At 39.2% G+C, this 57,671-nt stretch carries 54 protein-coding genes and 1 other RNA gene (1 of these 55 running past the window's edge); 36 read left to right on the forward strand and 19 right to left on the reverse strand.

Annotated elements, in window-relative coordinates:
* Window positions 1–51 precede the first annotated feature (51 nt).
* Window positions 52–432, reverse strand: a complete 381-nt coding sequence (locus BIZ36_RS16300; RefSeq protein ID WP_187458965.1) for a LysM peptidoglycan-binding domain-containing protein — start codon at window positions 430–432, stop codon at window positions 52–54.
* A 265-nt stretch (window positions 433–697) separates the two neighbouring features.
* Between BIZ36_RS16300 and rpsA the strand changes: the two genes are divergently transcribed.
* The 9 genes from rpsA to ppk1 all read left to right on the forward strand — a co-directional run bounded on the left by rpsA (window position 698) and on the right by ppk1 (window position 9,228).
* Window positions 698–2,518, forward strand: a complete 1,821-nt coding sequence (gene rpsA, locus BIZ36_RS16305; RefSeq protein WP_187458966.1) for a 30S ribosomal protein S1 — start codon at window positions 698–700, stop codon at window positions 2,516–2,518.
* A 189-nt stretch (window positions 2,519–2,707) separates the two neighbouring features.
* Window positions 2,708–3,247 (forward strand): bifunctional pyr operon transcriptional regulator/uracil phosphoribosyltransferase PyrR, encoded by a 540-nt coding sequence (gene pyrR, locus BIZ36_RS16310; protein ID WP_187458967.1) that lies wholly within the window; start codon window positions 2,708–2,710, stop codon window positions 3,245–3,247.
* A 2-nt stretch (window positions 3,248–3,249) separates the two neighbouring features.
* Entirely contained in the window at window positions 3,250–4,176 is a 927-nt protein-coding gene (locus tag BIZ36_RS16315; RefSeq protein WP_187458968.1) for an aspartate carbamoyltransferase catalytic subunit, read from the forward strand.
* A gap of 5 nt (window positions 4,177–4,181) precedes the next feature.
* Window positions 4,182–4,514: a ribonuclease Z gene (locus BIZ36_RS16320; RefSeq protein ID WP_187458969.1), complete on the forward strand. Its 333-nt coding sequence runs from the start codon at window positions 4,182–4,184 to the stop codon at window positions 4,512–4,514.
* Window positions 4,511–4,984 (forward strand): DUF3291 domain-containing protein, encoded by a 474-nt coding sequence (locus tag BIZ36_RS16325; RefSeq protein ID WP_187458970.1) that lies wholly within the window; start codon window positions 4,511–4,513, stop codon window positions 4,982–4,984. Before BIZ36_RS16320 ends, BIZ36_RS16325 begins: the two co-directional genes overlap by 4 nt.
* Entirely contained in the window at window positions 4,984–5,889 is a 906-nt protein-coding gene (locus tag BIZ36_RS16330) for a ribonuclease Z (RefSeq protein WP_187458971.1), read from the forward strand. The genes BIZ36_RS16325 and BIZ36_RS16330 overlap by 1 nt, the downstream gene beginning before the upstream one ends.
* A gap of 69 nt (window positions 5,890–5,958) precedes the next feature.
* A complete protein-coding gene (gene pdxH, locus BIZ36_RS16335; RefSeq protein WP_187458972.1) occupies window positions 5,959–6,606 on the forward strand; it encodes a pyridoxamine 5'-phosphate oxidase in 648 nt (215 codons plus the stop codon).
* A 21-nt stretch (window positions 6,607–6,627) separates the two neighbouring features.
* Window positions 6,628–7,113, forward strand: coding sequence for a SixA phosphatase family protein (locus BIZ36_RS16340; RefSeq protein WP_187458973.1), 486 nt, complete (start codon window positions 6,628–6,630; stop codon window positions 7,111–7,113).
* The gene (gene ppk1, locus BIZ36_RS16345; protein WP_187458974.1) at window positions 7,114–9,228 is read left to right on the forward strand and encodes a polyphosphate kinase 1; all 2,115 of its coding nucleotides are present in this window, start codon (window positions 7,114–7,116) and stop codon (window positions 9,226–9,228) included.
* A 24-nt stretch (window positions 9,229–9,252) separates the two neighbouring features.
* On the opposite strand, the gene BIZ36_RS16350 is transcribed toward ppk1, so the two are convergent.
* Window positions 9,253–9,834: a MiaE family protein gene (locus tag BIZ36_RS16350; protein WP_187458975.1), complete on the reverse strand. Its 582-nt coding sequence runs from the start codon at window positions 9,832–9,834 to the stop codon at window positions 9,253–9,255.
* A 158-nt stretch (window positions 9,835–9,992) separates the two neighbouring features.
* Here BIZ36_RS16350 and BIZ36_RS16355 point away from each other — a divergent pair, with 158 nt between their 5' ends.
* The 7 genes from BIZ36_RS16355 to BIZ36_RS16385 are packed head-to-tail and all read left to right on the forward strand — an operon-like array spanning window position 9,993 to window position 16,772.
* Entirely contained in the window at window positions 9,993–10,847 is an 855-nt protein-coding gene (locus BIZ36_RS16355) for an EboA domain-containing protein (protein ID WP_187458976.1), read from the forward strand.
* 5 nt (window positions 10,848–10,852) lie between these two features.
* The gene (locus BIZ36_RS16360; protein ID WP_187458977.1) at window positions 10,853–11,761 is read left to right on the forward strand and encodes a TatD family hydrolase; all 909 of its coding nucleotides are present in this window, start codon (window positions 10,853–10,855) and stop codon (window positions 11,759–11,761) included.
* Window positions 11,761–12,663: a UbiA-like protein EboC gene (gene eboC, locus BIZ36_RS16365; protein ID WP_187458978.1), complete on the forward strand. Its 903-nt coding sequence runs from the start codon at window positions 11,761–11,763 to the stop codon at window positions 12,661–12,663. Before BIZ36_RS16360 ends, eboC begins: the two co-directional genes overlap by 1 nt.
* A gap of 22 nt (window positions 12,664–12,685) precedes the next feature.
* Entirely contained in the window at window positions 12,686–13,849 is a 1,164-nt protein-coding gene (locus tag BIZ36_RS16370; protein WP_353616853.1) for a 3-dehydroquinate synthase, read from the forward strand.
* A gap of 2 nt (window positions 13,850–13,851) precedes the next feature.
* Window positions 13,852–15,048 (forward strand): metabolite traffic protein EboE, encoded by a 1,197-nt coding sequence (eboE, locus tag BIZ36_RS16375; protein WP_187458979.1) that lies wholly within the window; start codon window positions 13,852–13,854, stop codon window positions 15,046–15,048.
* Window positions 15,049–16,428: an alkaline phosphatase family protein gene (locus BIZ36_RS16380; protein ID WP_187458980.1), complete on the forward strand. Its 1,380-nt coding sequence runs from the start codon at window positions 15,049–15,051 to the stop codon at window positions 16,426–16,428.
* A complete protein-coding gene (locus BIZ36_RS16385) occupies window positions 16,425–16,772 on the forward strand; it encodes a transmembrane 220 family protein (protein ID WP_187458981.1) in 348 nt (115 codons plus the stop codon). Before BIZ36_RS16380 ends, BIZ36_RS16385 begins: the two co-directional genes overlap by 4 nt.
* 15 nt (window positions 16,773–16,787) lie before the next feature.
* On the opposite strand, the gene BIZ36_RS16390 is transcribed toward BIZ36_RS16385, so the two are convergent.
* A complete protein-coding gene (locus BIZ36_RS16390) occupies window positions 16,788–18,641 on the reverse strand; it encodes a DNA polymerase III subunit gamma/tau (protein ID WP_187458982.1) in 1,854 nt (617 codons plus the stop codon).
* A 121-nt stretch (window positions 18,642–18,762) separates the two neighbouring features.
* Between BIZ36_RS16390 and rnpB the strand changes: the two genes are divergently transcribed.
* Window positions 18,763–19,077, forward strand: an RNA gene (gene rnpB / locus BIZ36_RS16395) — RNase P RNA component class A.
* Here the strand turns inward: rnpB and BIZ36_RS16400 are convergent.
* Genes BIZ36_RS16400 through BIZ36_RS16410 form a run of 3 tightly spaced genes read right to left on the reverse strand, consistent with a single transcriptional unit; the run spans window position 19,077 to window position 21,092 of the window.
* Window positions 19,077–19,628: an RsmD family RNA methyltransferase gene (locus tag BIZ36_RS16400; RefSeq protein WP_187458983.1), complete on the reverse strand. Its 552-nt coding sequence runs from the start codon at window positions 19,626–19,628 to the stop codon at window positions 19,077–19,079. The genes rnpB and BIZ36_RS16400 overlap by 1 nt on opposite strands.
* Window positions 19,628–20,464 (reverse strand): DUF3822 family protein, encoded by an 837-nt coding sequence (locus BIZ36_RS16405; protein ID WP_187458984.1) that lies wholly within the window; start codon window positions 20,462–20,464, stop codon window positions 19,628–19,630. Before BIZ36_RS16405 ends, BIZ36_RS16400 begins: the two co-directional genes overlap by 1 nt.
* Entirely contained in the window at window positions 20,442–21,092 is a 651-nt protein-coding gene (locus BIZ36_RS16410) for a hypothetical protein (protein WP_187458985.1), read from the reverse strand. Before BIZ36_RS16410 ends, BIZ36_RS16405 begins: the two co-directional genes overlap by 23 nt.
* 102 nt (window positions 21,093–21,194) lie before the next feature.
* Between BIZ36_RS16410 and BIZ36_RS16415 the strand changes: the two genes are divergently transcribed.
* The 11 genes from BIZ36_RS16415 to BIZ36_RS16465 all read left to right on the forward strand — a co-directional run bounded on the left by BIZ36_RS16415 (window position 21,195) and on the right by BIZ36_RS16465 (window position 32,917).
* Window positions 21,195–22,628, forward strand: a complete 1,434-nt coding sequence (locus BIZ36_RS16415) for an ATP-dependent DNA helicase (protein ID WP_187458986.1) — start codon at window positions 21,195–21,197, stop codon at window positions 22,626–22,628.
* Window positions 22,629–22,734: 106 nt separating this feature from the next.
* Window positions 22,735–23,307: a DUF4126 domain-containing protein gene (locus BIZ36_RS16420; protein ID WP_187458987.1), complete on the forward strand. Its 573-nt coding sequence runs from the start codon at window positions 22,735–22,737 to the stop codon at window positions 23,305–23,307.
* A gap of 51 nt (window positions 23,308–23,358) precedes the next feature.
* Entirely contained in the window at window positions 23,359–24,093 is a 735-nt protein-coding gene (gene kdsB, locus BIZ36_RS16425) for a 3-deoxy-manno-octulosonate cytidylyltransferase (RefSeq protein WP_286174889.1), read from the forward strand.
* The gene (locus BIZ36_RS16430; protein ID WP_187458988.1) at window positions 24,084–24,785 is read left to right on the forward strand and encodes an HAD family hydrolase; all 702 of its coding nucleotides are present in this window, start codon (window positions 24,084–24,086) and stop codon (window positions 24,783–24,785) included. The genes kdsB and BIZ36_RS16430 overlap by 10 nt, the downstream gene beginning before the upstream one ends.
* Before the next feature lie 53 nt (window positions 24,786–24,838).
* Window positions 24,839–25,966: an iron-containing alcohol dehydrogenase family protein gene (locus BIZ36_RS16435; protein WP_222937440.1), complete on the forward strand. Its 1,128-nt coding sequence runs from the start codon at window positions 24,839–24,841 to the stop codon at window positions 25,964–25,966.
* Between the two features lie 59 nt (window positions 25,967–26,025).
* Window positions 26,026–26,556 (forward strand): 1-acyl-sn-glycerol-3-phosphate acyltransferase, encoded by a 531-nt coding sequence (locus tag BIZ36_RS16440; RefSeq protein ID WP_187458989.1) that lies wholly within the window; start codon window positions 26,026–26,028, stop codon window positions 26,554–26,556.
* Window positions 26,557–26,639: 83 nt separating this feature from the next.
* Window positions 26,640–27,689 (forward strand): sugar-transfer associated ATP-grasp domain-containing protein, encoded by a 1,050-nt coding sequence (locus BIZ36_RS16445; protein WP_187458990.1) that lies wholly within the window; start codon window positions 26,640–26,642, stop codon window positions 27,687–27,689.
* The gene (locus tag BIZ36_RS16450; protein WP_187458991.1) at window positions 27,689–29,005 is read left to right on the forward strand and encodes a phenylacetate--CoA ligase family protein; all 1,317 of its coding nucleotides are present in this window, start codon (window positions 27,689–27,691) and stop codon (window positions 29,003–29,005) included. Before BIZ36_RS16445 ends, BIZ36_RS16450 begins: the two co-directional genes overlap by 1 nt.
* Before the next feature lie 13 nt (window positions 29,006–29,018).
* Window positions 29,019–29,648, forward strand: coding sequence for a sugar transferase (locus BIZ36_RS16455; RefSeq protein ID WP_187458992.1), 630 nt, complete (start codon window positions 29,019–29,021; stop codon window positions 29,646–29,648).
* 83 nt (window positions 29,649–29,731) lie between these two features.
* Window positions 29,732–30,748: an ATP-grasp domain-containing protein gene (locus tag BIZ36_RS16460; RefSeq protein ID WP_187458993.1), complete on the forward strand. Its 1,017-nt coding sequence runs from the start codon at window positions 29,732–29,734 to the stop codon at window positions 30,746–30,748.
* A 147-nt stretch (window positions 30,749–30,895) separates the two neighbouring features.
* Window positions 30,896–32,917 (forward strand): hypothetical protein, encoded by a 2,022-nt coding sequence (locus BIZ36_RS16465; protein WP_222937441.1) that lies wholly within the window; start codon window positions 30,896–30,898, stop codon window positions 32,915–32,917.
* A gap of 254 nt (window positions 32,918–33,171) precedes the next feature.
* On the opposite strand, the gene BIZ36_RS16470 is transcribed toward BIZ36_RS16465, so the two are convergent.
* The 6 genes from BIZ36_RS16470 to gcvT all read right to left on the reverse strand — a co-directional run bounded on the left by BIZ36_RS16470 (window position 33,172) and on the right by gcvT (window position 38,260).
* Window positions 33,172–34,149: a bile acid:sodium symporter family protein gene (locus BIZ36_RS16470; protein WP_187458994.1), complete on the reverse strand. Its 978-nt coding sequence runs from the start codon at window positions 34,147–34,149 to the stop codon at window positions 33,172–33,174.
* A gap of 100 nt (window positions 34,150–34,249) precedes the next feature.
* A complete protein-coding gene (locus BIZ36_RS16475) occupies window positions 34,250–34,960 on the reverse strand; it encodes a YebC/PmpR family DNA-binding transcriptional regulator (protein WP_187458995.1) in 711 nt (236 codons plus the stop codon).
* Between the two features lie 100 nt (window positions 34,961–35,060).
* A complete protein-coding gene (locus BIZ36_RS16480; protein ID WP_187458996.1) occupies window positions 35,061–35,348 on the reverse strand; it encodes a 4a-hydroxytetrahydrobiopterin dehydratase in 288 nt (95 codons plus the stop codon).
* An 89-nt stretch (window positions 35,349–35,437) separates the two neighbouring features.
* Window positions 35,438–36,259, reverse strand: a complete 822-nt coding sequence (locus BIZ36_RS16485) for a sugar nucleotide-binding protein (protein WP_187458997.1) — start codon at window positions 36,257–36,259, stop codon at window positions 35,438–35,440.
* Between the two features lies 1 nt (window position 36,260).
* Window positions 36,261–37,175, reverse strand: coding sequence for a glutaminase (locus tag BIZ36_RS16490; RefSeq protein ID WP_187458998.1), 915 nt, complete (start codon window positions 37,173–37,175; stop codon window positions 36,261–36,263).
* A complete protein-coding gene (gene gcvT, locus BIZ36_RS16495) occupies window positions 37,175–38,260 on the reverse strand; it encodes a glycine cleavage system aminomethyltransferase GcvT (protein WP_187458999.1) in 1,086 nt (361 codons plus the stop codon). The genes BIZ36_RS16490 and gcvT overlap by 1 nt, the downstream gene beginning before the upstream one ends.
* A gap of 124 nt (window positions 38,261–38,384) precedes the next feature.
* Between gcvT and BIZ36_RS16500 the strand changes: the two genes are divergently transcribed.
* The 4 genes from BIZ36_RS16500 (at window position 38,385) to BIZ36_RS21330 (ending at window position 41,477) form a co-directional block, all read left to right on the forward strand.
* A complete protein-coding gene (locus BIZ36_RS16500; RefSeq protein WP_187459000.1) occupies window positions 38,385–40,004 on the forward strand; it encodes an aminopeptidase P N-terminal domain-containing protein in 1,620 nt (539 codons plus the stop codon).
* 53 nt (window positions 40,005–40,057) lie between these two features.
* On the forward strand, window positions 40,058–40,858 hold the full coding sequence (locus tag BIZ36_RS16505; RefSeq protein ID WP_187459001.1) for a hypothetical protein: 801 nt from the start codon (window positions 40,058–40,060) through the stop codon (window positions 40,856–40,858).
* A gap of 117 nt (window positions 40,859–40,975) precedes the next feature.
* A complete protein-coding gene (locus tag BIZ36_RS16510) occupies window positions 40,976–41,215 on the forward strand; it encodes a hypothetical protein (protein ID WP_187459002.1) in 240 nt (79 codons plus the stop codon).
* 34 nt (window positions 41,216–41,249) lie between these two features.
* Window positions 41,250–41,477: a type II toxin-antitoxin system RelE/ParE family toxin gene (locus BIZ36_RS21330; RefSeq protein ID WP_187459003.1), complete on the forward strand. Its 228-nt coding sequence runs from the start codon at window positions 41,250–41,252 to the stop codon at window positions 41,475–41,477.
* Between the two features lie 34 nt (window positions 41,478–41,511).
* Here the strand turns inward: BIZ36_RS21330 and thrC are convergent, their stop codons facing one another.
* The 3 genes from thrC to thrA are packed head-to-tail and all read right to left on the reverse strand — an operon-like array spanning window position 41,512 to window position 46,185.
* On the reverse strand, window positions 41,512–42,807 hold the full coding sequence (gene thrC / locus BIZ36_RS16520; protein WP_187459004.1) for a threonine synthase: 1,296 nt from the start codon (window positions 42,805–42,807) through the stop codon (window positions 41,512–41,514).
* Window positions 42,808–43,737, reverse strand: a complete 930-nt coding sequence (locus BIZ36_RS16525; RefSeq protein ID WP_187459005.1) for a homoserine kinase — start codon at window positions 43,735–43,737, stop codon at window positions 42,808–42,810.
* A 3-nt stretch (window positions 43,738–43,740) separates the two neighbouring features.
* Entirely contained in the window at window positions 43,741–46,185 is a 2,445-nt protein-coding gene (gene thrA / locus BIZ36_RS16530; protein ID WP_187459006.1) for a bifunctional aspartate kinase/homoserine dehydrogenase I, read from the reverse strand.
* A 265-nt stretch (window positions 46,186–46,450) separates the two neighbouring features.
* Between thrA and BIZ36_RS16535 the strand changes: the two genes are divergently transcribed.
* Window positions 46,451–47,992 (forward strand): NAD(P)H-hydrate dehydratase, encoded by a 1,542-nt coding sequence (locus tag BIZ36_RS16535; RefSeq protein WP_187459007.1) that lies wholly within the window; start codon window positions 46,451–46,453, stop codon window positions 47,990–47,992.
* 60 nt (window positions 47,993–48,052) lie between these two features.
* On the opposite strand, the gene BIZ36_RS16540 is transcribed toward BIZ36_RS16535, so the two are convergent.
* Both BIZ36_RS16540 and BIZ36_RS16545 read right to left on the reverse strand, forming a co-directional pair.
* Complete coding sequence (locus tag BIZ36_RS16540) at window positions 48,053–48,451, reverse strand: STAS/SEC14 domain-containing protein (RefSeq protein ID WP_187459008.1); 399 nt, start codon at window positions 48,449–48,451, stop codon at window positions 48,053–48,055.
* Window positions 48,452–48,654: 203 nt separating this feature from the next.
* Complete coding sequence (locus BIZ36_RS16545; RefSeq protein WP_187459009.1) at window positions 48,655–51,210, reverse strand: ATP-dependent Clp protease ATP-binding subunit; 2,556 nt, start codon at window positions 51,208–51,210, stop codon at window positions 48,655–48,657.
* 258 nt (window positions 51,211–51,468) lie between these two features.
* On the opposite strand from BIZ36_RS16545, the gene gyrA reads away from it, so the two are divergent.
* The gene (gene gyrA / locus BIZ36_RS16550; protein ID WP_187459010.1) at window positions 51,469–54,006 is read left to right on the forward strand and encodes a DNA gyrase subunit A; all 2,538 of its coding nucleotides are present in this window, start codon (window positions 51,469–51,471) and stop codon (window positions 54,004–54,006) included.
* A 49-nt stretch (window positions 54,007–54,055) separates the two neighbouring features.
* Window positions 54,056–55,318 carry a tetratricopeptide repeat protein gene (locus BIZ36_RS16555; RefSeq protein ID WP_187459011.1) on the forward strand — a complete coding sequence of 421 codons (1,263 nt, stop codon included), beginning with the start codon at window positions 54,056–54,058 and terminating at the stop codon, window positions 55,316–55,318.
* A 70-nt stretch (window positions 55,319–55,388) separates the two neighbouring features.
* On the opposite strand, the gene BIZ36_RS16560 is transcribed toward BIZ36_RS16555, so the two are convergent.
* Window positions 55,389–56,141: a C40 family peptidase gene (locus tag BIZ36_RS16560; protein WP_187459012.1), complete on the reverse strand. Its 753-nt coding sequence runs from the start codon at window positions 56,139–56,141 to the stop codon at window positions 55,389–55,391.
* 27 nt (window positions 56,142–56,168) lie between these two features.
* The gene (locus tag BIZ36_RS16565; RefSeq protein WP_187459013.1) at window positions 56,169–57,344 is read right to left on the reverse strand and encodes an acetyl-CoA C-acyltransferase; all 1,176 of its coding nucleotides are present in this window, start codon (window positions 57,342–57,344) and stop codon (window positions 56,169–56,171) included.
* A gap of 116 nt (window positions 57,345–57,460) precedes the next feature.
* Here BIZ36_RS16565 and BIZ36_RS16570 point away from each other — a divergent pair, with 116 nt between their 5' ends.
* Window positions 57,461–57,671 carry the start of an HD family phosphohydrolase gene (locus BIZ36_RS16570; protein ID WP_187459014.1) on the forward strand. It continues 1,838 nt past the right edge of the window, so only the first 211 of its 2,049 coding nucleotides appear in the window; it begins with the start codon at window positions 57,461–57,463; its stop codon lies off the right edge, out of view.

Below are 57,671 nucleotides of genomic sequence, written 5' to 3' on the forward strand. Positions count from 1 at the left end.
AAAAAGGTCTTCAATTGAAGACCTTTTTTTTTTATTCCTTTATTTTAGAGATTATAGGTTGGGAATAACCAATTCTTGGTCTGGGTGAATCACATCCGGGTTTTTAAGAATATTGGTATTTGCATCAAAGATTTGCTTGTATTTCATTGGGTCTCCGTAGTATTTTTTGGCAATCTTACTTAAGGATTCCCCGCTTTTTACGGTGTGTCTTGCATAAACGGAGGTATCGCCTACAGTAATGTTGGCCATAATATCGCTAGGGCTTTCACCACCTATTTCCTTTATTTTGTCCCAAAGAAGGTTCTTTTCGTACTGGGTTGCAGCTTCGCCTTTAACCTTTAAGACATCACCTTCTACCCGTACATCGCCGTCTTTGATTCCTAATTCTTCGCCAAGGTCTAAAACAGGTTGATATTTTGCTTTTACGCTCATGATTTTGAGTTTTATTAATGGTTAATATTTCATTGTTCAAGATAGGTATATTTGTTGTATCGGGCAGCAAAATCCTTAAAATTCTAATATTATCTTCAAACCACTAAAAATAAGCTTGGTGAAGTGAAGATAAAGCCTTATTTTTGCACACCTTTTTTGCAAAGAAATCAAGAGGAAAAGGTATTTAGAAAATCAAACTTATAACATCTTCTGCGAGAATTGTTTAACTCTTGAGTCATCGTAGAATACAAATTTAAATCAGCACATGGCTGAAGAAAAAAACACAGTTGAGGTAGAAGAAACTGCCGCAGCACCACAAGAAACTCCTAAACAGGACCCAAAAGAATTTTTGGAAAACTTTGATTGGGAGAAGTATGAAGAGGGAATTGAGCGCGTTGATGACTCTAAATTGGAAGAGTTTGAAAAGCTAGTTGCCGAAAACTTTGTGGATACCGCAGATGAAGAAGTGGTGGAAGGAAAGGTAGTTTACTTGACCGATCGTGAAGCGATCATTGACATTAACGCCAAGTCTGAAGGTGTTATCTCCTTGAACGAGTTTAGGTACAACCCAGATTTAAAGGTGGGTGACAAGGTAGAAGTCTTGATCGATATTCGTGAAGACAAGAGTGGTCAGTTAGTGCTTTCGCATAGAAAGGCTAGGACCATTATGGCTTGGGATCGCGTTAATGCGGCCCACGATAAAGAAGAAATCGTAAGTGGTTTTGTTAAGTGCAGAACCAAAGGTGGTATGATCGTAGACGTATTTGGTATTGAAGCGTTCTTGCCTGGTTCACAAATTGATGTAAAACCGATCAGGGATTACGATCAGTATGTTGGAAAAACTATGGAATTCAAAGTGGTTAAAATCAATCATGAATTCAAAAACGTTGTTGTTTCCCACAAAGCACTTATCGAGGCTGATATTGAAGAGCAGAAGAAAGAAATCATTAGCCAACTTGAAAAAGGACAAGTATTGGAAGGTGTTGTTAAAAACATTACTTCTTACGGTGTCTTTGTTGATCTTGGTGGAGTTGATGGATTGGTACACATTACCGATCTTTCTTGGAGCCGTATCAACCATCCGAACGAGGTTGTGGAACTTGATCAGAAAATCAATGTTGTTATCCTTGATTTTGATGAGAACAAATCTCGTATCCAGTTAGGTATGAAGCAATTGGAGAAACATCCTTGGGATGCCCTTAGCGATGATATCAAAATTGGTGATAAGGTTAAAGGAAAAGTCGTTGTAATCGCAGATTACGGTGCGTTCATTGAAGTTGTTGAAGGAGTTGAAGGGTTGATCCACGTATCTGAAATGTCTTGGTCTACTCACTTGCGTTCAGCACAGGATTTTGTAAACGTTGGTGATGAGGTAGAGGCTGTTGTTCTTACTTTGGATAGGGAAGATCGTAAGATGTCTCTTGGTATCAAGCAATTGACTCCAGATCCATGGACAGATATTACTTCTAAATACCCAGTTGGTTCAAGACATAAAGGTATTGTTAGAAACTTTACCAACTTTGGTGTGTTTGTAGAAATGGAAGAAGGAATTGACGGTTTGATCTATATCTCCGATCTTTCTTGGACCAAGAAAATCAAACATCCATCTGAGTTTGTAAATGTTGGTGATACTATGGAAGTTGAAGTTCTTGAGTTGGATGTGGAAGGTCGTAAGCTAAGCTTGGGCCATAAGCAAACTACTGAGAACCCTTGGGACAAGTACGAGCAAGAATTTGCTGAAGGTACCGTTCACAAGGCGGCTATCACAGATGTAGTTGATAAAGGTGCTACTATTGAGTTCAATGAGGATATTACTGCATTTGTTCCTCAGCGTCATATGGAGAAAGAAGACGGTTCTAAACTTTCTAAAGGTGAAGAGGCTGAATTCAGAATCATTGAGTTTAATAAAGACTTTAAGCGTGTAGTTGCTAGTCACACTGCTATCTTCCGTGAAGAAGAGCAGCGTAACATTAAAGCGGCTCAGAAAAAAGCTGCAGCAGCAGCTGATGAGGCTAAACCTACTTTAGGAGATGCCAATGAAGCGCTTCAAGCATTGAAAGATAAAATGGAAGCTGGTAAGAAATAAGCTTTTGTTGAATTTATTTCAAGGCCCTACCGTTTTTTCGGTAGGGCTTTTTTTTATGTCTAAACCTTGGTAAATGAAGATAAAAGGCGCATTTTAAACGGTTTATAAGTAATGGTTTCGGTCCAGAACAAACATTGTCAATTTTAACAAGAATTCCCTATTTTTGTTCAGCTAATCCAATAGGGCACTATGGGTCAAAAAGTACTTCTTTCCGAAAAGGAAATCAATATCATACTTCATCGTTTGGCCTGTCAGTTATTGGAAAATCACCTCGATTTTAAGGATACGGCCTTGGTAGGAATACAACCAAGGGGAACCTTCGTTGCCCAAAGACTTACTAAAATTTTAAAGGAGGAATACGGAGTAAGACACGTAGATTTAGGTTTTTTGGATATTACTTTTTACCGTGATGATTTTAGAAGGGGGGAAAAGCCCTTGGAAGCAAATAAAACCAAAATAGATTTTTTGGTTGAGGATAGAAAGGTGGTATTTATAGATGATGTCTTGTACACTGGCCGTAGTATTAGGGCAGCCCTAACCGCTATTCAATCATTTGGTAGGCCTTCAGAAATAGAGCTCTTAACTTTAATAGATAGGAGGTTTAGTAGGCATTTGCCCATTCAACCTAATTATAGAGGAAGACAGGTAGATGCCATTAATGAGGAAAAAGTAAAGGTTCACTGGAAAGAAAACGAAGGCGAAGACGTAATTTATCTAATTAATAAATAACAATGAGCGAATTAAGTGTAAAACACTTATTGGGTATAAAGTATCTGACCGAAAAGGATATACAGCTCATTTTTGAGACGGCAGATCATTTTAAGGAGGTCATTAACCGTTCTATAAAAAAGGTGCCTTCACTTAGGGATATTACCATTGCCAATATTTTCTTTGAAAACAGCACTCGTACCAAGCTTTCTTTTGAACTGGCGGAAAAACGACTTTCAGCAGATGTTATCAATTTTTCGGCAGGCCAGTCTTCGGTAAAAAAAGGGGAGACTCTAATAGATACGGTAAATAATATCCTTTCTATGAAAGTGGATATGGTGGTGATGAGGCATCCGAATCCAGGGGCCGGTATATTTCTATCCAAACATGTAAACGCTTCTATAGTAAACGCCGGTGACGGGGCGCATGAGCACCCAACCCAAGCATTGTTGGATTCGTACTCCATACGAGAAAAATTGGGGGATGTTAGCGGAAAAAACGTGGTTATTGTTGGTGATATTTTACATTCTAGGGTAGCGCTTAGTAATATATTCGCCCTTAAGCTTCAAGGAGCAAATGTAAAAGTGTGTGGACCCAAAACACTTTTACCCAAATATGTGGAGTCACTGGGAGTAGAGGTCGAGACAGATTTAAGAAAGGCCTTAAATTGGTGTGATGTTGCAAATATGTTGCGCATACAGAACGAACGGCTAGATATTAGTTATTTTCCAACGACCAGAGAGTATACACAGCAATTTGGTGTCAACAAAAAACTGCTTGACAGTCTTGATAAAGAAATTGTGATAATGCACCCAGGTCCAATAAATAGGGGTGTTGAGATCACTACCGATGTTGCCGATTCCAAACAATCAATTATTTTGAATCAAGTTGAGAACGGTGTTGCCATACGTATGGCCGTAATTTACCTTTTAGCGTCTAAAATTAAATAACAGTTATGATATTTGATTCCAATGGGTCAACTACCGTTGTTTTTCAGGAAAAAACAACCTTGTCAACTTTTCTTCAAAATTTAAATGATGCTTATCCCAAGTTAAAGAATGAGCATATAGTTGTTAACCTGTTTTCCTTTTCTAAATTGACATCTGACGATGTCTTGGAGTTTCTGCAACTTTCCGATACTCATAAAAAAAACAATAAATCATTTGTGCTGGTAACCGATAAGGTTTCCTATGATGATGTGCCGGACACCATTTGTGTGGTACCTACCGTACAGGAAGCACATGACATCATTGAAATGGAAGAAATAGAAAGGGATTTAGAGTTATGAGTGAATTTCATCTAGCGCAGGTAAATATTGCAAAAATGTTGGAACCTATTGATAGCCCTGTAATGGAAGGGTTTGTTAATAACCTAGATCGCATTAACGCAATTGCGGAAAACAGCCCAGGATACGTTTGGAGGTTAAAAGGAGATGAAAACAACGCCACGGCCTTGCGAGTATTTGAAGATTATTTTTTAATTATTAATATGTCCGTTTGGGAATCTAAGGAGGCCTTGTTCAATTTTACATATGCTTCTCAACATGCCGGTGTATTAAGAAGAAAAAAAGAATGGTTTCACAATTTGAGTGAAATGCATATTTGCTTATGGTATGTTGAGAAAGGCTCCATGCCTACGCCGGAAGAAGCCCAAAAACGATTACAATATCTAAAGGACCATGGGGAGACTCCATATGCATTCAGTTTTAAGGGTAAGTATACCTTAGAGGAAGCCAAAAACTACAATCCTGAAAATTAATGAGGCTTACGATTCTTGGTTGTTATGCGGCTACACCGCGCACTTTAACTAATCCCACTTCTCAGGTACTTGAAATTAAAAACCATTTGTTTTTAATTGATTGCGGGGAAGGTACTCAAGTGCAGCTTCGCAAGAATAAAGTGAAATTCTCTAGAATTGAGCATATATTCATATCTCATTTGCATGGAGACCATTTCTTTGGGCTCCCAGGGCTCATATCTACCTTTAGGCTTTTAGGAAGGGAAAAAGAATTGCATATTCATGGGCCAAAAGGAATTAAGGAGGCCATTTTGCTGCTATTAAAATTAGGGGATTCGTGGACCAACTATCCACTCTTCTTCCATGAGCTTACGGAAAAAGTGCCCCAACTTATCTTTGAAGATGATACTGTAACGGTCACTACTATTCCTCTGGATCATAGGGTATACACCAATGGCTTTTTATTTAGGGAAAAGCCCGGCGATCGAAAACTCAATGTAGAGGCAATGGCGCAATATAAGGTAGATAAAGCTTATTTTAGAAATATTAAAAAAGGAAAAGACGTAACCTTGGAGGACGGAACCGTAGTTGCAAATGACCAACTCACCTTAGACCCTCCGGAACCCAAAAGCTACGCATTTTGTAGTGATACGGCCTACAAGCCAGAAATAGTCAGTCAGATTTCGAATGTAGATGCTCTTTATCATGAATCCACTTTCTTGGAATCCGAAGCTAAATTCTCCCTAAAAACAAAGCATGCCACGGCCAAGGAAGCGGCCTCGATTGCCCAACAAGCAGATGTTGGTGCACTGGTTCTTGGGCACTATTCCACAAGGTATAAATCCATAGAATTATTTAAAACAGAAGCTGAAGAGATTTTTCCAAATGTTTATTTAGGAGACGATGGAAAAGTTTTTGAGTTTTAGAGGTCACAGACTTTCTCAATTCTTTTCTTTTGCTGAAATTTGATACAGAAGTTTTATAGAACCTGTACAATGCAAAAAGACTTAGGAGACTACCGAAAATCTTATGAAAAAAGCGAGCTGACCGAAGACGTCTTACCAACTTTACCCATTGAATTATTTCAACGGTGGTTTATGGAAACCGAAGCGCAAGGTCAAGTGGAGGAGCCAAATGCAATGACCCTTTCTACCCTTGGTTTGGATGGGTACCCCAAAAGCCGGGTGGTTTTGTTAAAGGAGTTCAATTCTGATGGATTTGTTTTTTATACGAATTACGAAAGTGAAAAGGGTAAATCCATTGCTGTTAACAATAAGGTTTGTCTTTCCTTTTTTTGGCCTGCCATGGAGCGCCAAGTAATTATAAAGGGGCAAGTGAAAAAAGTGGATGGTATAACCTCGGATGCGTATTTTAATTCCAGGCCTGAGGGCAGTAAATTGGGTGCATGGGCCTCGAATCAAAGTACGGTAATACCTTCACGTCAATTCTTGGAAAATAGACTAGAAGAACTGGAGACGGAATTTAAAGGCACCGAAATAAAGAGGCCGGCACATTGGGGAGGTTATTTGGTTATTCCGGAAGAAATGGAGTTTTGGCAAGGAAGGGCCAACCGCTTACACGATAGGATTCTGTATTCCGCAGAGGAAAACGGTGTGTGGAATATAGAGCGTTTATCGCCTTGATTAAAAATATCTTTGGAGCATATGAAAAATCTTATTCTAGTACGTCATGGTAAATCTTCGTGGGATTATGCCGTGAACGATAAAGACCGGCCTTTGCAGGAGCGGGGAATTAATGATGCGTTTTTGGTGGCCGCTAAATTAGATGCTATCAAGATAAATATTGATGCTGTGTTTTCCAGCCCTGCCAACAGGGCATTGCATACCTGCATGATTTTTTTGAGAAGCCTACAATTTCCCTTTTCAGGTTTTCAAGTAGTTGAGGAACTATACGATTTTTCAGGAGAATCTGATTTACAGTTTGTTAAAGGTCTTTCAGATAACCTCAAAACCGTCATGATATTTGGTCATAACCATGCCTTTACGGACCTTGCCAATTCTTTGGGAAATAGCTATATTGAGAACGTGCCCACAAGCGGTTTGGTTCATATAAGTTTTGATACTTCTCAGTGGAAATCGATAAGCAAGGGCACAACAATTCAAACAATTTTTCCGAAAGACTATAGATAAATGATAAAAACAAAGCCTAGATACATAAATAGGGAAATAAGTTGGTTAAGTTTTAATGAGCGGGTGCTTCAAGAGAGTGAAGATAAAAATGTTCCGTTAATCGAAAGGTTACGTTTTCTAGGTATTTTTTCTAACAACCTGGACGAGTTTTTCAAAGTCAGGTATGCCACGGTTAAGCGAATTTTTGAGGCAGGTAAATCTGGTAAAAGTGTTCTAGGTGGCGAAAAAGCCAAAGATTTGTTGGCAGAGATTACTAAAATAGTGATCGACCAACAACGCAAAAGTGTTGAAATCCTTGAAAAAATAGAAAAGGAACTGGAAGAGCAGGATGTATATCTATTGAACGAAAATCAGTTAACCGAAAAGCAAGGTGCCTTTGTTAAAAAATACTTTTTGCAAAAGGTAAGTCCGCAATTAATGACTATTATCCTAAGTGATTTGGCGGAATTTCCGATGCTTAAGGACACTGCCGCTTATTTGGCGGTAAAAATGGTTTTAAGAAGTGATGACCGTACAAAAAGCACTTACGAGAAAAAGGAAAAGCGGTATGCACTTATAGAAATTCCAAAAGGAATCGATCGTTTTGTAGTGCTGCCCAAAGAGGGCAATAAGAATTACATTATAATATTGGATGATGTTATCAGATACTGTCTGGACAGTGTTTTTCCAATGTTTGATTATAAGTCTATAACCTCCCACATGATAAAAATTACCAGGGATGCGGAATTGGATATAGACAATGATCTTAGTAAGAGTTTTATAGAAAAAATCAGTTCCAGTGTAGAGCACCGAAAAATAGGTGACCCGGTCCGTTTTGTGTATGACAAGAGCATCGAAAACGATACGCTAGAGTTTCTGAAGGAAAAGATGGAAATTGAAGATGCGGATAGTGTTATTCCAGGAGGTCGGTACCACAATAAAAGGGATTATATGGGCTTTCCAAGTTTGGGAAGAAACGATCTTATGTATGATAAGATTACACCGCTGCCTGTAAAAGGTCTCAATATTGAAGGGAGTCTTTTGGAGAAGATAGCGGAGAAGGATTATATGCAATATACCCCCTACCACACGTTCTCCTATATACTTAAATTTTTGCGGGAGGCTGCCCTGGATCCAAAGGTGAAGACCATAAAAATTACGGTATATCGCTTGGCAAATAATTCTCAGGTAGCGGCCTGTTTGAGCAATGCCGTAAAAAATGGAAAACAGGTTACCTTACAGATTGAATTGCGTGCCCGTTTTGATGAACAGGCGAATATCAGATATGCAGAAGAATTACAGGCAGAAGGGGTGAAGCTCATTTTTGGTGTACCGGGTTTAAAGGTTCACAGTAAAATTTGTTTAATTGAGCGTGAAGAGAACGAAGAAATAAAGCGCTACGGTTTTATTAGTACCGGTAATTTTAACGAATCTACAGCTAGAATTTATACGGATTACACTTTATTTACGGCAAACGAACCCATACTAAAGGAGCTGAACAAGGTATTCGATTTCTTTGAAACTACCTATAAAATCAATAAATACAAGCATTTAATTGTATCGCCACATTATACAAAAAGCTTCTTTAAAAAACTGATTGATAAGGAAATTGCCAATGCCAAGGCTGGTAAGGAGGCCTACATTAAAATAAAGATGAACAGCTTTACGTCCTACAAAATGATCGATAAGCTTTACGAAGCTAGCAATGCCGGCGTAAAAATTCAAATGGTAGTTAGGGGTATTTGCTGCTTGATTCCTGGTGTGGAGGGGATGAGTGAAAATATTGAAGCCATAAGTGTGGTAGATAAGTTTTTGGAACACCCTAGGCTATTTATTTTCTGCAATGAGGGGAATCCAAAGGTGTATATTTCCTCTGCTGATTTCATGACCAGAAATATTGAAAATAGGGTGGAGGTAGGCTGTCCAATTTATGATGAGGATATCAAAAAGGAGCTTATAGATACGTTTAATATTTCATGGAACGATAATGTGAAAGCTAGAATTTTTGATGAGGAACAGCGTAATCTCTATAGGAAAAATGATAAGCCGGCCTTACGGTCCCAATTTGCTATGTATGATTATTACAAGAACAAATTAAGTTCTGTTGATAATATTGAGGAAGGTATAGATATGTAAAATCTATAAGAAGAGACTATTCAGTTAACCATGAATGGTCTCTTTTTTTCCTAACTCCTTCATGATGGAAGCTTCATACTCTAAAAGGTCGTTCCATTTTTGGTCTACCTCTTCCCTGTTCCCATATTGTCGGGCAAATTTTAGGAACATAGTATAATGGTTGGCTTCACTTACCATTAGTTTATGGTAAAACTCTGCAAGTTCTTTGTCCTCTAATTCTTCGGAGAGTAAACGGAAACGTTCACAGCTTCTGGCTTCAATGAGGGCGGCATACAAAAGACGGTGGGTTAAATGGGTGTTTCTACTACCTCCTTTGGGAAAGAACTTCATTAACTTGACCACGTACTCGTCCTTTCGCTCTCTGCCCAAGGTTTGTCCTCTGGCGATTATGCGGTCATGAACCATTTTAAAGTGTCCCATTTCTTCACGTGAAAGTGCAATCATTTCATCTACCAATTCAGTGTATTCGGGAAAGCTAATAATCAATGAGATAGCTGTGCTGGCGGCCTTTTGCTCACAATACGCATGATCTGTTAAGATTTCATCTATATTCTTTTCAACGATGTTTACCCATCTAGGGTCCGTAGGCAGTTTAAGACCGAGCATAATTCTTAATTTTTTTGTAAAATTAGGAAGAATCTTTAGAATGAAAGCTTCCTTTTAGGTAAGTTTCCCTTGGGAATAATTAGATTTGTAGTTAGTTGTTTTTTGGCAATTGCTACAAAACAACACCAAATTAAACCAAGAAGTCCAAAAATAGTACCATGAATCTCTCAAGCGTAGATGAAGAGCTATTGCATATATTGAGCTCTAATTTAAATGCTGATGCATTTGATTGGCTCAATTCCAAAATTGATGTCATAATTGAAAACAAGTCTACCAAAGATTTGTACCTCACCTATAGTTTGTTGTCAACCAAAGCAGATCGGAATAAGAAAATCTCGTTTGAGCTTGATAATAAAGAGCTGGAATCTTATTTATTGCAGCAGGAAGCCAATGAGCTGGAGATTTCCAGAATTTACTTGTTGATCAAGGTTTTAAAAACCGATGCCACTTTTTTTCAGCCTAAAGTAGCCAACTTGATACAAGTGGCCGATACGGGAGAACTTATCACTTTCTTGAAATTTGTTAGTTTGTTACCCAACGCCAAAGACTATAACCACGTAGCGGTGGAGGCTTTACGAACCAATATTGCCACCGTTTTTGAGGCGATTAGCATGGGTAATCCTTATCCAGCCAGGTTTTTTAACGATCAACAGTGGAACCAAATGTATTTAAAGGCTGCTTTTATGCAGTTAGACCTTTCTCAAATTTTAGAGGTTGATGCTAGGGCCAATAAAGATTTAGCTAGAATAATTTCGGATTATGCTCATGAGAGATGGGCTGCGTCTAGGGAAATTGATCCCTTATTTTGGAGGCCTGTTTCGAGGTTTATAGAAGGTGTGCTCTATGAGGATATGAAACGCCTGTTAGATAGTGATAATCCGTCCGAGAATAAAGCAGGTGCCCTTTGCTGTCATTTTTCCGGTAATGGGGAAGCACAAAAATTACTACAGAATTACCAACAACTAAACCACCAAGTTACTAACGGAACGATTACTTGGGAAAATGTAAAATAAATATTATGGAAGATAAAATGATGATCATTGACCCGCATGTTCATATGACATCCCGTACAACGGATGATTACGAGGCAATGGCCGCAGCAGGGGTTGTAGCGGTAATTGAACCATCTTTTTGGTTGGGGCAGCCCCGTACTCAAGTAGGCTCGTTTCAAGATTATTTTAGCAGCCTAGTTGGTTGGGAACGTTTTAGGGCAAGTCAATTTGGGATTCAGCATTATTGTACCATAGGCCTTAATTCCAAAGAAGCCAATAATGAGGCCCTGGCTGAGCAGGTTATTGAACTTCTGCCACTTTATCTGCATAAAGAGAATGTAGTGGCCATAGGAGAAATTGGGTATGATGATCAGACCCCGGCAGAGGATAAATATTTTAGGATGCAGCTAGAAATGGCTAAGGAGTTGGATATGGTAGTTCAAGTGCATACCCCCCACCGCGATAAAAAAGCGGGCACTCTTAAAAGTATGGAAGTTTGTCTTGAACACGGTTTAGACCCTTCCAAGGTTATTATTGACCATAACAATGAAGAGACCGTTAAGGACGTATTGGATAAAGGCTTTATAGCTGCCTTTACTATTTATCCAAAGACTAAAATGGGTAATGAGCGTATGGTAGAGGTGGTGAGAAAGTTTGGTAGTACCAATATTATCGTTGATAGTTCTGCGGATTGGGGCGTAAGTGATCCTCTAGCTGTGCCAAAAACTGCCTCATTAATGCTTAAAAGAGGTATCGCCAAGGAGGATGTTCATAAAACGTGCTATCAAAATGCATTGGATATTTTTAGCTACAATGGCAAAATGAAGGAAGAACATTGGTTAAACCCACAAGGAATCAATCAATCACAATTGTTCAATGATAATAGTGTGTTGAGGGGGCAAGAGCCTAGAATAGACGCAGATCAAATCACATAATGAACAAGGTTATACTTGGTTATGCCCGTTTGGCCAGGCCTGCCAACCTTCCCACGGCTGCAGCCGATATTTTTGCCGGAGCGGCTATAGGAGGGCTTTTCATTTCTGAAAATTCACTTGAGGTTTTTGCTTCCGAATTGGGGCTTTCATTCTTACTTCTTACGGTATCCTCTATTTTTCTCTATGCAGGAGGAGTGATAATGAATGATGTTTTCGATTATCGTCTAGATTTAATTGAAAGACCGGAAAGACCTATACCTAGTGGAGTGGTACCATTGGTCTCTGCGAGTATCTTTGGAGCGGTAGTTCTGTTGTTGGGGGTTACAATGGCTTTTTTTGTTTCTTTGGCTTCTGGTGCTATTGCTACTGCTTTGGTCTTGAGTATATTGTTGTATGATGGGTTAGCTAAGAAGCATGGCTTTTTTGGACCTTTGAACATGGGTGTCTGCAGGGGGCTCAATCTCATTTTGGGAATGTCAATTTTAGGTATGTTTTCTTATGCTTGGTTAGCATTTATACCAGTGGTTTACATATTTGCCATAACTCTTATAAGTAGGGGGGAGGTACATGGGGATAATAAGGGGCACATAGTTTTGGCGGGAGTGTTATATTCCGTAGTCATTTTGGCCATTTTGTTAGCGTCATTTATCTATACGGAATCAATTCTGGGAACGTTCATATATTTAGGGCTCTTTGCTTTTATGATATTCAGGCCTTTGATAAAAGCATATAAAGATAATTCACCAAAGAATATTAAAGGAGCCGTAATGGGAGGGGTCATTTCCCTAATAATAATGGATGCGGCCTTGGGGGCTTCTTTTTCAGTGTGGTGGTATGGTTTAGTTATCTTACTATTACTTCCAATTTCAAAAGGATTGGCCCGGATGTTTGCTGTAACTTAATTGAGCAGCCAAAAAAAAGAATATAATGATGAAGACTATAGAACAGAATTTTCAAGTTGCCTACAGGTATAGGTTGTTCTTTACCGAGAATCTATTCGATCAAAAGAATACGTTGTTCAGTGATCTTTTAAATGAATATAAAAGCGAACCGGTAAAACTGCTTTTTGTGGTGGATAACGGGGTTTCTGAAGCGCATCCGGATTTACTAAAAAATATAGCTTCCTATTGTGATGTGTACAAAGATAATCTTGTACATACCCAATCCGTAATTGTTCAAGGTGGAGAAGCCTGTAAGAATGGAGAGGAGCATGTGAACCAAATTTTGGACGGTATCAATGATTATGCTATTTGCAGACATTCTTTTGTTGTAGTAATTGGTGGTGGTGCAGTTATTGATATGGCAGGCTACGCAGCAGCTATTGCGCATAGGGGTGTGAAAATCATTCGTATTCCTACAACGGTACTTTCTCAAAATGACTCTGCCGTTGGTGTAAAAAATAGTGTAAATTACTTCGGGAAAAAGAATTTTTTAGGAACGTTTGCCCCTCCGTATGCTATTATAAATGACAGTAACTTTTTAGAAACACTGGAGCAAAGAGACTGGATTTCTGGTGTGGCGGAAGCTTTGAAGGTAGCGCTTATCAAGGATAAAAAATTCTTTGAATACATTGAAAAAAACGCTCTTAAACTGGGTGAGCGCGATATGCAAACAATGCAGTATACCATTTACAGGTGTGCCGAAATGCATATGGAGCATATAGCAACCGGCGGGGACCCTTTTGAAAGCGGTTCTTCTAGACCATTGGATTTTGGCCATTGGGCCGCACATAAACTGGAGCAGATGACCAATTATCAATTACGCCATGGGGAAGCAGTGGCCAAGGGTATTGTTTTGGATGTTGCTTACTCATATCTTACGGGTTTGATTAGTGAGAGCGATTTTAACAGGGTGGCTCAAGTTTTTGAAAATATTGGTTTCGATCTGCATTTCCCCATTAGTTCAAAGGAAGAAATGAAACGCCTTTTAAAGGGAATTCAAGAGTTTAGGGAGCATTTGGGAGGCAAGCTTACCATTACCCTCATTTCAGATATTGGTAAAAAACATGATGTTCACGAAATAGATAGTGATAAAATGATGGAAGCCCTTTATCTAGTCAATAAAATTTCAGAATCAAAAGCCGTTTAACTTTGAAATTAACAGAAAACTTTCAATTAACATATTGTACCAATGTTCACCCAGGGTCTGATTGGGCAACCACTTTTCAAACTTTGGAAGAACACGTTCCCGTGATTAAAAAGCGGGTAACGGATACTTCAGATTTCGGTCTAGGGCTAAGGTTGTCCAACAAGGCCAGTCAAGAATTAGGAACAGCAAAAAGATTACAGGAGTTTAAAAAGTGGTTGGATGATAAAGGGGTGTACGTTTTTACGATGAACGGATTTCCTTATGGAAATTTTCATAATGAAAGAGTAAAGGATGATGTTCATACCCCAGATTGGACCACAAAGGAGCGGCTGGAATATACCAAACGACTTTTTGATCAGTTGCTGGTCCTATTGCCAGAGGGAATGAACGGTGGTATTTCCACTTCTCCCATAAGCTATAAATATTGGCACAAGGATGAGACAGCTACTAAGTTGGCCTTTAAAAAGGGGACCGAGCATCTATTGCAAGTTGTATTGCATTTGCAGGAGTTGGAAGAGAAATCAGGAGTTTATATGCACTTGGATTTGGAGCCCGAACCAGACGGCTTACTAGAAAATAGTGATGAGGTGCTATCTTATTTCAATGAGTATTTAGTTCCTATGGGTGTACCGTTTTTAATGGATGAACTTGAGACATCGGAAAGGGAAGCAAAAGCTTTGATTCATCGCTATATTACGGTTTGTTACGATATTTGCCACTTTTCCCTTGCCTATGAGGAACCGGAGGATACCTTTTCAAAATTCAAAAATGCAGGCATACAAATTGGAAAAATTCAAGTAAGTGCCGCTTTGAAAATTATATCAAATAAGGAAAATAATGATTCCGTTTGGGAGGCACTTTCTCAGTTTGATGAACCGGTTTATTTGCATCAGGTGACTGAGTTCAAAGATGGTAAGGTCACAACCTATAGCGACTTGCCAGAGGTCTTGAAAGCTAAAAATCCATTTGAGGAATTAAGGGCCCATTTTCATGTTCCTATTTTCTTGGAACAGTTTGGGGAATTATATTCTACACAAGACCATATTTTAAAGGTTATTGATTTTATCAAGGAAAATCCTGTTTCTGAGCACTTGGAAATAGAAACTTACACGTGGGATGTGTTGCCTCAGGCCTTAAAGCGAGATTTAACGGAATCCGTTGTACGAGAACTCAATTGGTTCAAAGATAAGTTCGATTAAATGAAGAAGACCGTTGTAATCAATGTAGTGGGGCTTACCCAACGCTTAATTGGCGAGCATACACCTTTTATAGAATCATTTTTGAAATCTGGCCGCTCCGCACATATTTATCCGGCAATCCCGGCCGTTACCTGTACCGCCCAATCTACCTATCTAACTGGGAAAACACCCGCAGAGCACGGTGTAGTAGCCAATGGGTGGTATTTTAAAGATGAGTGTGAAGTAAAGTTTTGGAGGCAATCCAATAAATTGGTAGAAGGTGAAAAACTTTGGGAGAAATTAAAAAAGCAAGACGAGCACTTTACATGTGCGAACATGTTTTGGTGGTATAATATGTATTCCACCGTAGACTACAGTGTTACTCCTAGACCTAATTATTTAGCCGATGGAAGGAAAATACCTGATTGTTATTCCCACCCTGCAGAATTAAGGGATACGCTTCAAAGCGAATTGGGAATGTTTCCTTTGTTTAATTTTTGGGGTCCAAAGACCTCCATTAAATCAAGCCAGTGGATTGCAGATGCTACCATAAGAACAGATGAGCTGCATGATCCAACCTTGGCCTTGGTCTACCTTCCTCACTTAGATTACAATTTGCAGCGCTATGGACATGATTTTAAAAAAATCAAAAAAGATTTAAATGAGATTGATGGGGTAGTAAAACAGTTGGTCACCTATTATAAAAAGAAGAATGCGCAAGTAATCATACTATCCGAGTACGGGATTACCAATGTAAATAATCCTATCCATTTGAATAGGATTTTACGGTCTAAGGGGTACATAGCTGTACGCGAAGAACGTGGACTGGAATTACTGGACGCTGGCGCTAGTCAAGCTTTTGCCGTTGCAGACCACCAAATAGCACATATCTATTTAAACGATGCTTCCATAAAACAGGAGGTAAAAACGTTAATGGAATCCGTTACCGGGGTGGAAAAAGTGCTTGTAGGTGAAGAAATTTCCAAACATGGATTGGCACATGAACGATCGGGAGATTTGGTGTTGCTTTCAGGACCGGATTCTTGGTTTACCTACTATTTTTGGTTAGATGACAAAAAGGCTCCGGATTACGCAAGGATGGTAGATATTCATAAGAAACCAGGTTTTGATCCCGTGGAAATGCTTACGGACCCTAAAGATAAATTGGTCATGCCCAAAGTAGCTCTCAAACTTCTAAAAAAGAAACTGGGCTTTAGAACCGTATTGGATATCATTCCATTGGATGCGACTTTGATAAAAGGTTCCCATGGACGAGTACCTGAGAATAAAGCGGATTATCCAATATTAATTTCAGACAACCCAAGTGCAACTTTTGCCAACGAAGTGGATGCCACAGACGTATTTGGTATTTTGGAGAATCACGTAATTGAACAAGTATGAAGAAGCTACAAAGAATTGTTGGGGTGGTGTTTGCACTTTTGTGCATATGGGCGGCATATCTTCAGTACAATGACCCGGATGCGTTTACTTGGTATCTCATTTATGGCTTGGCGGCTATCGGGTCTTTATTTTTTGCCTATGGCAGGTTGAATTTTTCTGTTTCCTTAATTTTTTGTCTTATTTATTTGGTAGCAACCGCCTTTTTGTGGCCTGAAAAATTTGAAGGTTTTACCATTGGTGAAGGTGATATCGTAAATATTGAGAAGGGTAGGGAGGCCTGCGGAATGCTTATTGTAGCAATAGTATTTTTGGTTTACTCTCTGATGCTACGGTATGAAAAGTAAAAGCTGATGGGATTGTTATAAATCCAAGTCAAAAGTTTTTCTTAATAAATCTATTGCGGGGTTCTTTTTACGTAATTTTTCATATTTCTCTTCCGGTGTAAATGCAAATTTTTTAGCGGTGGCTTCATTAACGGTGATCTTAAGCTCTATAAAGTAGTTATTGAGGTTGGTCTTTAAGTATTCCATGAGGTCATATTGCTCCCGTTCTATCTCCTTTTTCATAGTGCTATTGGGCAACTCTATCCAAATAACGTTCTCACCTTGCAATTTCGGTATATCGGCGCCCAAATTGGAAGCTAAGATCTTCTGTCCCTTTTGGTCGATGTGCGCTACAAAATCTTCCCAATGTTGTTGCATTTGCTCCTCCGTAAAAGGAGAACGGGGAAGCTTGCTGTAATCAATGCTCACATCTTTTTTACTGTCCTCGTGCGCTTTTTTAGCCTTTAAACTGGATATAGAGAGGGCAGAAATTCGTTTTTTGGCAATATCCATACCCAACTTCTTGGCACTTTCATCTACCTGGGGCTCTTTTTGAACAGGTCTAGAAGGTTGCGGCTCGTAATTGTTTTTTTGTTCCTCTACTAGTGTTGCCACCTCTGCTTCCTTTTCGGGCACATTTATTGCTTTTCCAGAACTATTTTGCTGAGGCGTTACGGATGTTGGCTGTGCAGTGGGGAGGGATTCTTTTTGTTCTGCTGACGGGGTAGGTGTTACAGATGTTCGCTCTTTATTTCTGACCTTATAAAAACTGGCAGGAGCAATAAATTCTCCACTTTGGGTATTTAGTTCACCGCTAAAGTTTTTTTTTTCGGCATCAAAACCAAGGGATGCCAATTTCATTAGGGTAAGCTCAACCAAAAGCCGTTGGTTTCTACTGGATTTGTATTTTAAATCACATTCATTTGCCAAGTCAAGCGCTCTTAACAAAAATGGGTTATTGGTTTTCTTTGCTTGCTCTAGGTATTGCTGTTTGGCACCATCACCTACTTCTAATAAATTAATGGTATCTGTATGCTGACAAACCATTAAATCCCTAAAATGAGAAGCAAGACCACTTATAAAATGATGGCCATCAAAGCCATAGGAAAGAGTTTTGTTGAAAAGCAACAAGAGATTTGGAATATCATGCTCCAAAATGAGATCTGTGGCTTCAAAATACGTATCATAGTCAAGAACGTTCAAGTTCTCCGTAACTGCTTTTCTTGTAAGTTCCTTGCCGGAAAAGCTCACCACCCTATCAAATATGGATAGGGCATCACGCATGGCACCATCGGCCTTTTGAGCTATAATGTGAAGTGCATCTTCCTCTGCATTAATACCTTGGTTTTCGGCAATGTATTTTAGGTACTCTGCGGCGTCCTTAACGGTGATTCTTTTGAAATCGAAAATTTGACACCTGGAGAGTATCGTAGGGATAATTTTATGTTTTTCGGTGGTGGCCAGAATAAATATGGCGTGCTTTGGAGGTTCCTCCAACGTTTTTAAGAAAGCATTGAAAGCCGATTGGGAGAGCATGTGCACCTCATCAATAATATACACCTTGTATTTACCAATTTGAGGCGGTATCCTTACCTGATCTATAAGGTTTCTAATGTCATCAACGGAATTGTTGGATGCGGCATCCAGCTCAAAAATGTTGAAAGCAAAATCTTCATCTTCTCTTTCCGTACCGTCTTGATTAATCTTTTTAGCCAAAATACGGGCACAAGTGGTCTTGCCAACACCCCTTGGTCCACAAAAAAGTAATGCCTGTGCCAAGTGATTGTGGTCTATGGCATTGGTGAGGGTATTGGTAATGGCTTGTTGCCCAACTACATCCTTAAATGTTTGGGGTCTATACTTTCTTGCCGATACTACAAAATGCTCCAATGAACAGGGTGTTTCTTATCAATTAGACTTACCTACAAATATAAAAAACGAAGGGGCTTTGATTCTCCAATTTAGAGAAGATAAAATCTTTATTTATCAACAATTAATCTAATTTTGCCCTTGAGCAGGCTACCTTATCGCTCCAACTAATCTTGGGGAGGAAAGTCCGGACACCATAGTGCAGCATAGCGGGTAACTCCCGTCATTTCATTTTAAATGGAATAGGACAAGTGCAACAGAAAGAATGTACAGGTTAAGCTGTAGTGAAACCAGGTAAACTCTATGTGGTGCAACGTCATGTAAATCGGTGTTTGAGGGTTGCACGCCCAAACCGAAGGGTAGGCGGTTAGATTTTGTCAGTAATGACAAAACCAGATAAATGATAAGGGAGCTCCTTGGAGCTTTACAGAATCCGGCTTATTGGCCTGCTTATTTTTAGTTTACGTTATCTTCCATTTCAAAAAAACTAAAGGAACTGCTGCCATATTTTCTTTTTTCTGAAAAGCGGGGTAGGTGAGACAGGTCTGTGTGGCTGGCATGTTCTAAAACTAATAAACCGCCTTCCAGCAACATTTCATTGGCGAAGACAAGGGTCACTATCTTTTCAAACTCTTCTGTAGGTAAGTCGTAAGGAGGGTCCGCAAACAGAACGTCCGTTTTTAGATTGGATTTTTCTAAGTAGCCAAAAACGTCACTTTTAATAGCGGTAATGGGCATTTCTAGATCCTTGGCCGTTTTGTTTATGAATTGAATGCAACCGGAGTGGTTATCTACTGCATATAATTCTTTTGTACCTCTGGAGGCAAATTCATAAAGTATGTTTCCCGTGCCACTAAAAAGGTCCAAGACGCTAATTTCATCAAAGTAATACCGGTTGTTTAGGATATTGAACAGGGCTTCCTTGGCCATATCCGTTGTTGGTCTTACCGGTAAATTTTTGGGTGCTGTCAATCTTTTTCCTTTGTGGATTCCTGAAATTATACGCATTAAAGGGCATTTATTACTGTAAAATCAATGGTGTCTTCTTGGTTGTTCAAATAAGTATGAGGGCCAAACTCCGGAACAAAAATGGATATGTTCTTCACATATATATAACAGAGTTTATATAACTCATCATCCTCTTCCACAGCACCAAATAACTTTAAAGGAATTGTCTCTGTACTAAGCTTTAACTGCTCAAGGGTAAATAGTAAGTAATATAGGAAGTCTTCCTTGGTATGAAATGTAAAACTATTGAATAATACCAGTTGTTTTTGATCCAGTATGGTAACATCCATCTGGTTTTCCAAAACATATACATAACAAATAGGGTTGATGGCCTTTGACTGTCCCTTTAAAAGGGATTCTGCCATGACCGTACCATTATGCTTATACGTAAATTCCCCGTACAGTTCGTAAATGTAGTTGTTTATGTTTACAAAGGGTACATACACATTGACCATGTCATGACTATCTATTTCATCAAAGGCCAAGTGATCATTTGCCAATATTTTGGTATTGAATTTTAAATAATTTGCCAATTCATTTTCATCGAACAGGGGCTTGGGTACCAAACCAAAAAGTTGATTGCGGTGTACTACCACTACTTCAGTAAACTTTTGGGTAGTGAGTTGGTATTTGTTAAGCATCTGCTTTAACTCCTTTAATAGTTGATAAGGGTTAAGCGTCTGTTCAAATACTTGGTTCTGTGTCTTGATTATCTTATTGCTGACAGAATCAAAAACACAAAAAGAAAGTCCATTCAAGCTAACTTGAATGGACAATTTCTTAAACTCTTCGACTGTATGGTTCGCCGTAATATTATTGCTCTCCTTTTTTGTCATAAACTGGTGGCCAGTTACCGCTGGTGCTAACTTCGTCCATAGATCCTACAGCAATTGAATTACCATTAACCTCATCAACCCCAATTTCTGCATTTTCTTTGTCCAATAAAGTTTTTGGCTGATCATACAGGATGATTGATTTATCAACCTTAGCTTCAAAAACAGGAGCTTTATAGCCACTCTTTTCAACAAATCCGGCATCCATTGTAAATTTCTCACCGTTTTGAGCGAAAGGAATTTCAGCTAAATTTTTGTATCTGTTATCTCCTTTGAAAAGAGAATCTTTAACAGAAACAGTACCTAGGGTATCAATAATCTTTACTTCCTTCAACATATCGATTTGATAGGTTTCATCAAATTCCATGAAGGAAGAGTCACGTTGTTGGGTGATGGTATAATTACCGGTATCTATAAATTTGATAAGGCTATTGAAGTCCTTAGCGTACCTTTTGTTAACCGTTTTGTAAGCCTCTTGCGAATTTTTAATATCCTTAAGTTTTGCAATTACCTGAGCAAAACGTTCCTGCTTCGTTTTGTTAAATTCTATAGGGCCTGTTACGGAATTGTAGATAAGATATCCCAATCCTATACAAACGATCCAAAGTACAATTTGAATTACGGTCTTCATTTCTTACTAGTGTTATTTAAATTTAGTGGTTAGGACAAATCTACAATTTTTTTTCAATCGCAAAAGTATTTCAAGTAAAAATCATCTTTATCTTTGAGCCCTATGACAAGCCTCACAGAAGCTTCTTACTACAAATTGTTGATTGAGAAATTCCCTCACGAACCTACCCTAAAACAATCTTCCGCATTACAAAAACTAGCCTCTTTTGTAATGTCTAAAAAAGGAGATACAGTGTTCATGCTCAGGGGGTTTGCCGGTACGGGAAAAACCACGTTGATAGGAACCTTGGTAAAGACCTTGTGGAAAACAACGCAGAAATCCGTACTTATGGCGCCTACGGGAAGGGCCGCCAAAGTAATGAGTAATTACTCCAATACGCAGGCATTTACTATTCATAGAAAAATTTATTTCCCCAAAAAGCAGGGAGCAGCGGGGGTTCAGTTTGTACTGGCGCCCAATAAACATAGAAATACCATTTTCATTGTGGATGAGGCATCTATGATCCCGGATGCTCCTGCCGACTCCAAACTGTTTGAAAATGGTTCCTTATTGGATGATTTGCTCATGTTTGTCTACTCCGGCCATAATTGTAAGCTTGTTCTCATTGGTGATACCGCCCAGTTGCCACCGGTAAAATTAGACTTAAGCCCGGCCTTGGATGCTGATAGGTTGAGTTTAAATTACAATAAGGACGTTATAGATATGGAAATGGATGAAGTGGTAAGACAGGCCACGGATTCTGGAATTCTTGCCAATGCCACCATGTTACGGGAGCAATTGCAGAGCGGTTTTTTTGAGAATTTTCAGTTTGATGTTCTTCCCTATAATGATATTATAAGGCTTATAGATGGCCATGAGGTTCAAGAAGCTATTGATACCTCTTACTCGGATGAAGGCAAGGAAGAAACTGCCTTTATCGTAAGGTCCAACAAAAGGGCCAATCTGTACAACGAAAATATTAGAAGTAGAATTTTGTTTCTGGAAAATGAATTGGCCGTTGGGGATTATATGATGGTGGTCAAAAACAACTACTTCTGGCTAAAACCAAACACTGATGCGGGCTTTATAGCCAACGGTGATATCATTGAGGTGCTGGAGATTTTTGCATTTAAGTCCCTTTACGGGTTTAGGTTTGCAGAGGTAAAAGTAAAAATGGTCGATTATCCCAACCAAAAACCCTTTGAAACTGTTTTGTTGTTGGATACTGTAAAAGCGGTTACCCCGTCATTATCATATGAAGACGGCAATAGACTTTACCAGGAAGTGATGAAAGATTACGCGAATGAGAGCTCCAAGTATCGGAAATTTATGGGTGTTAAGAACAACAAGTACTTTAATGCCTTACAGGTAAAGTTTTCCTATGCCATTACTTGTCACAAATCCCAGGGAGGCCAATGGAATACAGTGTTTGTAGAGCAACCCTATATGCCCAATGGTGTGGATAAGGAACTATTACGATGGCTATATACGGCGGTTACTAGGGCAAAGAGCAAGTTGTATCTTATTGGTTTTAAAGGAGATTTTTTTCTTGAATAGGAAAAAGTTAAATTCGTAGGGTTGGTTAAGAAAGGTAATTTTAAGTGGGGCTTCGAAAATTGCTTTAAGCCCATTATTAATGCCAACCCATATAAATTATAGCTAAATGACGCCAGAAACCATAATCAGTATTTTTTTAGGTGTAGGATTGGCCGCTTCTGTTGGTTTCAGGGTGTTTTTGCCACTATTTGCACTTAGTTTGGCGGCATATTTTGGTTTGTGGGAGCTAAATGATAATTGGCATTGGATCGGAAGTCTAGCGGCTGTCATAACTTTTGGCGTTGCTACGGTTGTTGAAATATTTGCCTATTTTATTCCTTGGGTTGATAATCTTTTAGATAGTTTTGCGGTTCCGTTGGCTGCCATCGCGGGAACCGCTGTAATGGTTTCCACGGTAGCGGATTTAGACCCGGTGGTCACTTGGTCTTTGGCCATTATTGCGGGTGGAGGAACGGCAACTGCCATCAAAGGGGCTGGTGCAGCTGGTAGAATGGCTTCCACTGCTACTACTGGTGGCTTGGGCAACCCCATTGTGTCAACGGTAGAAACAGGAACAGCTATGGTGGTGTCCACCGCCTCCATATTTATGCCAATTTTGGCGGCAGTTTTGGTCATAATCATCTTGGTTTTAATTTTTAGGATTTATAGAAAATTACGACCAAGGCCCAAAATGGAATAGAGGAGGAGGAACAAAATTTGGTTCCTTAAGTTAAAGGATTAAACTAGCTTTTTGGATTTGAAAATAATTGCAATGATTCCGGCACGTTATGCCGCTTCAAGATTCCCTGCCAAATTAATGCAGGACCTTTCCGGAAAACCGGTAATACTTCGTACATATGAGGCAGCTATAAAAACAAATCTTTTTGATGACGTTTTTGTGGTGACCGATAGTCCCGTAATATTTGATACCATTTCCCAGGCAGGTGGCAAGGCCATGATGAGCAAAGAAGAACATGATTGTGGTAGTGACCGTATTGCCGAAGCAGTTGCCGACATGGATGTAGATATTATCGTAAATGTGCAGGGCGATGAACCTTTTACGGACCGTGAAAGTCTGGTTGGCGTATTAGAGGTTTTTAAAACGGATTCTGAGAAAGAAATTGATTTGGCTTCATTAATGGTGCGAATTGATGACAACGAAGAAATCAAAAATCCAAATACCGTAAAAGTTATTGTTGACAATAGAAATTTTGCGTTGTATTTTTCCCGTTCCCCTATTCCCTATCATCGAAATACCGAAATGGATGCCACTTATTTTAAACATAAGGGTATCTACGCTTTTAGGAAGGAAGCATTGATGGACTTTCATAGACTTCCCATGTTACCTTTAGAGGCCACAGAGAAAATTGAAGCCATACGGTATTTGGAATATGGAAAGAAAATAAAGATGGTAGAGACCACGGTAACTGGAATAGAAATAGACACTCCGGATGATTTGGAGAAAGCGCAGAAGGCATGGAAGTAGATTTTGGCGGTATAAAAGTAATTGGATTTGATGCCGATGATACCCTATGGGTAAATGAAACGTATTTTAGGGATACGGAAGAAGAATTTGCCAATCTTCTGGAAGGGTATGAGACCAAGAACAAAATAGATCAGGAGCTCTTTAAAATGGAAATTAAGAACCTTGACCTGTATGGTTACGGAATTAAGGGGTTTGTGCTATCCATGATTGAATCGGCATTGGATTTATCCAATAACCAAGTTTCTCAAAAAACAATCTCTAACATTTTGGACTTGGGAAAGAAAATGCTTACACAACCAGTGGAGTTGTTGGATGATGTAACAAAGGTGCTGGAAGCATTAAAGGGTAAGTACAGGTTAATAGTACTCACAAAAGGAGATTTATTGGATCAAGAACGCAAGTTGGAAAAATCTGGACTTTCCAATTATTTTCATCATGTAGAAGTTTTAAGTGACAAAAAAGAGGAAAATTACCAGCACTTATTGGATCATTTACAAATTAATGTAAACGAATTTTTGATGATCGGTAATTCATTGAAGTCCGATGTTCTTCCTTTAATAAATATTGGGGCAAAGGCCGTTCATGTACCTTTTCATACCACCTGGCAGCACGAGGAGGTAAAAACGGAAGAAGGTGAATACGATTATTTAAAAATTGGCAAACTCTCTGAAATTTTGGATTATTTGTCATAGCCTCCATCTAGTATTTTAGAAAAAGAGGTTGGCTAATTTAGGTTGAAGATTATATGGAATTTAAGAAGGATTTGGGTATTAGTGAAGTAACATTGGAAAAGAAAGCGGCATTCAAAAATTTTCCTATGGTTCCAAGGGTTGTTTTTGGATCCGGATGTTTTGATCAATTAGGAGATATCCTTTTGTCCAAAAGAAAACATTCAGAGGCACCTTTTATTTTTTTGGTAGATGATGTTTTTGAGGGAAAGGATCTCGTTTCTAGAATTCCCTTGCTATTCAATGACCAAATAATCTTTATTTCAGCAGATGAAGAACCCAAAACGGGACAGGTAGATATATTGGTCCAAAAAATAAAGGAAGAATACAGCGATTTACCATCCGGTGTGGTGGGTATAGGAGGAGGAACCTTATTGGATTTATCCAAGGCCGTTTCAATTATGTTGACCAATAAGGGAAGTTCCACTGGATACCAAGGATGGGATTTGGTAGCAAAACCATCAGTTTACCACGTTGGGATTCCTACCATAAGTGGTACTGGCGCAGAAGTTTCAAGAACTGCTGTTTTATTGGGACCGGAAAAAAAACTAGGTATTAATTCTGATTATACCACCTTTGACCAAGTGCTTTTAGATCCGGATCTAACCAAAGGAGTTCCAAAGGAACAATGGTTTTATACAGGAATGGATTGTTTTATACATTGTGTTGAATCTCTAGAAGGTACGTACCTGAATGCTTTTAGTCAAAGCTATGGGGAAAAAGCAATGGATTTATGCAAAGAAGTATATTTGGGGGATTTGGAGGATTCCGACTCTAGGGACAAATTAATGATGGCTTCTTGGCATGGAGGCATGAGTATAGCCTATTCTCAAGTGGGCGTTGCACATGCCATGAGTTACGGTTTAGGCTTTTTGTTAGGCGTAAGGCATGGAATAGGCAACTGTCTCGTTTTCCAACATTTAGAAGAGTTTTATCCAGAAGGAGTGGCACTTTTTAAGAAAATGCAAAAAAAGCATAATATTGAGCTTCCCACGGGAATTTGCTCCGGCCTCACAAGTGATGATTTCGATAAAATGATACAGGTTTCATTGGGTATGGTGCCACTATGGGAAAATGCTTTAGGAAGTGAATGGAGAAATATCATTACCCCGGAAAAATTGGAATCTATTTATCGCAAAATCTAATCTTCCTTAACCAATAATCGGTTACTTTTTAAAACCAAATATTATTTAGCGATCATCAGATGCAAAAAATAGCCCAATTTATTTTTTATAAAATTTTGGGGTGGAAAATGGTAGGGAAATTTCCAGGACATCTTAAGCAGTTTGTGGTAGCCGTTGTTCCTCATACCAGTAATGTAGACTTTTTTTTAGGAGTCTTGGTAAGGGCGGTTTTGAACGAACCCATAAACTGGATCGGAAAAAAAAGCCTTTTCAATGCACCCTATGGTTGGCTATTTAGATGGTTGGGCGGTGCACCTATTGATAGAGGAAAAAAAAGCGATACTGTTACTGCCACGGCCAGAATATTTGAGGAACGCGATGTTTTTCGTTTGACCATAGCACCAGAAGGTACTCGCAAAAAGGTGGAAAGGTGGAAAACAGGGTTCTATTATATTGCAAAGGCGGCAAACGTACCTATCGTCCTGGTCGCTTTTGACTTCGGCAAGAAACAGATTAAATTTTCCAAGCCTTTACATACTACAGGAAAGGTAGAGGAGGATTTTGAGACCTACTATTCTTTCTTTAAGGATGTTAAGGGTTTTCGTCATTAAAAGTAATTTTCTGGTCATTAATCCTTGATTTTAATAAAATTATTGGATTATTTCTATCTTAACCTAAGAATTTTATAAAATTCATGGGGTTTAAGCAGAACATTTTTAGAATCAATGTCTTTCTTCAAGACCCAAATAAAAAGCCAGCAGCTATTTTATTCAGGGAGTTTTTTAGTATCTGGAGAAAAAAGAAAAGATTTCCCATTCATTATATAGGTCGTTTAATGTACCGGAAGGGTTTTGAAAATCCGGAGGATTATATGGATATGGAAGAGTACAAATCCATTGTTTTTCCTGTTAGGAATAATCCAGAGGCCTACGTTCATATGCTCAGCAATAAATTAATTTTTCATGTGTTCTGCGAAAAATATAAGTTACCGGTACCTAGAATGCTAGGTTACAATATGCGGAGTTCTTTTTTTATGGAAGATAACTTAATCTTTATTGATTCTGAAAAAGACCTTATAAGCTATTTTGAAGAAATGTTTAAAGTAAAAAAGGCCGAAGTAATTTTCTTAAAGGCTTTTTGTGGTTTTATGGGTAAGCATGTACATAAACTTACTTTAGAAAATGTTGGGGAAGATGTTCCTTTATTAAAAGAGACTTTGTTGAATGGTGAATTTATTTTTCAGGAGGGAGTTCAACAAATTGACTCAATTTCAAAAATTTATCCATCAAGTGTAAATACGTTGAGGGTAGAAACATTTATAGACAATCAAGGTACACCACATATTTTAGGAGCTGTACTTCGATTGGGTTCAGGAGGTAAGTATATAGACAACGTAAGTTCTGGTGGATTTTTTGTGCCTATTGAAATGAAAAATGGCACTCTAATAAAGAAAGGGGTACGAGCAATGATTCACGGTGGGGAGGAAATCTTTGAGCATCCAGATACTGGTTTTGTGTTTGAAAAGTTTAAAATACCTTTTTTTGATGAGTGTAAGGAATTGGCAATAAAGTTGGCTACTCATTTTCCAAATAGGATTGCCGGTTGGGATTTGGCAATTACGGAGGAAGGACCTGTGGTAATAGAAGGTAATAATCAACCTGGGATAACCATTGGAGAATTATCTTATGGAGGATATGCAAAACATCCTTTATTTGACGAAATGAGAGGTTTAAAAAGGGAATAATGTTAGAAAGGCTTAGGTATCACTTATTTTGGTCCGTTGATTTTCTAAAAGGGAGTCCTGTGAGAAAACATTGCAAGGATATTCAGTCTATATTGGAGAATTACGATTCTGATAGTTCCATAGATAAGAAAAAACAATATCTGAACAAACTTCTAGACCATGCCGTAAAATTTGTAGAATTCTATAATAAGTATAAGGGATTTAATAGGTTGGAAGATTTCCCCGTTGTAAACCAAGGTATTTTAAAGAATAATTTTGAAACCATTCAGGCATCCAATTACCGCGGTAGAAAACATTTTAAAATGTCTACTAGCGGTTCTACAGGCACACCATTTACCATTCTTCAGAATGCTGATAAAAAGGTAAGAAATACAGCAGATACCATCTACTTTAAAAAACAGATTGGCTATGAGGTAGGTCATAGAATGTACTATATACGTAGATGGTTCAAAAAGTTAAAAAGTACGCCTTGGTCCAATAAAATTAAAAATGTTGTTGAAGTAGATGTAACCGACTTCTCTCAAGAATATCTAAAAAAGTTTATTGAAGATCTGGAAAATGATAAGTCTAAGAAGGTCATATTGGCCTATTCATCTGCACTACGGGAAATATGTAAATATTTGGACAATGCGGAGAGCGAAGGTGTCGAGACGAATCTAGAATGTATTATTTCCATGGCCGAAGGGCTATCAACTCAGACAAGAAAATCATTAAAAAAGTACTTTAAGGCTCCGGTCTATTCCAGGTATTCCAATAATGAAAACGGGATTTTATCTCTTCAGCTCTCTGAGATAGACCCGTACTTCCAAATAAATTGGGCGAGCTATCATATTGAAATTTTACATCCGGAAAGGGATGAGCCGGTAGCCTTTGGACAAATAGGAAGAGTCGTTATTACGGATTTGTTCAATTATCACATGCCATTTATTAGGTATGATACGGGTGATATGGCTGTTATGGAAGAGAATGATACCTTTAATAGTGCTCCTGCCTTCAAAGAGATAATTGGAAGAAAAATGGATGTTATTTATGATACCTCCGGTAATCCAAAATCATCGTTCATTATTTTTCACCTAGATGCCTATCCACAAATAGACCAGTTTCAAATTATTCAGCAGGCTAAAAAACAATACGTTATAAAGCTAAACGTTAAAAATAAAAGGAAAGTCAACGAGTTGGAAATTATAAAGTTATATAAATCTTATTTAGGGGACGATGCTGAAATAGACTTTGAATATGAAGATGTCATTCCCACTTTAACCTCTGGTAAACGTCGTCTTACCATAAATAATTACATAAAGGATTTAACCGCTTGATTTCAATTTTGGTATGTACATAAAAATTATAAAACCCTTTTTTGATTATTTGTTTGCCATTATGGGCGGATTGTTTCTACTTCCGGTATTCTTTATAGTCTACATGCTCCTTCGTTTTACAGGTTTAAAGAATCCTATTTTTAAACAGCCACGTCCGGGGAAAAACAATAAGGTTTTTCATATTATGAAATTCAAAACAATGACAGATGAAACGGATGAAACCGGAAAGCTACTTGCTGATGACAAAAGGATTACCCGTTTAGGTAGATTTTTAAGGAAAACCTCACTGGACGAAATTCCGCAGCTTTTGAATATTTTAAAAGGTGATATTAGCTTGGTGGGACCTAGGCCTTTGAGAGTAAGATATTTGCCTTATTACACACTAAGGGAGCAAACCAGACATTCTGTAAAACCTGGCATTACTGGTCTAGCTCAAGTGAATGGGAGAAATGCAATTTATTGGGACAAGCGTTTAGAATTAGATGCCGTTTATGTTGAGAAGATAAGTTTCAAAACAGATTTCCTTATTTTATTAAAAACCTTTGTAAAGGTTTTTGATTTTTCAGCGACCAATTTTATAGGTGAAACGGATAATTTGGATGAATTGAGAAGGGCCAAAATGAATGGGCCCTTTGTAAAGTAAGATGTGAAAGTATAATTTGAAGAATGTTTTTTTGGAATAGAATAGTTGTTCTTTAGTATGAATAAATTAAACCCGCTTTTAAAATGAATGTATTATTTACTTGTGCTGGAAGAAGAAACTATTTAATCCGTTATTTTAAAGAAGTAATTGGAGAAAATGGGCTTACGGTCGCAGCTGATAATCAAGCAACAGCCAGTGCATTTGCTGATGCCGATTTATCTTTTCTTGTTCCGCCGGTAAATGATAAAAACTATATTCCTGCTATCCTTAAAATTATTCAAAATTATAAAATAGATTTGTTGATTCCGCTCAATGATTTGGAGTTACCTATTGTAGCGGATCATAAATTACAACTGGAACAGTTTGGAACTAAAGTGGTCCTTTCAAATTATGAAACCATCAAGACCTTTACGGATAAGTGGTTAACCTATGAGTTTTTTAAATCAATTAGTGTTTGTACTCCCCAGTCGTTTTTGGATTTAAAGTCTGTGAAAAAAGCTCTTCATGACAAAGACATTAGTTTTCCGCTTATGATCAAACCAAGAATGGGTTCCGGGTCTGTTGGTATAATGACTGCGAATGATCAAGAAGAATTAGAGCTTATCTATAGGTTGCAAATGAAAAAGAACGCTAAAAAAGAGTGTCTTTCGAGTCTGTTGATTCAAGAAAAAATCAATGGTACTGAATATGGAATGGATATTTTAAATGATTTTAATGGCAACTATATAGGCGCATTCGTTAGGAAAAAGTTGTCTATGAGAGGTGGTGAGACCGATAAAGCTATATCCATAATTGACAAAAGGTTTGAGAAAATTGCAAAAAAAATTAGTAAAGCAAGCAAGCACATTGGAAGTGTGGATTGCGATTTTTTCGTACGTAATAACGAAATATATTTGTTAGAGATCAATCCTCGTTTTGGGGGTGGCTATCCTTTTTCACATGAAGCCGGTATCAATGTTCCTGCGATTTACGTTGCTTGGTTAAATGGTGAATTGAACATTTCTTCATATTTAAATTATCAACCCCAGCTGACATTTGCTAAATGCAGTCAAATTAAAGAAGTCCAGTTTGTAAAGAAATCGTTGGCCAAGGCTGGTTGATTATTCTATTAATGGGATAATTCCACTCTCAATTTCTTCTTTTAAAAAAAATTAAAAATTAAAACCAAACCTTTTTCATAATGTTACGTAAGTACGTTTGGATGACTATAGTAGTACATCCAATACACACTTAAAAACTTAATGATTATGAAAAAGAACTTTACAAAACCGATGGCTGGTCTTTTTTTGACGCTCGGTTTACTTTTTACGGTTTCCTGTGATGACGATGACAATGGTGGCATGACGGGCGAGGAAATGCCAACCTGTTCAGATGGTATTATGAACGGGGATGAAACAGGGGTTGATTGCGGTGGAACCGTATGCGCGCCTTGCGAAGATGGAATGGAAATGGGTAGAAGAGCGGAACTTTTCGTTACCAATAATTCCAACGGAGATATTACCAAGTACAGTATTACCGGTGATTCATTGGTTACTTATAGAACGGCATCAGATGCAGCAGAGGGTATTTATTATAACAAGGAAGATGATTTGTTGGTTCAAGCCTCTAGATCCAGCTTGCAATTGGAAGCCTTTAAAGAAACTTCCATGATTATGGAAGATACGAATGTGATAGCTGCTTTTAATGGAGCAATGGATTTGGAAAGTCCTCGTGAGTTGGCCGTAAGTGGTTCTACTTATGTAGTAGCGGACACGGGTTCACACAAATTTTTCGTCTATGATAAAAGCGGGGATAGCTTTATGTTGACGGCCACGTTAGACATCCCTTTTCCAGTTTGGGGAATTACCTTTAAAGGTAAGGACTTATATGCTGTTGTAGATACTACCAGTGATTTGGCGGTTTTCTATGATTTTGCAGCCAATGCCCAAGATGGTCTTTTAAGACCTTCCAAAAGGGTGAAGATAGAAGGTATTGTTAGAACCCACGGCCTTACTTACAGTGCTGCGGATGATACAATGGTGATGACGGATATTGGTGATGCCGCCAATACTACTGATGATGGAGGATTTCATATAATTAAAGAATTCAGTTCTAAATTCGATGCGCTTTCAGACGGAGATGTGCTGCCAGTAGGTATGCAAATTAGAGTTGCCGGACCATCAACGTTAATGGGGAATCCAATTGATGTAGCATATGATTCTGAAACAGATGCCATTTACGTTTCAGAAGTTGGAAACGGAAAAGTTTTAGGTTTTACTTCCATTGGCGATGGTGGGGATTTAGCTCCATCGTTTAATATGGATTTGGAAGCGGCTTCTTCCATTTATTTTTCAAGTGATGAAACGGATATGGACATGGGTATGGAAACCATGGGACAAGAAACAAGGTTATACGCTACTAGTACGGCCAATGGGAATATTACAGTGTATGATGGAATGGGGGCACCCATGAAGACCATTCTTTCTGCTTCTACGTCAACAGAAGGCATTTATTATTCACCTTTGAGCGATGATATCATACAGGCCTCCCGTTCCGGTCTTATGCTAGAAAGCTACGCAGACTTTTCTTCTTTGGCAGATGCCAGTACGGTACAAGCAGCTTTTATGAGTGATGCAGATTTAATGAGTCCTAGGGAAATAGCAGTATCGGGATACCATGTAGTAGTGGCCGATAATGGTGAAAATAAGCTGTACGTATATACTTTTAACGGCTCTTCATTTACGTTACAAAATACACTACAAGCAGATTTTGATCTATGGGGTATTACGTTTATGGGAGATGATTTATTGGCCGTTGTAGATAATACCAGTGATTTGGCTATATTCAATAATTTTATAGATATGAATATGATGGATGGTTCCATAATGCCGGACAAGCAGGTGACTGTTGAAGGTATTGTAAGAACCCATGGTATTGATTACAGCGAAGCTTCAGATGTATTGGTAATGACGGATATAGGTGCAGCTGCAGATGCTAACACGGATGGTGGTTTCCATGTAATACAGGACTTTACATTGGTTATTGATGCTTTGGAAGATGGAGCAACCATACCAATGGGTAGTCAAAGTAGGGTGGCAGGGCCATCTACTATGATGGGTAACCCTATTGATGTAGCCTATGACCATAAAACGGAGACGGTATTTATTGCAGAAGTTGGAAACGGAAAAGTTCTTGGTTTCGCCAATGCACTAAACAGTAACGGTGATGTAGCTCCAACAGTTAGTAATGATTTGATGAATGCTTCTTCTATTTATCTTTATAATAATTAAGATAGACACTTAATAATTAAAAATCCGGTTTCGTTTCGAAACCGGATTTTTATGTGTTTAGCTAAAAAATTCATCTTTTTTAAAACCAATTTGTAAACAGCTCGTATATACCTCAAAATATACAACAGTTTTGATCATATAGCTCTATACTTTTACACTAACCACCTATCAGTATAGTATTTGGTTGTTTTAGGTTTTTTTAGTTAGTAGTAGTAAAAAGCGGCTCAATGAGCCGCTTTTTCTAAGTATACTGCTTATTGAGCATTGGTTTGATTTCTTCTCCCGTATTTATTTGCTATAGCGCTAATAACGATCATTTGCAGAATGTGAAAAACCATTAACGGCAATAAAATAATTCCCTGTATGGCCATACTGCCAAATAGAATTTTTGAAAACACGGTACCGTGCACTAATGATTTTTTAGTGCCACAAAATTGTGCGGTAATGCAATCTTCCATTGAGAAGTCTAGATATTTGGAAATAAATTGTAGCAAATAATAAACTATAACGAATAAAATTCCTGCGCCAACAAAAAGTAGGGCTAAGTCCATCCATGAAATATTTCCAAATAAATCTTCATTGAACGATTTTACATAGCTTTTATAGATAATTAGAAGGATGACCGCTTTATCAAAGGTGGCAAGTTTACTGGAATTTCGCTGTACAATGGCACCGAAAAATCGTTGTAGTGACATCCCCACAAATACCGGCACCAAAACCTGAAGGATGAGATTGACATATATTTCCTTTAAATTAAAATTGATTTCAGAATTATCCCAAAAAAATCCCATCCATAAAGGAGTGACCAGAATGCCAATAATTCCAGAAATACTGGCGTTAAAAATGGCTGCAGGAATATTTCCCTTTGCCAAGGAAACCATTACCACACTCGAGCTTACTGTAGAGGGTAGGGCGGCCAAAAAGAAGAATGCGAGCCAAATGGTTTCTTGCTCCGCTGAAGTTATCAATGGCCTAAAGAGCAGTACCAATACCGGAAACAGTAGAAATGTTGCACCCTGAATTAAGAAATGTAATTTGAAATTACCCAAGCCGGACTTTAATTTATCCGGACTCAATTTTAAGCCGTAAAAAAAGAAAATCAGCGAAATGCCAATACTACTTATAGTATTTAAAAGTTGCGCTGTACTTCCTGAAATTACGTGTGGAAACATGTATGCCAATAGTATGACAAACAGGATTCCCGTTACAAAATAATCAATTTTCAATCGCATCTATAGTTGATATAATGGTACCTAACTTTCCGCTCTCATATTTCAGACCATCAAAAAAGGCCGCTTAAAGCGACCTTTTTTATATTTTCTCGGAACAAAGCTATTCTTTCATGGTGTGATATACGTTCTGGACGTCATCATCCTCCTCAATTTTTTCCAAAAGTTTTTCCACATCGGCAATTTGCTCTTCATTGAGTTCTTTGGTCACTTGTGGAATTCTTTCAAAACCGGAAGACAAGATTTCAATCTCACGCGATTCCAATTCTTTCTGAATATCACCAAAGCTCTCAAAAGGGGCATAGATTAAAATTCCGTCTTCATCCACAAAAACCTCCTCGGCACCAAAATCGATCATTTCCAATTCCAGTTCCTCCGGGTCAAGCCCTTCGGCATTGATACGAAAGTTACAGGTATGGTCAAACATAAATTCTACGGAACCAGATGTTCCTAAACTACCGTTGCACTTGTTAAAATAACTACGAATATTGGCTACGGTCCTGGTATTATTGTCTGTGGCCGTTTCAATTAAAATGGCGATACCATGGGGGGCGTATCCCTCAAAAAGCACTTCCTTAAAATCGCCCAAACTCTTGTCACTAGCTCTTTTAATGGCCCTTTCAATATTGTCTTTGGGCATGTTTACAGACTTGGCATTCTGGATGACCGCTCTAAGTCGTGCATTGGAATCTGGGTCAGGGCCACCCTCCTTTACGGCCATAACAATGTCTTTGCCAATTCTGGTGAACGCTTTGCTCATTGCGGCCCAGCGCTTCATTTTTCTGGCTTTTCTAAATTCAAAAGCTCTTCCCATAGTTTAAAATGCTAATGTTTAAGTGGTGGCAAATTTAAAAATGTTTTGCCATTGTCGCAATTTTGTCATTTGTACTTTACTAAAACCTGAAAAGAAAGGCTTATTCGCTTTCAATGATGTCTTCTATTCTTTTGGCCAACTGAAAATCTTTTTGGGTAACCCCGTCCGCGTCGTGCGTGTTAAGGCGAATACTTAGGGTGTTGTAAACATTTTGCCAATCTGGGTGGTGTTCTTGGGCTTCACATTCAAAGGCAATTCGCGTCATTACGGAAAAAGCTTCCTTGAAATTTTTGAACTCAAAAGTGGTCTCAATAGCCCCATCTACATATTCCCAACCGTCTAATTGTTCTAATTCTTTAGATATTTCAGCTTCGCTTAATTTTTTCATCGTAAGTCTTTTAAGGGTTTAAAATCTAATGATATCCAAATGTAGGGTATTTAAAGTGTCTTTTCTCCAAAGATGTTGTCGGTATCGACTTATTTGGAAATATGGTGATCTATTATTTCTTGATAGCCTACCTGTAAGTTTTTGGGCAGCTTATTGTCCCTGGGCAGAACGGCCAAATAACGTTCCTCGTTGGAAGTGAAAACTCTTTTATATATTGGATTGAAGTTACCAATCCGACTTATAGTTTCCTTTATAAAATCTTCGTGGTGTACCAAATCCTTACTTCCCAAATGAAAAATACCTTTTCTATTTCGGTTGATGAGGTAATGGATCTGTTGTGTAAGTTTATCGTCGTTGGTTACGTTCAACACCAAATTAGGAAATACCTCTACCGGCTCGTTTTCCCAAATGTTCTTTTTTATTTCTTTAATCCGGGGCGAGCTGTTGCCAAAAACCATTGGAAGCCTTAGGATTCCCATTTTTTCATGGGGAATACGCATAAGCATATTCTCAATTTTAATTTTTAGCCTGCCATAAATGCTTTCGGACAGGGTTTTATCATATTCGTAGGAGGGATATTTTCTGTAGGCATCAAAAACATTGGCAGACGACAAAAAATACAGGGTACACTTGTTGGTCATCAGGTACTCGACAATATGCTGATGCGCTAATATCTGCGATGCAAAATTTCCCCGCAAGGCTGAAATAATGATTTGTGGTCGCACTTTTTCAAGAATTTCAAAAACATCGTCTTGTTCTAGATCGTACCGAAAAAATTGTTGATTGTTCTCAAAAGAACGCCTGGCAGAAAAATACGTACCATAAGTATCGTAATAATTGCACAGCTCCTTATAAATAGCATTGCCCAAAAACCCGCTTCCTCCCAGGATTAAAATCTTCTTCCCCTCCAAACTAAAAAATAGATAATCCTGTTTCAGTCGTAAATTTCTCCAAAACTTCCATACCCAATTTTGAATTTCCCTTTTTGTTGAGCCCGGGAGACCATGTGGCTACGGTAAAGTGATTTGGCAACAGGGCAACGATTCCACCACCAACGCCACTCTTGCCGGGCAGTCCTACTTCAAAAGCAAATTCTCCCGCTTCGTCATAAAACCCACAAGTTAGCATCAAGGCGTTGATACGTTTAACTTGATTGATACTCAGGTGTTTTTGATCTCTCAAACAGTGCCCACGATTACTAAAAAGAAAAAAAGTGTGTGCCAACTGTTGGCAGGTCATTTCCAATGCACATTGATGAAAGTAAAAATCGAGAACCTGCTCTACGTCATTATGAAGGTTTTTATAGGATTTTAAAAGATTGGCGGCCGCATAATTTCTGAAGCCCGTAACTTTTTCACTTTTGGCAACCTCCTCATTATAATGTATGGAATGGTCATTGGCTATTTTACGTATAAACTCGAGAAAATCTTCCTTTGGATTACCCAAAACGCTTACCAGCACATCGGCCACCACAATAGCTCCGGCATTGATGAGCGGGTTTCGAGGAATTCCGTTTTCCTGTTCCAAAAGTGAAAGATGGTTAAAAGGATCTCCTGATGGCTCCACATCTACACGCTCCCATAGTTTTTCACCAATATGGGACAAAGCCAGCGAAAGCGAAAGTACTTTTGAAATACTTTGAATTGAAAATGGAGTAGTGGAATCACCTGCGGAATATCCGTTTTTTTCTTTATCCAACAGATGAATTCCAAATTTGGTGATATCCACCTTTGCTAATTCCGGAATATAGGTGGCTACTGCGCCCCGGTCATTTCGGCTGCCTATCTCATAGTGGATTTTATGTAGAACGCTCTTAAAATCTATCATTAACCTTTATAGAACGGTAATTTTACCACGGTGGCATCTACCGCTTTTTTCCTGATTTGTATTTTTATGTTGGAGCCTATTTTCGATAAATTAGATGGTACATAACCCAAGCCAATTCCTTTATTGAGGGAAGGAGACATAGTTCCGGAGGTAACACTGCCTATTTTCGCTCCTGCATCATCAACAATATCATACCCGTGGCGTGGAATGGCCCGATCGTTCATTTCAAACGCTACCAGTTTGTTTTTAGGTCCAACCTCTTTTTCCTTTTGAATATTCTCACTATTGACAAAATCTTTGGTGAATTTGGTAATCCAGCCCAAACCGGCCTCAATGGGTGATGTCTCTTCGGTTATATCGTTTCCGTAAAGGCAGTAGCCCATTTCCAAACGTAGGGTATCACGCGCTGCAAGGCCTATAGGTTCAATCCCAAAATCTTTACCGGCCTCAAAAACCTTATCCCAAATTTTGTGCACCTCACTGTTTTTGCAATAAATCTCAAACCCGCCAGAACCTGTATATCCGGTAGCGGAAATGATTACATGCTCAATCCCTGCAAAATCGGCTACCTCAAAATGGTAGAACTTTATGGACGATAAATCAACCGAAGTCAAACTTTGCATAGCCTCCACCGCTTTGGGGCCTTGAATGGCCAACAATGAAAATCCGTCGGAAATATTTCGCATCTCGGCACCAATTTCTTCATTGTATTTGGAGATGTGTGCCCAATCTTTTTCGATATTGGCCGCATTCACAACCAATAAATAAGTTTCGTCCTTAACTCGGTAAACGATTAAATCATCAACAACTCCTCCGGTTTCGTTGGGCATATAGCTGTATTGTGCCCTTCCCACATACAGTTTAGCGGCATCGTTGGAAGTTACCTTTTGGATCAGCTCCAATGCTTTTGGTCCTTCGATCAAAAATTCGCCCATATGGCTTACATCAAAAACGCCCACGCCTTTGCGTACGGTTTCGTGTTCTATGTTTACACCGGCATAGCTAACCGGCATTTGATACCCCGCATAGGCGACCATTTTAGCACCTAAATCTTTATGTACGCTGGTCAAGGCTGTGTTTTTCATGTAAATTTGGAATAAATGATTTTGCAAATCTATTGAATTTAATAGGGAAAGTATAATGGCAAATAGTTATGTTTAGCATAATATTTGGGATGCAATAACACAAACTTAGTTAAGAAAGCAGCATATGGGAACCTTCAAAAAAATGATTTTTGGCCTATTTTTAGTAATGACCGCCGTTTTAGAGGCGCAGGATAAACCAACGGATTTTCTTCCGGCAGATTTTCATAAAGAGCGAAGGCAAAAGGTAAGGGAAATGATGCCGGCCAATAGCGTGGCCATATTATTTGCCAATCCCGTTCGTAATCGTGCCAACGATGTTGATTATGTTTACCACCAAGACCCGGATTTTTATTACCTGAGCGGTTACCATGAACCCCATGCCATTCTGTTAGTATTCTCCGAAAAACAATATACCGATGACAATCAAGAATATGATGAAATGCTCTTTGTCCAGGAAAGGAACCCGAAAGCTGAGCAGTGGACGGGAAAACGGCTTGGTATTGAAGGCGCCAAGGCGAATTTGGGTTTTACCACCGTTTTTAATGGGAAAGATTTTCTTTCTTCTGACATCGATTTTAAGTCTTTTGACAAAGTGTTGTTTTTCAATTTTAAGAACGATGTACGAGATTCAAGGGATGAAGCAGATCTTTTCAGCTTGATCAGTTCCTTTAAGGAAAAGGTCAATTATCCTTCCGATTTTGATGCTAACAAACAGCACTTGTATCAAATGATAACCTCCACCGAAGTGGAAAATAGTGCCAATGTGGCCCAAGTGTTGGGCAGGTATTTGAGGAGAGACGAAGATCTACAGCAAGATGAGCTGCTTACCGGTTTTGTAAATGCAGAAAACGAACAGTCGCGATTGGAAATAAAAAATCAGGTGGCCCTTAAAATGAAAGGTAATAATTTGGATTCTTCTTCTCTTACGGAAATCATGGCCAAACTCAGGGAAACCAAGACCGAAGAGGAAATGGTACTGCTAAAAAAGGCCATTGAAATATCGGCGGTGGGGCAAATAGAGGTGATGAAAGCCATGCACCCAAACATGTCCGAAACCGAAATTCAAGGGGTGCATGAGTTCGTGTACAAGAAGTATAATGCTGAATACGAGGGCTATCCGTCCATTGTGGGCGGTGGACACAATGGTTGCATACTTCACTACATTGAAAACAACAAGCCCAAGGTAGGCAATGATTTGGTGTTGATGGATTTGGGTGCCGAATACCACGGTTATACAGCAGACGTTACCCGAACCATTCCCGCAAACGGAAAATTCAGTAAGGAACAGAAACTCATTTATGAAATCGTATACGAGGCCCAAGAAGCGGGCATCAAGGCCAGTGTGGTAGGAGCGCCTTTTCAAGCTCCGGGGCAAGCAGCCAGCAAGGTAGTGACTGCCGGATTAATGAAGTTGGGTATCATTAAAAAAGAGGAGGACTCCAGGATTTATTTCCCTCACGGAACCTCACATTATTTAGGTTTGGATGTACATGATCGGGGCACCTATGGCGCTTTTCAACCCAATACGGTAATTACGGTAGAACCGGGAATTTACATACCCGAAGGCAGTGACTGCGATAAAAAATGGTGGGGGATTGCCGTACGTATTGAAGACGATATCCTCATTACCGAAAACGGACCGGTGAACCTATCCGCTATGGCGCCCAGAACCGTTGCCGAAATTGAAAAGACCATGGCCCAGCCCAGCCCCTTGGATGATTTTAAGCTACCGGAGTTGGATTAGGGGTTAACCTTGAAAGCTTACATATTAAAAATTAATATTGATTGAAGTAATTAATGGATGATTTTTTTCAAAATATCGATAATTGGACCTTAATAAAGTATACAGGAGGAATAACAGTTGTTCTAAGTTCATTAATAGCATTTATTTCGCATGTCTTGAAGGATTTTCTTTTAAATAAATGGAAGTTAAAATATGATACTGAACTCGAAAGCCTTAAGGCGAAATTTTCCAAAAACAATACAATTTTGGAGAATCTTACTGGGTCACTATCAAATGTTTATCTGGCTTCTAATGAAAAAAGGATTGAAAGCTTGGAAGCAATCTGGACTGGAATGTTAAGGGTGAAAAATGAAATGCCTGTACTGGTTTCAATGGCTTATAATATATTAACGCCAGAAGAAATCGAAAATTTACCTAATACCAATAAGTTCAATGCCTTAATTGATGCATTTGAACCAATAAATTATTTTGAAAAACATTCAAATTTAATTCATCAGTTGGAATTGTCTCGTCCATTTATTGGTGAAACATTGTGGTCAATCTTTTTTACTTATCAGGCCTTTATAGGAAGGTCTATCTTTTTAATTAAAGAAGGACTGGAACAGGGTAAAGTTACTCATTGGAAAAATGACTCAAATTTTATTAATCAAATCCTAACCGTAATAATTGAACCAGAGGAGTTAGAAAAATTAACCATGAAAGATAAAACTGCTTACAGTAATGTCTTAAGCTTTCTAGAATCCAAGGCTCTTAATGACATCTCAGAACAGTTGACGGGCAAGAAAATGACTGATGACACCTTGAGTCATGCAATAATGTTAAATGAACTGACCAAAAAAGCTATTTTCAATTAGAAGCATAAAGATTAAAATTGGCTGATGCTCTTCTTTGATCTAGGCCAAAATTTACAACATATTCGGTATTATAGTTGTGTGTAATTTATACGTATATTTATCGTATAAAATAATGAAATGGTTAGAAAAGAACTTCACTTAGACGAAAAGGTGATTTCAGCTCTGGAGGCGGAGGCCAAAAGACAAAATCGAAGCCTAAAAAATTACTTGGAACATTTGGCCATTGAACAAGCCAAAAAATTGGAAACACCCTCTAAGGAGTATAGAGACATGATGGATAGCATGTTGAAGAGGCTTGAAAAGGGAGAAGTTGAATTTTCCAGTCTGGAGGAGGTAATGGCAAGAAATGGCTTATGATATAGTAATCTTCAAAGAAGCTGAAATCGATTTAATGACTGCGATATGTCATTATAGGGTTTCAGGTCTTGAGGGGAGTTTTAAAGCCGATATTACAAAGCAAATAAGCTATCTAAAGGCAAACCCATTCTTGTTTCAAGTATTTTACCGAAATGTAAGAAGGGTGCAGTTCAATGAATTTCTTTATTCTATACATTTTACGATTTCCGACCAACAAGTATGGATATTGAGAATACTACATCATAAACAAAATTTTGAATAATTCATACTAAAAAAGACCCCGAATGGGGTCTTTTTTATTCGTCTAAAAGAAAACTTTTGAGCTGATCATAAGTTTTGATCTTGATGGATTTTTTCTCCTTGTCCATCACCTTTTTGATTTGCTCTGGAATGGCCACTTTTTTATCGATGGTTTCTTCTACCACATCTAAAAACTTTACCGGGTGGGCGGTTTCTAAGAAAATACCGTAGTGGTCCGGATGGTCGTTCAAATACTTTTTAAGCCCCAAATAGCCAACGGCACCATGCGGGTCCGCAATGTAGCTCCTGTGTTCGTACAATTGCGTCATGGTTTCCTTGGTGATTGCATCATCAAAAGCGTAGGAAGAAAGATTTTTCTCCAACAGCTCAAAATTGTCATTGTACAAATGGCGGATTCTTATAAAATTACTTGGGTCGCCCACATCCATGGCATTGGAAATGGTGGCGGTAGAGGGTTTTGGTGAATACTCCTTGGTGAGCATAAATTGGGGTACCGTATCGTTTACGTTGGTAGCGGCAACAAAGTGCTTAACGGGCATTCCCAATTTTTGGGCTACCATACCGGCACAGATATTCCCAAAATTCCCGGAGGGAATGGAGAATACAATTTCTTTGCCTGCTTTCTTCGCTTGCTTGTAGGCGAATAGGAAGTAAAACATTTGCGGTAGCCAACGTGCCACGTTAATGGAATTAGCGGAGGTCAGCTGCATTTGCTGTAAAATACCCTCGTCCAAAAAGGCGGTTTTTACCATTTTCTGGCAATTGTCAAAAGTACCGTCCACTTCCAAGGCCGTAATGTTCTGCCCCAAAGTGGTGAGTTGTCTTTCTTGTATATCGCTCACTTTTCCGCTAGGGTAGAGAATGACGACATTTACGCCTTCAACTCCTAAAAAACCATTGGCAACGGCTCCTCCGGTATCCCCTGAAGTGGCCACGAGTACCGTAACTTCATTTTTTTCGCCCCGCGAAAAATAGCCTAGGCATTGCGCCATAAAACGGGCGCCTACATCTTTAAACGCCATGGTAGGCCCGTGAAAAAGCTCCAAAGTACCCACATTGTCCTCAATTTCAATCACCGGAAAATCAAAATCCAAGGTGTTTTTTAAAATTTCCTTGAGTTCCTCATTGGGGATTTCCTCGCTTACGAACTGATGAATAGCGTTAAAAGCAATTTCGTGGTTGCTCAATTCTTCGATCTGCTCAAAAAAGGAATCGGGCAGGGGCGTAAAACTTTCCGGAAAGTAAAGTCCCTTGTCCGGTGCAATTCCCCTCACTACGGCTTCTTTAAAAGATACGGCTGGGGCTTCTTTATGTAGGCTGTAAAATTTCATTTAGTCGATGATCTTAATTCCTTCTGTATTAATTTTTGAAACGTGTACGTCATAGTCCACACCTATTTTTTGGTACACATGTGTCATGGCTTCGGCTACATTTTGGGCAGTTTCTTTTCCTTTGCTAAAGGCAAAAATACTGGGACCCGACCCGGAAATTCCGCAGCCGAGGGCACCAGCTTCTTTGGAAACCGATTTTATTTTATCAAATCCCGGAATCAAAATAGAACGGATGGGCTCTACAATATGGTCTTGCAAAGAGCGACCGATCAGGTCGTAGTCTTCGGTAAAAAGACCGGCGACCAAACCGCCTACATTGCCCCATTGTTTGATGCCATCAGCCAAGGTGAGGTGGGTTTTTAATATTTTTCTAGAATCGGAAGTTTTTATTTCTATCTGCGGATGAATCACCGTTGCGTACAATTCTTCGGGACAATGAATGGAAATAACATCCAAAGGCTCGTAGCTACGAACCAAGGTAAAACCACCGAACAGGGCAGGAGCCACATTATCCGCATGTGCAACCCCGCTGGCCAAACGCTCGCCTTCCATGGCAAATCTTACCAATTCCAAAGTGGAAAAAGGTTTGCCCAACAATTCGTTCATGGCCCAAACCGCTCCCGTGGAGCTGGCGGCACTACTGCCGATACCGCTTCCGGCCTTGATTTTCTTATAGATTTCAATTTCAAAACCTTCTTGTGAGCCACTTTCTGCCAAAAGGGCCAATCCGGCAACGCCCGCAACATTTTTATGGGTTTCCATCGGCAGGTCTTGTCCTTCCAATTTGGTGATGCGAATGCCTTTTTCAGCCGATTTTCTAATCACCATTTCATCGCCTACATTATCCAAGGCAACCCCAAGTACATCAAAACCGCAGGAAACATTGGCAATTGTGGCCGGGCAGAATATTCTGATTTCGTTTTTGCTCATTTTCTAGAAGTTTCCGATTCTAATAATATCTGCAAAAATACCGGAAGCTGTTACATCTGCACCCGCACCGGCACCCTTTATGATCATTGGCTGGTTGGGGTACCTCTCTGTGTAGAAAAGTACGATGTTGTCACTTCCTTCCAGATTATAAAAATCATGGCCTTTAGGAATTTCCTGGAGTCCTACACTTGCTTCGCCATTTTCATATTGGGCAACATATTTTAGCTTACTGTCCTTGGCGGCGGCTTTGGCATACATTTCTTGAAAACGTTCCTCGTATTTAACCAAAGAAGCAAAGAAATCCTCATTATTAGTGGTATTCAAACTTTCTTCAGGAAGGAAACTGTTATTGGCAATATCGTCTATTTCCAATCGGTTACCACTTTCACGGGCCAAAATCAGAATTTTACGCATCACATCTATTCCGCTTAAATCGATTTTCGGATCAGGTTCGGTATAACCTTCCTCTTGTGCCTGTTTTACAATGTCGTGAAAGGTGGTCTGGTCGTTAAAGTTATTAAAGACGAAATTGAGACTCCCTGAAAGTACCGCCTGAATTTTCAAAACCCTATCTCCGGAAGCAATCAAATGTTTCAGAGTATCAATAATGGGCAAACCAGCGCCCACATTGGTTTCGAAGAGGAAAGGGGCATTGTAGGCCCTTGCCAAATCTTTCAAATGCTGGTAATTTTCAAATTCAGAAGAACAGGCGATTTTATTACAGGTAACCACTGAGATACTGTTTCCAAGGTAGGAAGCGTAGGTAGAAGCAACATCGCCACTTGCGGTATTGTCCACAAAAATACTATTGCGATAATTGAGTTTTTGAATGGTCTCGAAGAACTCAGTTTTGTCCGCTTTTTCGCCGGAAGCCAATTTTTCCTTCCATTGGTCTAAACTGATCCCTCCATCATCGAAAAACATGGTTCTTGAGTTGGATATACCAATTACCCGTATGTTGAGTTTTAGTTTTTCCTTAAGGTAGGAACGTTGTTGTCTTACCTGCTCCAAAAACTTGGCTCCCACGTTACCAACCCCCATTACAAAAAGGTTGAGCTGCTTAACGTTCTCCTCAAAAAATTCTTCATGAAGGGCGTTCAGGGCCTTTTTTACATCACTTTCGTTGATGACCGCAGAAATATTCCTTTCAGAAGCACCTTGGGCAATGGCTCTGATATTTACATTGTTCTTACCAAGGGTACTGAACATTTTACCGCTCAATCCTTGGTGCTTTTTCATATTGTCTCCCACTAAGGCAATGATAGCCAAATCGGTTTCGGCAATGGCAGGTTTTATTTTTCCACGTTCTATTTCCACTTCAAAAGCTTCGTTTACAATCTCAACGGCCTTTTCAATGTCGTTGGCAGAAATACCGACACAAATAGAGTGCTCAGAAGAGGCTTGGGTAATAAAGACTACGCTTATTCCGTGTTGCGAAAGTATTTCAAAAAAGCGTTTTGAAATTCCTGGAATACCAACCATTCCCGGTCCTTCCAAGGATAGCAAGGCCATGTTGCCTACGTGGGTAATACCGCGTACGGTCTTTCCTTTTTCGTTCTTGTTCTTGGTGATTAGGGTTCCGGCATTTTCCGGCTCGAAGGTGTTTTTTATATGAATGGAAATACCCTTGCTCAATACCGGCTGAATAGTAGGAGGGTATAAAACTTTGGCGCCAAAATGCGAAAGTTCCATGGCCTCTTCGTAAGAAATATGTGGAATGGCCTTGGCTTGTTTCACCAATTTAGGGTTGGCAGTGTACATTCCGCTTACATCGGTATAAATTTCCAACACTTGGGCATCTACAGCAGCGGCAACAATAGCGGCGGTATAATCCGAACCACCACGACCTAGGGTAGTGGAGTTGCCTTTTTCAGAACTGGCAATAAAGCCGCCCATAACTGTAATTTTTGCATCGGTTTTGTCAAAATGCCCTTGGCAATTGCTGTTGGTGATGGTGAAATTAACAGTCGCTTTTTCATTGTGTTCATCAGTAATGATGAGTTTTCTACTGTCCACATACTGGGCATCCAAGCCTTCTTGGGCAAAAAATTCACTGATGATGTTGGAGGATAAAAGTTCTCCGAAACTCACAATCTTATCGGAGAGTTTAGGGGTGATTTCGCCAATGAGGTAAGCTCCTTCCACCAAGGTTTCCAAAGTGTTCAGCTCACTTTTTACCTTACTCAGAACCTTGCTCTGAGCGTTGATGTTGATGAGTTCTTTTACAGTGTTGAGGTGTCTTTCCTCAATATCCAATAAGACGGATTTGTAACCCTCACTTTGTTGCGAAGCCAAATAAGCGGCGTTCAACAATAAATCTGTAATTCCTCCTAAGGCGGAAACCACTACGGCCATTTTTTCTGCTTCCGTATTGGCAACGATATTCTTGACTAAATTGATATTTTTTGCGTTGGCAACAGAAGTGCCACCGAATTTTAAGACTTTCATCTATATATTTTTAAAAAGAAACTTTTTTGAAATGGGCGCATACAAGCGCGAAAACGGAGAAAATATAGCTGCTTACCCCAAAGGGGTTGTGGTACCGGTAATTGCGGTGAATCCATTGTAAAATGGCGTAAGGGTTTTAATTCTATGTGTGTTGCTCAGGAACATACTTAAATCAAAGACTCAAAAGTAGTACTTTTGGTAACCTAATCAAATGAAACGATCAATTTTTGTGTAATCTTCACGAATTAGTAAATATTCTTAATAAATGAAACTTTTTACGGCCCAGCAGGTGTACTACGCTGATAAATTCACAATCAAAAAACAACATATTTCCAGTGACGAACTTATGGAAAGAGCTGCCATTCAATTGTTTAATTGGCTGCATTTGCGCATGCAAGGAGCGCAAGTAAAAATTCATTTGTTCTGCGGAATTGGCAATAATGGGGGAGACGGTCTTGCCTTGGCAAGGCATTTACAAGAACACGGTTACAATATTGGGGTGTATGTGGTCAATTACAGTAAGAAGCGCTCCAAAGACTTTTTGGTGAATCTTGAAAGGCTCAAAGACCGAAAAATTTGGCCGGATTTCTTAGAGGAAGGTAGTGATTGGCCCGAAATTTCACAGGAAGAAATCATTGTAGACGCTATTTTTGGAATAGGACTCAACAGAGCTCCAGATAATTGGGTGGTTCAGCTGTTTGAACATTTGCATTCTTCTAAGGCATTTATTCTTTCGGTGGATATACCTAGCGGATTGTTTACAGATGCTGTTCCGGAAGAAGGTAAAGCAATCATGTCTAATTACACCCTTAGTTTTCAAGTACCAAAATTGGTTTTCTTTTTGCCACAAACAGGGGTTTATACCGAGCAGTGGGAAGTACTTGATATAGGGTTGGATGTTGAATTTCTAATGAAGGTCGAGGTAGATTTTGAACTTATTGGAAAGAATGAAGTACTGCCCATTTATAAACCACGTGAAAAATTTTCGCATAAAGGCACTTATGGACATAGCTTTGTTATTGGTGGGAGTTATGGGAAAATTGGTGCCGTACAATTAGCTACAAAGGCCTGTTTAAAATCCGGTAGCGGATTGGTCACTGCCTTTGTGCCAAAATGCGGATATCTTCCCTTACAGACAAACATTCCAGAAGCTATGGTTTTGACCGATACGAATGAGAAACAACTTACCGATATTCAATTTGATATTGAGCCCAGTGCTATAGGAATTGGTATTGGCATGGGAAAAGCGAAGGCCTCTGTTAAAGCTATGGAAGACCTCTTGAACCGAATTCAGATACCGATGGTGTTGGATGCCGATGCGCTAAATATCCTTTCAGAAAATAGGGCTTTGCTGAAAAAGCTACCTGCAAAGTCGGTACTCACACCACATCCCAAAGAATTGGAAAGGCTTGTGGGTTCATGGAAAGATGATTTTGATAAGCTGGAGAAGGCAAAAACTTTTTCAAATGAACATGATTGTATATTGGTCATCAAAGGAGCCAACACCATTACAATATATCAAGATAGGGGGTATGTAAATTCTACAGGTAACCCTGGAATGGCCACGGGTGGAACGGGTGATGTTCTAACCGGTTTGATTACCGGATTGATGGCCCAAGGGTATCAGCCTCTGGAGGCCTCTATATTTGGTGTGTATTTGCACGGTCGTGCTGGTGATATCATGCTAAACAATACTGGCTATCAATCCCTTTTAGCTTCCGATGTGATAAATGGAATAGGGCCGGCGTATATGGACTTATTTAAAGCGGAGGAGCCACCTCAGGAAGAAAACCCTCAGCAGAATTAATACAAAAAAAAGGCCTACAACCAGAACTATATTTCGATTGTAGGCTTTTAACAGTTCTGTTTAGGCAAGAACCCTTCTTTTTACCCATTTAAGTGCGTTCTCGTATTCTATAAAGAATTTCATAGGTTTTTTATAGAATAGTTTTTCAATTTTAAAATTGTGCATATCAATTTCTTTTACGCTCACAATGGCAAATGCCTTCAAATTATCCAACTGCCTTAAATAAGTGTAAATAGTAGGGTCTACGGCAAAAGAGTGTTTGCGTAAACTGATATATCCAAAATTTTTGTTTCTGAAGTGAATTTCCGAGATACCGATAATCTGGTACATTCTTTCAAGGGTCAAGGTAGCTCCCTCGTCAAATAATGCTACCATATAGTTCTCATATACCTGTACTTTTCCAACATCCAACTGATACTCCCGGACAATGACTGTCTTTTTAGGTCGCCTCACTTTCATTTTCAATAAGATTATATAGTGTGTTCGAAACGAAAGTAGATGTAGTGCTAAGGATTCTGAAAATTATTAGATTAAAGGCGAAAATATCGTTTAATCTACCTTACTTACCGTTTAGTTGTATCTTGTTTCTTACCAAGGGATTACAAGTAATAAAAAAAGGGAGTCGTTTAATACGACTCCCTTATCTATAAATTCTTACGAAACTACTCCGTTTTAGAAGACTCTTCCGGCTTTTTGATCTCTATGGTCAATTCTTCCTTCTTTTCATCAAAGTCCATGTTAATCGTATCGCCTTCCTCTAATTTGGAATTCACGATTTCTTCCGCAAGTGCATCCTCGATATACTTTTGGATGGCTCTTTTTAGAGGTCTCGCTCCGTATTGTTTGTCAAAGCCTTTATCCGCAATGTAGTCCTTTGCTTTTTCGGAAAGGTTCAAGTTGTATCCTATATCCTTAATACGCGCGAATAACTTGCGAAGCTCAATATCAATGATTCTGTGGATATCTTCTCTTTCCAACGGATTAAAGACGATAACATCATCTATCCTATTCAAGAATTCTGGAGCAAACGCCTTTTTTAGCGCTCCTTCAATGACACTCTTTTGATGGCTTTCTTCCTGTGCTTTCATCGCCGAAGTTCCGAAACCAACTCCTTGTCCGAAATCTTTCAATTTACGGGCACCTATGTTGGAGGTCATAATGATAATCGTATTTCGGAAATCAATTTTTCTTCCTAGACTATCCGTTAAATAACCATCGTCCAACACCTGTAACAACATATTGAAGACATCTGGGTGGGCTTTTTCTACCTCGTCCAGAAGCACTACGGAATAAGGTTTACGTCTCACTTTTTCCGTAAGTTGGCCACCTTCTTCATAACCAACATATCCCGGAGGTGCACCAACCAATCTTGAGATGGCGAATTTTTCCATGTATTCGCTCATATCAATTCTGATGAGGGCATCTTCCGAATCAAAAAGCTCTTTAGCAAGAACTTTTGCCAATTGGGTCTTACCAACACCGGTCTGTCCCAAGAAAATAAAGGAACCAATAGGTTTGTTGGGGTCCTTAAGACCTGCACGGTTTCTTTGGATTGCCTTTGCAACCTTGGCAACTGCCTCATCTTGGCCAATGACATTGGATTTGATAAGGTCCGGTAAACCGGCCAATTTATTACTTTCCGTTTGTGCAATCCTGTTAACGGGAATACCGCTCATCATTGAAACAACATCTGCTACATTGTCTTCCGATACAGTTTCTTTATGCATTTTACTGTCCTCTTCCCATTTTTCCTGGGCTGTAGCCAGCTCTTTTTCTATGCGTTTTTCATCATCACGTAACTTGGCCGCCTCTTCGTATTTCTGCTTTTTAACAACGCTGTTTTTAAGCTCACGTACGTCTTCCAGTTTTTTCTCGAGTTCCAAGATTTGTTTTGGAACATCCATGTTTACAATATGGACCCGAGAGCCAGCTTCATCCAAAGCGTCAATAGCTTTGTCCGGAAGAAAACGATCGGTCATATATCTGTTCGTTAATTTTACACAGGCCTCAATAGCCTCGTCTGTATAATTAACGTTGTGGTGGTCTTCGTATTTTCCTTTTATGTTGTGAAGAATTTCAATGGTTTCCTCAACGGAAGTAGGTTCAACAATAACCTTTTGGAATCGTCTTTCCAAAGCACCATCTTTCTCAATGTACTGTCTGTACTCATCTAAAGTAGTCGCGCCAATACATTGAATTTCACCTCTTGCCAAGGCGGGTTTAAACATATTGGAAGCATCCAAACTACCTGTGGCACCACCAGCGCCAACTATGGTATGAATCTCGTCAATAAAAAGAATTACATCATCATTCTTTTCCAACTCGTTCATGACCGCCTTCATGCGTTCCTCAAATTGACCACGGTACTTGGTACCAGCCACCAATGAAGCCAAATCCAAGGTAACTACCCTTTTGTTGTAAAGAATTCTAGAAACCTTTTTGTTGATGATTCTAAGAGCTAAACCTTCTGCAATAGCACTTTTACCAACACCTGGCTCCCCGATCAAAAGAGGGTTGTTTTTCTTTCTTCTACTTAAAATTTGCGATACACGCTCAATTTCCTTTTCCCTTCCAACAACTGGATCCAATTTGTTTTCCTCGGCAAGACGTGTTAGATCTCGGCCAAAATTGTCCAGCACCGGGGTTTTGGATTTCTTACTTCCTTTTTGCCCTGTAGTGGTACCAAAAGAACCTGAGTCCTTACCTTCATTGGTGTCATCATTGTCACTTGGGAAAGATTCCGAAGTGGGTGCATCTACAATATCATCGTCACTTGTAATCATGAACTTAAATTGTTCTTTTACTCCATCATAATCCACTTTTAACTTGTGAAGTAGTTTGGTGGTAGGGTCATTTTCATTTCTTAGTATACATAGCAACAGGTGAGCGGTATTAATGGAAGAACTTTGAAAAAGTTTGGCCTCTAAAAATGTTGTTTTTAGGGCACGCTCTGCTTGACGTGTCAAATGCAGGTTTTTCTTATCCTTTTGTATATTGTTTGGATTTGGGTTGGAAGGGCTTAAAATTTCCACTTTTCTTCTCAAGTGGTCCAAGTCAACTTCCAATGCATCCAAAATACTAATAGCCTTACCGTTGCCATCGCGCAAAAGCCCAAGCATAAGGTGTTCAGTGCCGATGAAATCGTGCCCCAAACGCAGTGCTTCCTCCTTGCTATAAGCAATAACGTCTTTTACTCGTGGTGAGAAATTATCATCCATAAACTTATCCTTTCATCTATAAAATTAGTAAAACTATAGTAATCTAACGCAAATAGTGTACCTATTATTAGATTTACCTTATTGAAAAAATGAAAAAAGGATTGGTTTTCAAACATTTTAACAATTGGGATGTGAAAATTATGGGTGTTCATAGTGTTGATAAAATGTTTAATAAAGTGGCGTATGAGTACGTTCAAAGCCATGATTTTACGTATATTGGCATGTTTTTTAACTAAAATAATTTACTAGGATTTTAATATGGCGGAAGGAGAAAAATTGATTCCTATTAACATAGAAGAGGAAATGAAATCTGCCTACATCGATTATTCGATGTCGGTCATTGTGTCACGTGCTTTGCCAGATGTCAGGGATGGTCTAAAACCCGTACACCGTAGGGTTCTTTACGGTATGCATGATTTGGGAGTAAGAGCTAGTAGTGCACATAAGAAGTCTGCCCGTATCGTGGGGGAGGTTTTGGGTAAGTATCACCCTCATGGGGATACTTCCGTATATGATACCATGGTGCGTATGGCGCAGGAGTGGAGTTTGCGTTATATGTTGGTAGATGGTCAAGGTAACTTTGGTTCCGTGGATGGGGACAGCCCTGCGGCCATGCGTTATACCGAGGCCAGAATGCGTAAGATTTCCGAAGAAATGTTGGCCGATATCGATAAGGATACGGTGGATCACCAATTGAATTTTGATGATACTATAGAGGAGCCAACAGTTCTACCTACCAGAATACCCAATTTATTGGTAAACGGAGCTTCGGGTATTGCTGTAGGTATGGCTACCAATATGCCGCCCCACAACTTATCTGAGGTAGTGGACGGTACGGTTGCTTATATAGAAAACAATGATATTGAGGTTGATGAAATCATGACCCATATCAAAGCACCGGATTTTCCGACAGGTGGAATTATCTATGGCTATGAAGGTGTTAAAGAGGCTTTTCATACCGGTAGAGGGCGGGTAAAAATGCGTGGAAAGGCCATCATAGAGGAAGTGCAAGGAAGGGAATGTATCATTGTTACCGAAATTCCTTACCAAGTGAACAAGGCCGATATGATCAAGAAAACGGCCGATTTGATCAATGAAAAGAAAATTGAGGGAATTTCCAGTATAAGGGATGAGTCTGACCGTAATGGTATGCGAATTGTGTATATCCTAAAGCGTGATGCCATACCTAATATTGTACTGAATACCCTATATAAATATACCGCATTACAATCTTCTTTTAGTGTTAACAATATTGCCTTGGTTAATGGAAGGCCAGAATTGTTGAACATTAAGGATATGATCCATCACTTTGTGGAGCATCGTCATGAAGTGGTTGTAAGAAGGACTCAATATGAGTTGAAGAAAGCCGAGGATCGTGCCCATATTTTGGAAGGTCTTATCATTGCTTCGGACAATATAGACGAAGTAATTGCTATTATAAGGGCATCTTCTAATGCCGAGGAGGCACGTGAAAAATTGATGGAGCGGTTTAAGCTTACCGAGGTACAGGCCAAGGCCATCGTGGAAATGCGTTTGCGTCAACTTACAGGTCTTGAACAAGATAAATTACGTTCTGAGTATGACGAAATCATCAAGACCATTGCCGATTTAAAGGATATTCTTGCGCGAAAGGAGCGTAGAATGGATATTATTAAAGAGGAATTGCTAGAAGTTAAAGAGAAGTACGGTGACGAGCGCCGTTCCGAAATTAATCTCGCCGGAGGTGATTTAAGTATTGAGGACATGATTCCTGATGAGCAAGTGGTCATTACCATTTCTCACGCCGGTTACATTAAAAGAACTCCTTTATCCGAATATAAGACCCAAAATAGGGGAGGAGTAGGTCAAAAAGCTTCTTCCACTAGGAATGAGGACTTCTTGGAATACCTCTTTGTGGGTACCAACCACCAATACATGTTGTTCTTTACCCAAAAAGGGAAATGTTTCTGGATGCGTGTTTATGAAATTCCAGAGGGCAGTAGAACATCCAAGGGTAGGGCCATTCAGAATCTTATCAATATTGAGCAGGATGACAATGTGAAGGCATTTATCTGTACTCAGGATCTTAAGGACGAGGATTATGTAAATAGTCATTTCGTAATTATGGCCACCAAAAAGGGGACTGTCAAAAAGACATCCCTAGAGCAATATTCACGTCCAAGACAAAACGGAATCAATGCTATTGGTATTAGAGAAGGCGATGAATTGTTAGAAGCTAAATTGACAACGGGAACCAGCCAGATTTTCCTGGGATTAAAATCAGGTAAGGCTATTCGATTTGAAGAAAGCAAAACGCGCCCAATGGGCCGTAATGCCTCTGGTGTACGTGGAATTACTTTAGCCGATGATAATGATGAGGTGATAGGAATGGTTTCTGTACATGACTTTGAGGACAACATTTTGGTAGTCTCCGAAAATGGGTACGGAAAGCGCTCGAGCATTGAGGATTATCGTATAACCAACAGGGGTGGAAAAGGGGTTAAGACCATTTCCATAACCGATAAGACCGGAGGTTTGGTAGCTATTAAGAATGTTTCGGATTCGGACGACTTGATGATTATCAATAAATCCGGTATTGCCATTAGAATGAGTGTAGAGGATCTACGTGTGATGGGTAGGGCAACACAGGGTGTTCGACTTATCAACCTTAAAGGCAATGATTCTATTGCTGCTGTAGCCAAGGTGATGAAGGAAGAAGATGATTTAACGGAGAACGATATTTTGGACATTGAGGTCAATCCTGAAGAGGATGGCACGGCTCTTGATAATGATGGAACCGAAGAAACAAATGAATAACCCTAAATTAATTAGTAAACACTAACATTTTAAATTAATAGATTCGAAAATGAAAACTAGATTTTTAATACTTGCAAGCTTATGTTTTTCAATGGTGGGCTTTGCACAAAAGAGTGAAATCAAGACCGCAGAAAAAGCCCTTAAAAGTGGCGATGCGGCTTCTGCTAAAACAGCCTTGGAAGCTGTTTCCGGTTCAATTTCGGGAGCTGACGAAAAATTACAAGCGCAATATTACTTTACAAAAGGAAAAGCGTATGCTGAATTAGCAAAAAAAGGAGACAATAGTGCGTTTGAAGAGGCGGCAAAGTCTTTTCAACAAGTTATAGATGTTGAAGAAAAGAGTGGAAAGGAAAAGTATTCCGAAGAGACTCGTCAGCATATGAGAGCACTAAGTGCAGACTTAGTTAATTCTGCTGTTGAGGATAACGGAAACAAAAAGTTTAAGGAAGCGGCCGAAAAGCTTTATACGAGCTATAAAATCAGTCCGCAAGACACCTCTTACCTATATTATGCCGCAAGTAGCGCTGTAAATGGGGGACACTACGAGCAAGCCCTTACCTTCTACGAGGAATTACAGGAAGTAGGCTATGACGGAAGCGGAATGGTATATAAGGCTACCAACGTGGATTCTGGACAAGTGGAAGAGATGGATAAATCTCAAAGGGATTTGATGGTAAAATCCGGTACTTACAAAGATCCAGTTGATGAGAAAACACCTTCCAAAAAGGCTGAAATTGTAAAGAATATGGCTCTTATCTATACCCAATTGGGTAAAGATGACAAAGCTTTGGAGGCGTATTCAGCTGCTAGGGAGAGTAATCCTGATGATGTAAACTTGGTGCTTAACGAAGCCAATCTTCATTACAAATTAGGTGATAAAGAGAAGTTTAAGGAATTGATGGCACAAGCTGCCGAAATGGCCCCTGACAATGCAGATTTGCATTACAACATTGGAGTTATCAATATGGAGCAAGGTAATCTTGAAGAAGCAAGAGCTGCTTACAAAAAGGCCTTGGAAATCAATCCGAATTACACTAATGCCCAATTGAACCTTTCTACCACTTACGTTAACGAAGGGAACTCACTTATTGATGAGATGAACAGCCTAGGAAATTCAAAAGCGGATATAGCCCGTTATGATGAATTAAAGGAGAAAAAAGATAGTTTATTCTTGGAAGGTGCGGGTGTTTTGGAAGAAGCACTTAAGAACAATCCTGATAACCAAAGTATCTTAACTCAGCTTAAGAATATTTATGGCGCTATGGGAGACAATGAAAACTTCATGAGAATTAAGAAAATGATAGGCGAATAATTTCGTTCTACTCTACAAAAAAAATCCCTCTAGTATTTCTAGAGGGATTTTTTTATGCTTAAAGTGAAACTTAAATAATCTGTTTAATGACTCTCAATTGATAGGTGTACCTTGATGTTTGGGTATTAAATATTCCTGTGTGGTCCAGCCTATCAATTCTTACTTTACCATCTACATGAATGATGTAATTATTTTCCATAATAATGCCTACATGGACTATCTCTCCGTCTGAATTATCAAAAAATGCTAGATCACCAGCTTCACTTTCTTCGATAAAACTTAAGGCTTGGCCTTGGGTGGCCTGTTGTGCCGCCGATCGCAGCAATTGGTGTCCATTAATTTTGTACACCATTTGAGAAAAAGCTGAGGCATCTATACCAAACGGACTCTTGCCACCATATAAAAAGGGGGCATTTAAGTATAAAAGCGCTGTTTGTACCATGCTTTGTTTCTCTCGCTTTCCATCAAAATACCCTCCATCAAAAGTATGGGATAAAATGGGGCAATGCGCTATAGCAGAACCTAGCATAATAGGTAAAAGAATGGAGTCATCTGTTTCAATAAAGGATACCAGTTCACAGGAGTGTTTCAACTCCTTTTTGTTTTCTATTAGATTGTAGGCTTCCTCTTCAATATAGGTGAATTGTTGTTTTTGTAACCAACCTTCGCACTTGTCATGGGCCACTCGTATCCTACTATAGTACTTGCGTTCTTCCAATACCTTAAAATGATCCCCATAAAGTAATTGGGTGACCATTTCGGAAGAATCGTTTGCTTGAATTCTTACGGAAACTATACTAAGGTGACAAATACCGTATTGCATGAATCTAGAAAGGGGTGTCTGGCCAGTTTAAGATTTTTCTACTATGATTGCCGAGGCACCACCGCCTCCGTTGCAAATTGCTGCGGCACCTAGTCTAGCATTGTTTTGTTTTAATACATGCAAAAGGGTTACTAAGATCCGGGCACCTGAGCATCCAAGAGGGTGCCCCAGAGAAACGGCTCCTCCATTGACGTTGGTGTTTTTATCCGTTAGGCCCAATAATTTAAGGTTGGCCAATCCTACTACGGAAAAAGCCTCGTTGAATTCAAAAAAGTCAATATCATTTAGGGTAACTCCGGCTTTCTCAATAGCTTTTGGAAGTGCTTTGGCAGGTGCGGTGGTAAACCATTCCGGTTCTTGTGCCACATCGGCATAACTTTTAATAGTTGCTAAAGGAGTTAAATTCAATTCCCTCGCCTTCTCCGCACTCATTAATACCAAGGCGGCAGCTCCATCATTGATAGTTGAAGCGTTGGCCGCGGTCACCGTACCATCTTTACTAAAGGCCGGCCGTAAAGATGGAATCTTTTCCATTTTTACGTTTTTGTATTCCTCGTCCTCGGTTATCACTAAGGGTTCTCCTCTTCTTTGCGGTACTTCTACAGGAACTACTTCATCATTGAATTTGCCGCTTTTCCAAGCATCTGCAGAGCGCTTATAAGATTGTATTGCAAATGCGTCTTGATCCTCTCTTGTAAATTCGTATTTTTCCGCACAGGCATCTGCACAAACACCCATGGCATTCTGGTCATAAGCGTCAACCAATCCATCTTTTTGCATTCCGTCCACGAGGGTAGTAGGGCCAAATTTTTGACCATTTCTCATATGGACATAGTGCGGTATAAGGCTCATGTTTTCCATTCCTCCGGCTACGGCAATGGAAATATCGCCGAGAGCGATAGCTTGGGCAGCTTGCATTACCGCTTTCATACCGGACGCACAAACTTTATTGACGGTAGTGCAGGGAACGGTATTGGGAATTCCGGCATAAATTGCCGCTTGCCTTGCGGGAGCTTGCCCTGTTCCTGCTTGTACCACGTTGCCCATTAGAACTTCTTCAACCAGCTCCGGAGCTAATTTTATCTTTTCCAACGCGCTTTTGATGGCAATGGCACCTAACTTTGGTGCGGGCACCGTTGATAATGACCCCATAAAACTTCCTATGGGCGTTCTAACAGCAGAAACTATGACAACTTCTTTCATTGGAAAAAATTTATTCGTGCGAATTTAAGAAATTTAATAGGTTATTTAAGGGGACCTTTCTGCGATAAGTTATATTCAAGCTATTATTTTCTATTTTTGAAACTGATAGTACCCATATGCGCAAATTTTTGGATAACGTTTTTAAGAATCAATCGCTTATTTACAAGTACATTCTGTACATCGTTACGGTAGCATGTATTGTTTTCTTTTTTCCGAAAGGAGGCAAATTCAAATTTGAGTTTCAAAAGGGGAAACCTTGGCAGTATGAAAATCTATATGCTCCTTTTGATTTTTCTATTAAAAAGGGTGCTGACGTCATTGCACAGG

Origin of the sequence: Cytophaga sp. FL35, assembly GCF_014349235.1 — a bacterium.
Classification (GTDB): domain Bacteria; phylum Bacteroidota; class Bacteroidia; order Flavobacteriales; family Flavobacteriaceae; genus Euzebyella.

Bases quoted from the DNA above. Each gene is read 5' to 3' on its own strand.
- BIZ36_RS16300 (WP_187458965.1), bottom strand. From the start codon at position 432: ATGAGCGTAAAAGCAAAATATCAACCTGTTTTAGACCTTGGCGAAGAA.
- rpsA (WP_187458966.1), top strand. From the start codon at position 698: ATGGCTGAAGAAAAAAACACAGTTGAGGTAGAAGAAACTGCCGCAGCA.
- pyrR (WP_187458967.1), top strand. From the start codon at position 2,708: ATGGGTCAAAAAGTACTTCTTTCCGAAAAGGAAATCAATATCATACTT.
- BIZ36_RS16315 (WP_187458968.1), top strand. From the start codon at position 3,250: ATGAGCGAATTAAGTGTAAAACACTTATTGGGTATAAAGTATCTGACC.
- BIZ36_RS16320 (WP_187458969.1), top strand. From the start codon at position 4,182: ATGATATTTGATTCCAATGGGTCAACTACCGTTGTTTTTCAGGAAAAA.
- BIZ36_RS16325 (WP_187458970.1), top strand. From the start codon at position 4,511: ATGAGTGAATTTCATCTAGCGCAGGTAAATATTGCAAAAATGTTGGAA.
- BIZ36_RS16330 (WP_187458971.1), top strand. From the start codon at position 4,984: ATGAGGCTTACGATTCTTGGTTGTTATGCGGCTACACCGCGCACTTTA.
- pdxH (WP_187458972.1), top strand. From the start codon at position 5,959: ATGCAAAAAGACTTAGGAGACTACCGAAAATCTTATGAAAAAAGCGAG.
- BIZ36_RS16340 (WP_187458973.1), top strand. From the start codon at position 6,628: ATGAAAAATCTTATTCTAGTACGTCATGGTAAATCTTCGTGGGATTAT.
- ppk1 (WP_187458974.1), top strand. From the start codon at position 7,114: ATGATAAAAACAAAGCCTAGATACATAAATAGGGAAATAAGTTGGTTA.
- BIZ36_RS16350 (WP_187458975.1), bottom strand. From the start codon at position 9,834: ATGCTCGGTCTTAAACTGCCTACGGACCCTAGATGGGTAAACATCGTT.
- BIZ36_RS16355 (WP_187458976.1), top strand. From the start codon at position 9,993: ATGAATCTCTCAAGCGTAGATGAAGAGCTATTGCATATATTGAGCTCT.
- BIZ36_RS16360 (WP_187458977.1), top strand. From the start codon at position 10,853: ATGGAAGATAAAATGATGATCATTGACCCGCATGTTCATATGACATCC.
- eboC (WP_187458978.1), top strand. From the start codon at position 11,761: ATGAACAAGGTTATACTTGGTTATGCCCGTTTGGCCAGGCCTGCCAAC.
- BIZ36_RS16380 (WP_187458980.1), top strand. From the start codon at position 15,049: ATGAAGAAGACCGTTGTAATCAATGTAGTGGGGCTTACCCAACGCTTA.
- BIZ36_RS16385 (WP_187458981.1), top strand. From the start codon at position 16,425: ATGAAGAAGCTACAAAGAATTGTTGGGGTGGTGTTTGCACTTTTGTGC.
- BIZ36_RS16400 (WP_187458983.1), bottom strand. From the start codon at position 19,628: ATGCGTATAATTTCAGGAATCCACAAAGGAAAAAGATTGACAGCACCC.
- BIZ36_RS16405 (WP_187458984.1), bottom strand. From the start codon at position 20,464: ATGACAAAAAAGGAGAGCAATAATATTACGGCGAACCATACAGTCGAA.
- BIZ36_RS16410 (WP_187458985.1), bottom strand. From the start codon at position 21,092: ATGAAGACCGTAATTCAAATTGTACTTTGGATCGTTTGTATAGGATTG.
- BIZ36_RS16415 (WP_187458986.1), top strand. From the start codon at position 21,195: ATGACAAGCCTCACAGAAGCTTCTTACTACAAATTGTTGATTGAGAAA.
- BIZ36_RS16420 (WP_187458987.1), top strand. From the start codon at position 22,735: ATGACGCCAGAAACCATAATCAGTATTTTTTTAGGTGTAGGATTGGCC.
- BIZ36_RS16430 (WP_187458988.1), top strand. From the start codon at position 24,084: ATGGAAGTAGATTTTGGCGGTATAAAAGTAATTGGATTTGATGCCGAT.
- BIZ36_RS16435 (WP_222937440.1), top strand. From the start codon at position 24,839: ATGGAATTTAAGAAGGATTTGGGTATTAGTGAAGTAACATTGGAAAAG.
- BIZ36_RS16440 (WP_187458989.1), top strand. From the start codon at position 26,026: ATGCAAAAAATAGCCCAATTTATTTTTTATAAAATTTTGGGGTGGAAA.
- BIZ36_RS16445 (WP_187458990.1), top strand. From the start codon at position 26,640: ATGGGGTTTAAGCAGAACATTTTTAGAATCAATGTCTTTCTTCAAGAC.
- BIZ36_RS16450 (WP_187458991.1), top strand. From the start codon at position 27,689: ATGTTAGAAAGGCTTAGGTATCACTTATTTTGGTCCGTTGATTTTCTA.
- BIZ36_RS16455 (WP_187458992.1), top strand. From the start codon at position 29,019: ATGTACATAAAAATTATAAAACCCTTTTTTGATTATTTGTTTGCCATT.
- BIZ36_RS16460 (WP_187458993.1), top strand. From the start codon at position 29,732: ATGAATGTATTATTTACTTGTGCTGGAAGAAGAAACTATTTAATCCGT.
- BIZ36_RS16465 (WP_222937441.1), top strand. From the start codon at position 30,896: ATGAAAAAGAACTTTACAAAACCGATGGCTGGTCTTTTTTTGACGCTC.
- BIZ36_RS16470 (WP_187458994.1), bottom strand. From the start codon at position 34,149: ATGCGATTGAAAATTGATTATTTTGTAACGGGAATCCTGTTTGTCATA.
- BIZ36_RS16475 (WP_187458995.1), bottom strand. From the start codon at position 34,960: ATGGGAAGAGCTTTTGAATTTAGAAAAGCCAGAAAAATGAAGCGCTGG.
- BIZ36_RS16480 (WP_187458996.1), bottom strand. From the start codon at position 35,348: ATGAAAAAATTAAGCGAAGCTGAAATATCTAAAGAATTAGAACAATTA.
- BIZ36_RS16490 (WP_187458998.1), bottom strand. From the start codon at position 37,175: ATGATAGATTTTAAGAGCGTTCTACATAAAATCCACTATGAGATAGGC.
- gcvT (WP_187458999.1), bottom strand. From the start codon at position 38,260: ATGAAAAACACAGCCTTGACCAGCGTACATAAAGATTTAGGTGCTAAA.
- BIZ36_RS16500 (WP_187459000.1), top strand. From the start codon at position 38,385: ATGGGAACCTTCAAAAAAATGATTTTTGGCCTATTTTTAGTAATGACC.
- BIZ36_RS16505 (WP_187459001.1), top strand. From the start codon at position 40,058: ATGGATGATTTTTTTCAAAATATCGATAATTGGACCTTAATAAAGTAT.
- BIZ36_RS16510 (WP_187459002.1), top strand. From the start codon at position 40,976: ATGGTTAGAAAAGAACTTCACTTAGACGAAAAGGTGATTTCAGCTCTG.
- BIZ36_RS21330 (WP_187459003.1), top strand. From the start codon at position 41,250: ATGACTGCGATATGTCATTATAGGGTTTCAGGTCTTGAGGGGAGTTTT.
- thrC (WP_187459004.1), bottom strand. From the start codon at position 42,807: ATGAAATTTTACAGCCTACATAAAGAAGCCCCAGCCGTATCTTTTAAA.
- BIZ36_RS16525 (WP_187459005.1), bottom strand. From the start codon at position 43,737: ATGAGCAAAAACGAAATCAGAATATTCTGCCCGGCCACAATTGCCAAT.
- thrA (WP_187459006.1), bottom strand. From the start codon at position 46,185: ATGAAAGTCTTAAAATTCGGTGGCACTTCTGTTGCCAACGCAAAAAAT.
- BIZ36_RS16535 (WP_187459007.1), top strand. From the start codon at position 46,451: ATGAAACTTTTTACGGCCCAGCAGGTGTACTACGCTGATAAATTCACA.
- BIZ36_RS16540 (WP_187459008.1), bottom strand. From the start codon at position 48,451: ATGAAAGTGAGGCGACCTAAAAAGACAGTCATTGTCCGGGAGTATCAG.
- BIZ36_RS16545 (WP_187459009.1), bottom strand. From the start codon at position 51,210: ATGGATGATAATTTCTCACCACGAGTAAAAGACGTTATTGCTTATAGC.
- gyrA (WP_187459010.1), top strand. From the start codon at position 51,469: ATGGCGGAAGGAGAAAAATTGATTCCTATTAACATAGAAGAGGAAATG.
- BIZ36_RS16555 (WP_187459011.1), top strand. From the start codon at position 54,056: ATGAAAACTAGATTTTTAATACTTGCAAGCTTATGTTTTTCAATGGTG.
- BIZ36_RS16560 (WP_187459012.1), bottom strand. From the start codon at position 56,141: ATGCAATACGGTATTTGTCACCTTAGTATAGTTTCCGTAAGAATTCAA.
- BIZ36_RS16565 (WP_187459013.1), bottom strand. From the start codon at position 57,344: ATGAAAGAAGTTGTCATAGTTTCTGCTGTTAGAACGCCCATAGGAAGT.